The sequence below is a fragment of the Sphingobacterium cavernae genome, from assembly GCF_008520265.1.
Classification (GTDB): domain Bacteria; phylum Bacteroidota; class Bacteroidia; order Sphingobacteriales; family Sphingobacteriaceae; genus Sphingobacterium; species Sphingobacterium cavernae.
On the sequence record NZ_VIQM01000033.1, the window covers coordinates 1 to 53,482 of the forward strand.

The window sequence follows — 53,482 nt, forward strand, 5'->3', positions numbered from 1 at the left end:
TGTTTATAGTAATTATCAGACTTTTTATTTGCTTGATATTGCTCTTTCCTTTCATTTAAAAAGTAGTTGTAAACGTAACGGATACATCCAAAATGCTTATCCAACAACACTTTTTGCTCTTGTGTTGCTGCAATTCAAATTCATATGTCCGAAAAATTATCTTCATTCTACTATTAAATAGTTTTATTTTATGCAAAAAAACATTTTATTTATGCAGTCAGACACGTTTTTTGTAAATATTTCCATTTTCATTGAGAAACATTCACAAAAAACTTCGATAATATGTCTAAAAAATGTAATTACATCAGCACAAATCGTTCAAAAAACTACTTAAAGTGTCATTTAATCTTCGTTTACAAGTATCGTAAAAAGTTACTTGTCGGTCAGTTAAAAGATGATATGCGTTCTTTTCTCTTAAAAATTACTTCTAATTCAGATTTTCAAATTGAAGTGTTTGAATCTGATTTAGACCACATCCATTTTCTTATTCGTTATATCCCTCGTGTTTCAATTACTTCTATTGTTCGCAAGTTAAAACAAGAATCTACTTATTACATTTCGCGTTCACCACACAGGTCATTCTTATTTAAACATTTTTGGAAAGAACATACTTTCTGGCCTGATGGTTATTTTGTTTGTTCAATAGGTGAAGCATCTCCTGATACTATTCGTGAGTATATTCTCAATCAGGGTGAGTCGCTTACATCCCACAGGCTAAAGACCTGTGGGTTTTACGCTCCGTTTTATAAATAAATCACTAATTAGTAAGACCATAAGTCTTGTTCATAATCCATAAGCGCTTTTTTAATGCGTTCAGACTCTAATAATCTATCTAAATCGTCTTTTATATAATCTTTGATACGAAGATCTTCAGAATTAGATTGCTTAATTATATAACTAGAAAAAAGTCGTTTAATAAACACATCATCATAACTCAAACCCGTAGCATCACTATTTCTATTCACGACTTCTTTGTTTACTAATATATGTCTAGCTTCTGGAAAATAAATCCAAAATGCTGGCGTAGCGTCTACTTGAGGTCCGATATTGTTTACAGCGGCAATTGGCGCTACAGGTTGTTGAGCTTCAGAAGTTGCAACAGATTCTGAAGATTGGACTGCAAATGGATCAAAAGGATCGGCATTTGCTACTGTTGGTGCTTGTGCTTCGAATGCGGCTTCTACACCAGGTATTTGAGGGATAATCAATGGTGCGATACCAATTATACGAGGCTCAAAAACTGCTCTTTGCTTGTCAAAGATCCAATCTTCTTTGATTCTGAATTTCAATACACTTTCTCCACTCCAATCCCGCTTTTCATAATGCGAACCCACAACCTCATTGTTTTCATTGTATTGCTCGACCAACACGCTATCACCACCCAATCTTGCCATTACCTGATCGATAGGAAGAATATTTTTGAAGCTATCGCCATTAGGATCATTCTTAGTCGGTGTGGGATCATAAGCTGTTAATTCGCCTTTCTGAATTGCATCGACAATTATATCCATCAAGCGTGCCTTTGGAGATGCAAAAGCTTGGTTCATCTTCTCGCGCAAATCAATCTCACGCCATACACGCTTGCTGAAAGCAACATCAGTCTGACGAATAGGCGCGTAAGGGATTACCTTTCTATTCTCCACATCTGATTTCACAACATAACCATCCACTGGAGGCTCTTTCTCCTGAACAGGCGTCGTACTATTCGACAGGTTTCCAACTTGTGCATACACTGTAAAAGTAGATCCTATACCAATGATGAGTGTTAAAAATTTCTTTATCATAGAATATAAATTCTATTAGTTCGTTACTTGGAATGTGATAGCATTCAGATTTTGAGCTACTCCATCTGGCCCCACCCCAACAATGTCATATATCATTACCACAGATCCCGCTGTAATACCTGATAATGCTGTTTTCATTTGCGCACTAAAATTATTCCCAGCAGCAGCATAAGGTCCAATTGGATCTACACGCGGTTTACTGATATACATGTTAAATTTAGTTACTTGGAATTTAGCATCAAAATCAAAATTTTCTAATGATGCTGAAACTACAGATTGTCCTCTTAACTGTGCAGCTGATATACGTCCTCCATCTTTACCACCAATTTTAGCTGTAGGTTTTGGAATACGCTTAACACGGAATTTGGACGCACCCAAATTCTGGGATTTTCCATCAACAGTTGCAGTTACATTCAGTGTAACCTCTCCTGGACTAGATACACGAGCTGTGTATTTACCATTACCTCTGTCTTTCAAAGTTACTCCAGAACCCGTAAGTTTTAGTGACTCAGCAGGAACACCTGGTGCCGATATAGACAACGGGTTGTCAACACCAATATACATCACATTCATCGCATCTGGTGACACTACAGCGGATGGTTGAGAAACTTGAAAAGTCATTGGCTCGGTTTCATAAACTTTGACTGTACCGTCAGTTTGCTGAACTGATATAGAGCCTTTCCATGTATGCGTTCCTACGCTTGGTGTGTAAGAATATGTACCTTGTCCATCAGAAACGGGAATTGAAGAGCCATTTACTGTAATTTGTGGATTCGATTTTGAATCATAAGCCGTTAAAAAGACCTTAGCTGTGTAAGGTTGCCCAGCAATCAGATAAGATGTAGGGGCAACTGCCACCGCAGCAAACTTATCCAAGTTTACCACCGCCTGATCCATCTTACCAAAAATATGCTTTACTACAGCTGATTCGGCATTCTTAGCGTCAGCATTAATTTTTTCCAAAGCAGTTATAGCAGCTGTCAAAGGAATACCATCGCCAAAATTAGATTCTTCCCACGACTTTTTTATACCACCCCTAGGAGCAGGATCCTCTGCAGATAAAGCAAAACTTACTTCATTATTTGTCAATTTTTTAAGCTCAGCAGAAGTTTGATTAATCAAATCACGGAGTTCTTTGCCTCTTTTTTCATTGATCATCAAACGCGCAGAAATATCTGTACTACTTCTGAATTTCACATCACCAGTCTCTTCTTCTATACCACCACCTTCGGCAGAAAGTAATTTATTATATTCACCTACTTTTGCTGTAAGCTTAGACACTAATGCTTGTGCTTGTTCTGCTTTTTGTAATATAGGCTGAGCTCTTTCTGGATTTTCTTTCAATTTTGTCTCTCTAAAAGACAAAAACATATTATCAATTCCGCTCTGTGTATTTTGAGTAGAGGTATTCAAACTATTACCCAAATTTTTAAATGCATCTAATATGGAATCACTTACATTCAATGCCACTAAACCTAGTAACACCAAATAAAGTATTCCAATCATCCGCTGCCTTGGAGTTTCTTTTTGTCCTGCCATGTCTTGTAATTTCTCTACGTTAGGTCTTAGATTTTACTACAATTATGCTCGATTATTAATATTCATCGCAGACAACATATTTCCGTAAACGGCATTAAGCGAAGATAAATTTTTATTGAATGTCGACACTTGCTCTTTAAATTGTTGCATATCAGCCGATGCTTCGTTGAACGTTTGCAAATCCGCCGCCGCACGCTCAAAAGCATGACTTAATTGCGAAGCTCCTGTTGACGCGGCATTCAATTTGTCAGCAAATTGATTAGTAGCGGCGGCTGTATCAGCTACTTTTGAAATAGAGGCAACTTTGTCACTAAATGTTCGCAAACCATCACCTAAGTTTCCAATCAAATTTTCGTCTATTTTAGCATTTTGCAACAGTTGATCAAGAGCGGCTGTATTTCCTGTGCTAACAGGTTGAGCGATAGCTACTGGTTGCACGCTACGTGCTGGAAGCTCCCCTGCAAAATCGTCATCCAATTCTGGGTAAACACGCGTCCAATCAACATCTTTCTCTGAAGCCATAAAGCCCATAATGAAGAATAATAAAGCTTCAACCGCCAATCCAATTCCGATCATCCATTCTCCACCTTTAAAATGAAGAATCTTGAACATTAATCCTACAATAACCACTGAAGCACCCCAATTTATTAATGTATTGATGCCGAAACCAAATTTGCTTTTCTTTGCCATTTTTATGTAAAGTATTATAAGGTTAAATATTTTTTATGTTTAGTATAATAATAATTCTATTTTAATGCTGAACCAGCTACTCTAGTTACTCCTCTAAATCCAATATAAGATTTTGATGTATCTTGATATTCATATTGACGTGTACCATTTTGCAAAAAGAAGCCCACATCTTTCCACGAGCCACCACGAATCACTTTTCGTTTCATGGTTGTCATTTCTTCATTTCTAGCAGAATAATTATATGTCGGGTTCATATCATGCACGTACGAATATCCTGATTCATCATAAGAAGATTGTGTCCATTCCGATACATTCCCTGACATATTATAAAGTCCATAATCATTTGGAAAATATGAATATACTGGAGCCGTATAAGCATAATTGTCACTCATGTAATCCCCTCTTCCTGGTTTGAAATTCGCCATTAAACAACCTCTGGCATTTCGAGCTGTGGGACCACCCCAAGGAAATGGAGAACCCACACGTCCACCACGTGCAGCATACTCCCATTCTGCTTCAGTTGGTAACTGATAATCAAATCGCTGAGGTCTTTTGTTTTTTATTGCTTGATTATTATACAATTGTGTACGCCATGCATTGAAAGCTTGTGCTTGTTTCCAAGACACACCAATAACAGGATAATCATCATAAGAAGGGTGTGAGAAGTAACCCTTTACTAACGGCTCATTTGCTGCATAATGAAAATCAGACATCCACACTGTAGTATCTGGATAGATACCTATTTTTTCTCTGTATATAAAATCCGAGCGTTTTTTATTTTTGTCATTCTTGTGGCGAATAGCATTTTCTAAATCATACCATTCGTAATGATAATTAATCAAACGAACGTCCATTTCATTTTTACCAAAAAGTCTGTCCTCTCCTTGGTAATACAAACTTTCAATTCTCGACTTCACATTAGCATCAGTCGATTTCCAAGGAGATTGACGTTTAACCTTTTCCCAATCAATGTATTTTGTATTGCTTTGTGCCTGAGTTTGTAAAAAGTATGAAGCATCACCTAAGTAATCTGTTACCAGTATAGAATCACGTACCCAATAAACAAATTGGCGGTATTCACTATTTGAAATTTCAGTGTCATCAATATAAAAAGGAGCGATAGTTACTTGACGGTTTTGCGCAGTTTGTGAAAAAGTGATATCCTCATCCGACTGTCCCATTATAAAAGTGCCACCAGGAACTAACACCATCCCATAGGGTGTTTTACTAGTCTTTAGTTTATCTAAGCGCACTCCAATTAATTCTCCATTTTTTGTAGATGTCTTACATCCAATAGTTAGTACGATTAATATAATACCGAAAATATACTTTAAAAATCTCAAATGATTTACAATCATAAGTCTATATCAAAATAGGTTAGTTCAATATCTAATAATATTGAAATGTCATAAAAATAAGGTAATTATAGCATTTTAGAAAGTTTAATTAAAATTAATTAATAAACAATCTTTATCCTCCTTATATAATCAAAAGGGTCAGCATTTAATTATACTGACCCTTTTGATTATATATTTTTTTGATTACTTATTAACTAATTTAATGTATTGCTCTACAGCCATAGTCATACTTGGTGCCACAGGCGTAGGTGCAGGAATATCTAAAATCAATCCCTTATCTAATAGTGCTTGTTGAGTAGAAGCACCGAAAGCTGCAATACGCGTATTGTTTTGAACAAAATCAGGGAAATTTTCATATAAAGACTGTACACTCGATGGACTGAAAAATACTATCACATCATAAAACACATCTTTTAAATCTTTTATATCTGTTATGACTGTTTTGAACAGCACGGCGGGAGTAAAGTTATATCCATTTTCTTGAAGCCACTTTTGTGTTTCTTCATTTGCGACATCCGAACAAGGGAAAAGGAATTTTTCTTTACTGTGCTTTTTCAATACTTCTTCCAAGTCTTTAGCTGTCTGCTTTCCAAAGAAAATCTTACGCTTACGATACTGTATATATTTTTGCAAATAAAGCGCTATAGCTTCCGAAATACAGAAGTATTTCATCTCTGCAGAAACTTCAAAACGCATTTCTTCACAAACTCTGAAGAAGTGGTCTACAGCATTTTTGCTCGTAAAGATTACTGCTGTATGTTCAGCGAAGTTGATCCTTTCTTTCCTAATCTCTTTTGCAGGTACTCCCTCCACATGTATAAACCCACGAAAATCTAACTTCAAGTTATATTTTTCTGCTAATGCGAAGTATGGTGACTTGTCATTTTCTGGTCTTGGCAACGTAACTAAGATACTTTTAACTTTCTTAGCTCTAGCAACATCAATCTGCATAAACTTATCTTTAATTGTTTAGTGATTTCACTAATATTAAAACCGGCGCTATTTCTAGAGCACAAAGATAGAGAATTAAATAAAAGATTGAAAACTTTAGATTACCTAATAAACTAAAAGCAGAACGAATAATGCGGTAACTAAACAGCAAAATAGTGGTTAGAATTAATAATAACGCTAAAGTGTCTAAATATTTAAAAGGTAAAAAAACACCTAAAATTAAAATAGGAATAAGAAATAATAGGCTATTAAAGTACACAATATATAAAACAGTGATGTAATCTCTAGCTATACGCTTTGCGTCAAATATGACAGATATAATTCGGATAAGTAGAAATTTAGCTACAAACAAGAAACCAATAACTAAAGAAATACGCCCAAAATTATACAATGTCAAGAAAAGCGTATCCTCTTTGGCACTGAAATAAAGAACAACAAATAAGCCTAAGGAAAAACTAAAAATAATATATAAAAAGATATATGGCCAAGAAGTTAAGACATTATCCTCCTTACTTATTTGCGCGAGTACTCTTTCGTTAAAATAGCCGTAAATAATATTTAAAAATGTAGGATAAAAGAAAATTCGAACCAAACCAAAACTTATCAAAATCAACAAAAGAATACCAATAAGCCAAGCTGGACGATTGGATTTCTCAATCAATGGAGAAGCAATTCTTGTTTTTTTAAGCTTATCCATTTTAGCAAACCAAGCACCTAGATCGGTGTATTCTATTTCGATAATCCGCAACACGCTATCTTGTATAGGATTATGATTTAGCCTCTCAGAAGTATCAAGAAAAATATAGTCAAACGATTTGACATCAGAGCTATCAAAAGCTGAATTATCGTGATTAACTATAGTACTGTCCGTTTGAGAGAACGCTGCATCTAAGGAAAACGCATTACTCCTGCAAGAGAATAACAAAAACAATAACAACAGGATATGTTGCTTATTTTTCATAATTTGCCTTAAAAAATCATTCCTTAACATACGATCTCAAAGGTATGATTTTGTACTAAATATTTAAACACAAATATGGCAACAACAACAAAACGCTGTCCGTGGTGCGGAGAAGACCCTCTTTATGTAGACTATCACGATAAGGAATGGGGTAAACAAGTGACTGATGATAAAACACTATTTGAATTTTTAATCTTAGAATCGGCTCAAGCGGGATTAAGTTGGTATACCATTTTAAAAAGAAGGGAAGGATATCGAAAATTATTTGCAGATTTTGATGTTGAACAAGTCTCACAATTTACAAATGATGACCTCGAAAGAATAGTTCTAGATGAAAGCATTATTCGACATCGCGGAAAAATAGAAGCAGCTATAAATAATGCTAAAATATTCATAGAAATTCAAAAAGAGTTTGGCTCATTTTATAATTATTTATATCAATTCTTACCTAATCAACAGCGCATAGAAAATATCATTGCAACAATGAAGGACATTGTACCGGAATCCGCAGAATCAAAAGCTATAGCAAAAGATTTGAAAAAACGTGGGGTAAAGTTTTTCGGCAGCACTATCTGCTATGCTTATATGCAAGCAGTTGGTATGGTAAATGATCACCTTACAAATTGTGACTTTAGGAACTAATCTCCTAAAGTCACTTCTCTGTAAATATCTTTTAGGTTTCTGAATTTTCCATTATAATCTAACCCATAGCCTATTACAAATTCCTTTTCAATTTCGAACCCTACATATTCAATTTGATCGAAATCGTATTGTAGGCAAGAGGGCTTCAATAAAAGTGTACAAACAGCAACCTCCCTTACTCCTTCTCTTTGCAACGCATCAATTGTATATTTCAAAGAATTGCCACTATCGACCACATCTTCCACAACAATTACATTACGATCTTTTATATCTATCCCAACCCCTACCAATTGAGATAAATCCCCTTGTTCAGTACCATGATAAGAGGAAAGTTTTACAAAACTCATTTCGCTGTCGATCTCAATTTCTTTCATCAAATCCGCCATAAACATGAAGCATCCATTCAGTACACCAATAAAAACAGGATTTTTGTCTTCGTATTTTAAATTAATATCTATAGCAATTAAACGTATTCTTTTTTTGATTTGCTCATAATCGATGAAAGGCTCAAAGCGCAGCTCATCAATCTCAATTATTTTCATTCTTGTCCCCCGTTAATTTTTCTAGTATAGATTTTCTAGAATTTTCCATCGATTCAATCTCACGCATGAACAATTCATGCTCATCAATTATATCTAGTGAAGTATCTCGAACAGCAGGAGCTTTTGGTCGAAGAGCAGGCTGCAATACAACTTGATAGAACCCGTAATTTTCTGGCACAGCAACATTTTCTAATTCACCTAACTTACGCATAATCGACCCATAAGTATTGAAATGACGTTGTAACCATGGTTTTAAATGTCCCGTGTAATCAAAAGAATTTAAACCTGTCTTTGGTCGCGGAATTATGCTAGATAAAAACAAACTTTCCCCTAAAGTTAGTTCCTCGGGTTGTTTTTTAAAATAATAATCGGCAGCCTCTGTGATTCCGTAAACATTATGCCCCCATTCAATTACGTTAAGATAGATTTCAAATAGTCTATCTTTGCTTACGCGGCCAGAAGACTCCATTAACCAAACCAATAATATCTCTTCGAATTTTCGATTTAATGTTTTCTTTCTGTGTAGAAAGACATTTTTAATGAGTTGCATGGAGATTGTACTTGCCCCACGTTTAAATTTTTTTTCTTTAATATTTGTAGCAATTGATAATTTAAATGCTTCTTCTTCAAATCCATTGTGCTTATAAAAAAAAGGATCTTCCGTATTTCTTACGGTTGTTTTTAATACATATGGGATTTGATCTAACCTCTTAAATTTAGGATTCTCAGGTCCAACAGCAAAACGTTTTACTAATACCGTATCATTGTAGGCATCATATATAAATGACGAATTGAGCGAATCAATGTTTGCTTGCCCCCAAGAAATCACTTTTAAATCTTCATCATCAATTTTGGATACAAATATTAAGTCATCTGGTTTATCCAGATTTACAGAGAAATCTAAGTCATAAGCTATACTCCCTTCCACTTTAACACCCTCCACATTCTGAAACAAACCATTAGGAATAGCATCAAAAAAATCTTGAGCTTGAAACATTCCTGTATGAATGGCTAGCTCCAATTGCTTTGTTGGTTTTAAAGTAAATTTGATTTGAGGAGATATAGAAAAATCTTTAATTCGAATCGTCGAGTATTCACGCAATGCGACATAATTATCTGCAAATTGCAAACCACCTTCCATTTCTGCAGTTGGCAACACAATTGTTGAATCAGACAACCTACGATGATTTATTTTTAAATTTTCATATGCGAAAACACCATCAACCTCCAACAAATTCCTTTTGATTTTTATTATATCTTGCAGATCAAAAATTAGCTTATCAAAACTTACGGACAAACCAAACTTACTGCGTAAAAATGGTAATTCGACATCTGCTTCTTTTGAGGAAACCTCTACACGCATACGCTGTGACCTTGCATCGACCTTCCCCTTAAGTATCCATTCAGCTTCATGATCATTCAAGAACACAGAAGATTCGAACTTACCAGAATTCATAATTGCTTCTGGAACATGCACTTGTTGTGAAATTTTATCATCTGTGTATGAAAGCACAAAATTTTTTAACACTAAGTCATCAGGTACGGTTGCAAAAAACTGCTTACTTAATCTTTCTGCCAAGTCCGCAAAGCCCTTAGATTCTGATTTATCCTTTTGTTCAGAAACACTTTTGCGTTTTTTAAAAATAAAATCGTAATTGCTGATAGAATCTTTCTTTACAAAAGTGAGTGAACCATTTTCTACACCAATAGCCCCAATCTCAATATTACCAATTAACAATGGCAATACTCGAACTGAAATTGAAAAAGACTGCATAGATGCGAGTGTGTCTCTATTTTCAGGAATAACTAACAAATTTTTAAATTCCACAGTTGTAAATCCAGAAAAATAATATTTATCAACTGTAAAAGTTACATCGTAATCATTCTTCAATTTTTGTTGAACCTTATAAATCGCTTTATCTAGCAGACCTTGACGTTTAGACATACCTACTACAAATCCACCAACTAGAATTACGATTACTGCAACACCACCTATTAAAAACCATTTATTGCGCTTTCTTGAAAAGAAACTACCCATAAATTATAGTACTTAAAATCCTGACTAAAAATAGAGTTTTAAATTTGAATACTTTATTATCAAAATAAAAAAAGCTATACTTCATTACAAAGTATAGCTTTTTTAACTAAATTATATATTCCAAATTAGAACTTATACGCTATTGATAATCCGCTACGGATATTGCCCCAAGGACTTTTATTCAAAGTAATGTCCGCACCATTTGCATGAACGTTGTAATCCATCTTAAACTTCAGTGGTAAGTCATTTAAACTTTCCTTCAAGTCACCTAATTGATCTCGTAACCCGGCTTGTTCATCTGCGTTCAGCGCCATCTTACCCGCGAGATTGCCTTTCGACATTCCATAACCTGGCCCAATAATTCTCCAGTCTAAGAAAATATTATCCTTTAATCTGAAGTTAATACCAACAGAAATACCAGCTGTAACAGTAGTCAAATCTCCTTTCAAACTAATAGTTTCTTCACGATCATATACCATTTGACCTTGATATTCAATGGATACATCATAAGTATAAGGCGCTGAGTAATTGAATTTTGCATATTTAACGTAGGGTGCTAAATAAAATCCTTGACCATAACCCTTTTTAGAAAGATAATATTTAAACTCTGGAACTATAGCGGTGCTAGATGATTTCATTCCATCCAACAAAGAATTAACTTCTGCATCATCGACAATGTCCATAATGCGTGATTTGAATGGTAATTCACTTTCTGGACGTAAATTAACTGCTACACCTACTGCAAATTTTTTACTTAAAACACGTTCGTACTCCACTGAAATCTTTCCGCCAAGTAGGGGCAATAAATTTAATTTCACAAAATTAGGCTGCTCTAATGTATTCTCTGTTTCTACAGTTTCTTGAGCATTGACACCAATAATTGAAATAGCCAATGCTATTGTTAATAATATGTTTTTCATCTAATGGTTATTAAAGTTTGGTTTAAAAAACAAAAATAAACATTCCTAAATGTGAATGAATAAAAATATTCCTACACTTTTAAAAATACCTAGTTATCGGTACTTAATATTCAAACAAAGAAATGACAGGTTTATTTACCTTAATTCTTAGCTTTGTACTATTAGAAATTGCAAACCATGACTATTACGCAAGAACAAGTATTACATGCATTAAGTCATGTGGAAGAACCTGATCTCAAGAAGGATCTGGTTACGCTTCACATGATTCAAAATATTGAAATCCTCCCCAATAAAGTCAAATTCGACGTTGTATTGACTACGCCAGCTTGCCCTTTAAAAGGACATATTGAACACGCTTGTCGCAATGCAATAGCATTATTTATAAGCAAAGAAGTTGAAGTTGAAATAAACATGACCTCGCGAGTAACCAGTGTTGATCCAAACCAACTTAAAGGAATCAAAAATATAATCTTAGTTTCTTCTGGTAAAGGAGGCGTAGGAAAATCTACTGTCGCGAGTAATTTAGCCTTAGCCTTAGCTAGTAAAGGTGCCAAAACAGGACTTTTGGACGCAGATATTTATGGTCCATCACTGCCAATAATGTTTGGTCTTGAAGGTGCTAAACCAATGGCTTCTCAATTACCGGACGGATCTACTAAAATCGAGCCTATCGAAAAGTTTGGTCTTAAATTGCTTTCAATAGGTTTTTTTACAGATCCAAATCAGCCTATTCCATGGAGAGGACCAATGGCAACATCTGCTATCAAGCAGTTATTCAATGATGCAGATTGGGGTGAATTAGACTATTTGGTTGTGGACATGCCTCCAGGCACAGGAGATATTCACATTACAGTATCACAAACTTACCCAATTTCAGGTGCCATAATCGTGACAACACCACAGAATGTAGCCCTTGCTGACGCCATAAAAGGTATTGGAATGTATAAGATGGAAGGAATTAATGTTCCTATCCTTGGTATTGTAGAAAATATGGCATATTTCACGCCATCAGAATTACCAGATAACAAATATTACATCTTCGGTAAAGAGGGCGGTAGACGTTTAGCTGAAGAAAACCAAATTCCATTTTTAGGAGAAGTTCCGTTAGTAAAATCTGTAGCTGACGCTGGAGATAACGGTTTCCCAATTGTATTAGACAGCGAAGATCCAATAGGAGAATCTTACAGAAATATTGCCGGCAGAGTAGCTCAAGAATTGAGTATCTTGGCGAATAGGTAGAATATTGATTAAAAGGCTTCCCGATTTGGAAGCCTTTTGTTATCTGTAATGAATTTATATTTAAATAAAACTAATAATGAAAGTTTTAAAAAAATGATATTTATTTACATTACCGTCCGATAAAAATTAAATTTGGTTTTCTAAAAGTTGTATTAGCTTAAAAATCAAGTTGTTAGAATTTTGTTTTTGCAAATATTCAAAAACAAGCTACCAATTAAAGGACAGTTGTTTGCCATTGTCCTGCTCAATAGTCCAGTCTTTTCTGGATTTTCCAGAAATTTCATTAGGTTGATATAGTTAAACAGATGGATTTTACAAAAACTAACCAAGTTGGAGAATGCCCATTTTCGTTTCAATCGCTTTTTGATTACCCAGAGCAGTAAATTAACGTTTAAAACACAGTAGATCTGTATTTTAATGGGTTTTCATTGTCGCCAAAAAAATATTTCAATGGAAAATTCCGATTGAGGTGTTTGAATAAAAGTTCTATTTGCCAACGTATTTTGTAAAGAGCTGCAATCAAGTCTGCACGCATGTCAAACAAATTGGTCAGAAATTCAAATCTCCTTTTGCCAACTCGGTCATAGAAAACCACTTTTCGCAATCTCAATTTTGAAGTTTTTCCGTCTTGTTTTACATCTATTTCAATGATTTCATCTTTCAGAACACCATTGTGAATATGCGCTCCGATATCCAATTCTTCGATTTTCAAGTAGGAAGCATTATCCTTTATTCGGGTCACAAAACCCGTTTTTTGATCCGTAAAATGGGCAAAAGCCTTGTAATCATTATACCCTTTATCAAAAACATATACCGTATTTTCATCGCATTCTAATTTTTCCAAAAAATTGTGATCGTGCTTTTTTGCTTCGCTGAACCAAATCAAACTCGGAACGGTTTCATCTGCATTTACAACGGTGTGAACTTTAATTCCCCCTTTCTTTTTTCCTGTTTTAGGGTTTCTGCCAACACCTTCTAAAATATCTTTGAATAGGCTAAGGGTGGTGCTATCAAAGATTTTTACCTGATTCTTAATCACATCCTTGATCCGGCTGTCCGATAAAAAATCACCATATTGTTTGAGTAAACTGTGGTAGATATTTTCAAAAACCAGAACATCTCTTCTCTTGTTTGCGTCCGATAAAGTACTTCTTTTAGGAATATGGTGCAGCTGGAAGCCCGTCGTTTTACCCGATAACCCTAGCATTGCTCCTGATATTTCACGTAAAGATGTACATTTTGAAAAAGAACAAAATAACATGCTTATCAAATGATCTTTCGTCTTGAAATACTTGGTATAGCTGTCCGAGTCACACTTTCTAACCTCCCTTTTTATCAGGGAATCTTCAATTAATGATATCAGCTGTCCGAAAACAGATTTTATAGAAAAATGATTACTTTTGCTCATCGTACTTTTTGTTTCTCAAACACAAATTTACGATTCTCAAGAAGCCATTAATCTGGCTTCATGTTTTTACCGGACACTAATGAAAAAATTTAAAATGTAAGAATCAGAGACGTAAATATACAGGGCCGACGCACTAGAAATTTACATTAACGATTAATTTCAGTAGGTATTCATTATTCCATTCTGCTTTTTTCGTTTTGCTTTTAGGATGGATTTATTGGCTACATCGGCTTTAAGTATGTTCAACGCGAGTTTTCTTACAACAGAAAAGCTTTGAGCAGCCCTTCGATTTCTTGTGGTATTATAATCCTCTCCAAATCCGAGGTCTAATTGCCAATGTAATTGATTCTCAATCCCCCAATGAGCACGAACTGCTTGATTAAAATATGCGGCATCATCTTCTAAGCTAGAGATGTAATAACTATCCTGAATGGTATGGGACTCGCCTATAATTCGCTCTGAAGTAATTTTGATAATACTGTTTGGACCCCTCCAGTTTTCTTACTCATCAATGTAATTTAAGTGGCTAATCACTCTGCATGTGCGAATTTCCGAACGACCATGTCCTTTATCCAAATGTTGGCTGTAACTGTCTTCCTTGAAATTAAACTGATTGACAACCTGGTCATATAGTGCTTGTTGATTTTGTTTTAAAACAAGAATGTAATCACCTTTATGTTCAACTATTTTAGTAGCAATTTCTTTTTGTGTCCCCATAGTATCAATAGTAATCACGGTGCCCTTGATATCTAATAATGATAATAATTCTGGAATAGCTGTAATTTCATTACTCTTATCGGCCACTTTCTGCTGCCCCAGAACCAATTGATTGCGACAACTCCACGCGCTTACCATGCGAAGTGCTCCCAGTCCATCTCTCTTATTCACACTATTGCAAATCGATTTCCATCAATCGCCATTAAATCGCGTTCAGTGCTAGCCGAAATAGTTCTCAAACTTTCACTCAACTCGGCGGTCCAAGCTCGAAAACAGCGCTCAAATAATCCCGCATGAGTTCAGTAAGATTATGTTTCTTATTATTGCATGTCCGAGGATCAGGTATCCATTTAAAATATCTGTAAAGGGGTGCTTCCATAGCTTAACAACAAAGAAACGGCTTAAACTCAAAGCTAACCTAGTTTACACCAAAAAAGATATTACACAGTTTTCAACACAAGTCAATAAAATTGACGATTTTTAAACTTTCTTATGCGTCAGCCCTGCGTAAATATACCTTAATAACTTCCTCTCCTGTTTATCAAAGTATGGAACATCAAAAAATATATGACTTTAACTGTATTATATATTACAAAAAGCCCCCAAAAAGCTTGAAGCTTTTGGGGGCATAAATTGTATTAGAATCTTAAATTACTTTTTATCTTTGAGCTTTATACGTTAAAGTTTCTTCAAATTTACGTGCTCCTCCATTAGAAGTCCATTTCAAATGGAAAGTTTTTGTTTCAGGATCATAATAACTGCTTTCATCTGTAGCAATTGGTAATAAAGTAGTCATAGCTACAGTAACCTTATTTGTAACAGGATCTACAGTATATCTTACTTCATTACTATAATAACCAACTAGTCCTGGATATAATCGAACTGTATTGGGACCAACAGTCACCAATTCCACATCCACATCTCTATTCGGTTGTAAAGACGTAGTAGATGAATTCTGATAACGATAAATACCATCCCATTCATTTTTCACACCTAATAAAACTAAAAATGATTCCCTACCGTCAGAAATTTTATAACCATCGGCATCAATGATATCATAAGCAAAAGCGTATGTTTTGGATAAATCTAATTTAGAACCATCTACATTGATTTTAAATGGTTCATATAAAGAGTTTTTAGGAAACTTAACAGTTAAATTATCTCCACTCACTGAAAAATTCGAGTTCGAAATTGTATAAAGGCTAGGATCTAGTACCTCCACAGCAGTTTCATGTTCTTCATTATATTCTTCTATAAGAGCATTATTTATTTTTAGGGTTAAAGTAGTCTCTTTTTCAAGTTCTGAAGAATTGTGAGCATTTTTAAATAACGTAAATCCTACAATATCTTTCTTATTTGTAAACGCGTCTATATATTGTATATCGCCGAAATCCTCTACCGCGGAAACAAATGTAGTACCTTTATCACCTATATTATCTCCTTCAAAAGACTCTTTTACACAGCTCTGTGTTAAACCTAGTAACACAAAGCCAAATATTATTTGTTTTAAATTGCTTTTCATAATAATCATTATTGAACATCCCACCATACTCTATTAGACATTAAATCCGTGCCACCCATTCGCGCAACTGCTGCCTCTACATTTTCTTTATTTGTAGAATATTCCGTTGATGCATACATAAATCTTCTAGGAATTGTAGATCCAGCTGTTGCACCAGGAGCTGGGGTAAGAGATGGGACACCTGATTTACGCCAAATATTCCACCCCATTCTACCATCAGGATAATGAGCAATATATCGCTGTTGACTTATTTTTGCCATCTCATTAGTTCCATTAAGCGCAACTCCTGATTGAGTAAAATAAGTAGCTGGAGCTACAACTCCCCATTGTGCAAATGACAACTCAATTCCTTGTCTATAAACATTTGCTTTATTTTCTGTTGTCCATCCAAGTTGGGCAGCTTCAGCTCTTGCTAAAGCCACTTGTCCTGCACCAATTACAACATAAGGAGAATCTTCTCGACGGAAATCCCCACGCAATACTCTCGCGAAACCTGTATTTGCACTAGCAAATGCTTCTGCATTTGTTCTTGACAAGCCATAAGGAAAGCCAATATTAGATGTTGCAAATGCATTTGGTGCAGATAAATCCTCAGTTGCACCACCAAATGCAGCTTGACGGCCATCAGCTAGTGATGCTGTAATATCAGTTACTGTTTTGCTTTGTGCATAATCTTTTCTACCATCATAAGTATTACGCCAAGGGTTTTTAAAATTCCCACCTGGGTACTTAACAGTGAAGTTTTGATCATTTGAGCTTATATAACCATCTGAATCATTCAATGCAGCCTTAAATTCAGTTGCAGCATAATCTGAAGGCCCAGTATAACGTTTAGATATTTGTAATGAGATCAACATTCTAAGTGAGTTTGCGAATTTCTTCCATGCTGATGTATCACCATTATAAATTAAGTCACCTGTAATTAGCCCACCAGTTCCTAATGCATTCTCTGCCTCAGTTAATTTAGCAAGTAAACCTTTATATATTTCTTCTTGCGAATCATATTTAGGTAATACTCCTTGCAATGCTTCACTGTATGGAATTTCTCCCCAACAATCCGTTAAATACCAAAAGATATATTGTTGAAGTACTGTCGCTACAGCTCTCATATTAGGATTGTCCACCTCAGTATTAATGATGTTTTGTAAATCCATCAAATGACCTGAATAGAATCCAGTGAAACTCAATTGTGCTAACGTATATGTTGATGCCTCTGTATATTGAGTTTCAGAGATATATTGCGCATAAAGACCTGGCTGGTAATGCGTTCTAGCGGCATAATCCCCAATTCCTGCTAACACATTTGTTAACAATGCTGAAGTTATTGGCTTTGTTGTGGCACTTGGGTTATCATTCATATCTCCAAAGTCGCTCAAAGCATCACAACTTGACCCCATTATACTTGCACCCAATAATATATATATAATTTTTTTTCTCATGACTTATGAAATTAGAACCTAATGTTTAAGTTAAAACCAAAACCTCTCGTACCAGGAAGTTGACCTGTTTCACCTACGGAAGCACTTATTTCTGAAGGATCAAAATCTTTAGTTGTTGCCCAAATCAGTAAAGGATTATTAGCTACAAGTGAGAAGTTCGCAGATTTAATTGTACTACCTAAATTCAATCTATTGACAGGAATATTATATCCGAAAGATAAAGCTCTCATCTTGATAAAACTTAAATCATAAATAAATTCATCAAAAGCTAACTTATCGTAAAGTCCATGGTAATAATCTTGTGCTTCTAAGTAATGTGTTACGGTATTGTTATCAGCGTCAACTCCATCCACTCGTACTCCACCACCATCTGCTACTGCATCTCTTATTGGATTTCCCTTATCATTAAGACGAGCAGTTCTTGCCGTCAAACCAGAATAAGATCCCCACATGTTTGATAAAGAGACCATTTTACCGCCATATTGAAAATCTAAATCAATACCCAAACTAAAGTCTTTATATCTAAAGTTATTTTGAAAACCTCCAGTATACATAGGCAATACAGACCCAAAGCTTACATTTGGATTATTTGTATAGAAACCATTTGCATCTAATATAGGAATTCCTGCATCATTTCTTTTAATACCATTGCCATAGATCTGTCCCCAACGTTGACCTTCAACATGTGCTAGTATTGGCATAGTAGAACCCCAAACACCTTCGACATTTATTCTTTTAGTATCTTCAGTAATTGCATCAACATCATTTGATAGAAGTCTTGACCAAGTTAAGCTTGTATTCCATTCAAAATTAGTATTTCGTACAGGAATAGCTTTCAATTGGATGTCTAACCCCGATTTAGATATTTGACCAATATTTGTCAATAAAGAAGTATAGCCAGTAGCACCATTCTGAGATACTGAATACGGATAATTCTTATCCTTTCCAGTCCAATATGTTGCATTTAATCCAATACGGTTATTCAAGAAAAATAACTCTAAGCCTATATCTTGTTGTGCACTTACAGAGCCTTGGATTGCTGGATCAACTAATTGATCTGGAGTAGTCATTAAAAAATTATTTCCCCATTTAAATTGCCCAACACCATATGCCATTCCTGGGTAACGATATGGACCAAAAGAAGTATTAGATGTCCCTAGAGCTCTTGGGACCTCTCCCCATGAATATTTAACTTTACCTAAACTCAACCAAGGTGCACTTTCTTTAATCAAATCTGAAAACACAAATGCCGCCCCTAATGATTTAGAAAAAACCTGATTATCATCCGCTGGAAGTGTAGAGTACCAATCGCTTCTCAAAGTACCATCTACAAATAGTAAATTCTTATATCCAACATTAAAAATCCCCATAACTGCATTGTAACCTTCTCTTGAACGAGAATTAGTTTGTGAAGCCTGTGAGATCGAGTTTGATAGAGTAAATAAATCTGGTACATTTAATCCATCCGCAGTTGCTCCAGAATTCTCATTGCTATTAGCTCTGAAAAAATCTGCAATGGCATTTGCGTTGATTGTAAAATCTTGTAGCTGTTTATTGTAAGAAGCTCTAAACTCAATGTTTTGACGATTAGAATAGGTATTACCGGTTCCATAATAACCTTTTGCTAAGGCATTGTTTCCTGTAGTTTGTAGACCACTTTCATTCAGTCTTGAACTATACTTATATTCCCATAAAGTATGATTTTGTTGCTTTCTATACGTACCAGTTAGGCTCAAATCAGTATTTATTTTGTACGTTAAAAACAAATCACCATATAGTCTATCTCTTTGATTTACCCGATCTACCAAATCATAGTATGTATAGGGATTGTACCAATAATTTGCGGCATAAAATCCTCTTGGATTTTCCGGTCTATAGGCCGTAGGATTTGAATGATTCCAACTCGCAAAAATACCTTCTGGTGTTGTCAATCCTCTTAATTCTTTAATGATTCCCATATCCAAATCTCTATGAAACCATTGGCTAAACGCACCTGTAGAGTTATTAGAATAAGCATCATCAATCTCACCAAACAACTTATGATTTACATAATTCAAATTAGCACCAACAGTTAACTTTTCACTAATATCAAAAGAACCATTGATTGTAAATAAATTACGCTTCATGGAAGTTGTAGGAAGAAGACCATTAGTATATTGATTGGTATATGAAAATTTCAAATTGTAATTTTCATCTGCTTTATTAAGTACAATATTGTTATTGGAGACTACACCAGTTTCAAAAAATTCTTTTGCATTATTTGGTTGAGGATTTAAAGAAGCTGTCTTATAAGAGCGATCATGACCACCGTACCAAGCATACCAAGGAATATATTCTTGTCCGATCATTCGTGGGCCCCAAGATGAATCATCATTGTAATCATGATAATACTTGCCATCAAGTGCTTTCCATTCTTCTGGATCACCTTCTTTCCAATTGTATTGATACATCGACTGAGATCCACCACCAGCATAGCTATTTTGGTAGTTAGGCATTATATAAGCTTTGTCAAAATTTGTACCCAAATTGACGTTTATTCCAAAACCCTGTTGTCTTTTGCCTTTAATTGTTGTGATTACAATAGCTCCATTTGCTCCTTGAGAACCAAATTGTGCTGATGCGGCTGGACCTTGTAATACTGTAAGTGATTCGATTTCATCGACACTAATATCATCATAGTTAGGTAGAATAGTACCATCCACAACATAGATCGCACCATCATTGCCATTTCCAAAACCTGTAGTACCCCTCAACCTAATAGTATTCTGACGTCCTAAAGCCGCTGCAGACTGTGAACGCACTTGCAAACCCGCTACTTTACCAGCTAATGCATTATTAAGATTAGGCTGTCTAGTAGTGTTAATTGCCTTAGCATCAATAAACTGAGCGCTGGAAGTCAATGAACGAGCACTTTGCTTAACACCATATGCTCCTGTGATTACTACTTCTTCTAGTGACTGATCTCCACCCTCTAAAACTATCGTAAGAGTAGTAGAATTTCCTACCGACACCCTTTGTGTAGTATACCCAATATAAGACACATTTAATGATGCACCAGAATTTGCTGTAATTTTAAACCGACCTGATCCATCGGTTTGAGTTGCAGTGTTTGTCCCAACCACCGAGATAGAAGCCCCACTAATTGGAGTCCCATCTGATGCAGTAACCAAACCACTCACCTCTCGAGTTTGCGCAAATGACAAGCTTGTTACACAAGTCATTGCAAACATTGCACTGAGTAACTTTTGTTTCATAAGTTTTTGTTTTTGTTTAGTAATTGTTAGTGTTGTCGATACAACTTTTTTTCACAATTTATATGGTACTATGCAAACATATAAAAAAATATTTTACACTTTTTAACACTTATACAAAAGAATTTCAAAATATAGTAAAAGTTATATTTTTTTCTAATTACATATAGTTTTTAGTCTTTTAAAACATTTTGAAAGTGACAAATGCCATTAAAAAATTATTAAAGAGTAATTTAACTTTTTTGCGAAATAATTATTTTTATTAAATATTTTTATAATGTTATTTAAGGTTAACCACATCAGTTATTTTCACAACTACCTGAAATAGTGTAGCTATTCTTTCATAACAATTCTTCATTTTTTATCTTATTTCATGACATGATAATTTTTAAAAATAAAAAAGCCCTTGAAAAAAATCCAAGGGCTTTGATAGCTTTATAAACGTATTACCAACCTTTATTTTGCTCTAAGTTACTGTTTAAAGTAATATCGTATGATGGTATCCCCCATACAAATTTTTCATCACCTTTTTCTTTTTTCAAATTGATGTAACCCGAACCTGTTTGTAAAAAATCTGTTCCTTGAGGAGATCTTCTTTCAAAACCTTCATTCCATCTTTTCAAATCGTCTAAACGAAATCCTTCAAAAGCTAATTCCCTCAATCGCTCATTTTTTATTTCAGTTAATAATGCAGCGCCTGAAAGATTATTCAATCTAGCCAAGCCACGTGCTTCTCTTAATGCATTTAATCGAGTCAATGCCAATGTAGAATTTACTGTCGCATTCGCTTCAGCTGAGATTAAGTATAATTCTGCCACCCTAAACACTTTAGGAGCATTGTGGTTTTCAGCTTTTGATGAAACTAACGTTGGGTTACCAGGGTATTTGTTCACTATGAACGCTTTGTACTTTTTACCTTGTTGATACAAATCAACTTCTTTGAAATAAGCATTTTTTCTGAAATCTATAGCATCATACATATCCAACACCCACTTACTTGGAATGAAATATGATCTGTAAGTATCCGTTGAAGCTTCGTAGTTGTAGTAAGAATCATTTGTATTCGGACGCTCGTTCAAACTTGCAAACAATTGAAATATTGTTTCTTGAGTTTTGTCTGTAGCCCAAATAGACTTCACATCTTCCGCCGTGGTATACAATTTGTATTTATCCGTTTTAATAACCTTCTCAGCAGCTTCAGCAGCACCAGGTAAATCATTCATGTATAATTTAACACGCGCTTCCAAAGCATAAACTGCATCAATAGTGAATTTAGTTGCACCTACAGAACCATTCACGTTAGCCAAAAGAGTTTTTGATTGGTTAATATCACTTAATATTTGATCGTAAGTTTCTTTTACTGAAGCCCTTTTAGGTGATTCTTTTAAATCAAAAGTAAGTACCAATGGCACTCCCAAGTCTGTAGCCGCTGTATTGGCATTATATGCTTTAGAATATCTTAACACTAAATTTAAATAGTAATAAGCGCGTATAGCATAAGCATCACCCAAATATTGGTTTAATTTTGCTTTATCAGCATCAGTTACAGCATTGATTGTAGGAAATTTTGCAATCGATTCATTGATATTTTTCAATGCACCATAATAACCAACCCATACATCTCTTACTTGATAGTTATCTGAATTAAACTCTTCTGCCCACCTGTGTACAGCACCATAGTTATTACCAAAATCTGCAGTAGCATTCAACATATCCGATTGGATATCTTGCGGCAATGTGTATACGCCGTAAATTCTGCCTCTTAATTGAGCGTAAAAGTTATTGTTCCACTTTTCAGCATCAGACACAGACTGGAAAGCCATCTCTTGTGAAATACTATCATAAGGAAATTTTTCTATGTCGCAAGAGGCTAAAGATGCGCTCAATGCTAGAGCGCTCAATATATATTTGAATTTCATCTTTCTTATCAATTTATATTAAAAAGTTAATTCTAATCCGAATACTGATTGTTGAGTATTAGGATTTGCACCCGTAGTCAAGTTAGAATCCACTTCTGGATCAGCACCTGAATATTTAGTCACTGTCAATAAATTACGGCCTACGTAAAATACTTTTGCAGATCTAAAAAATTTAGATTTTTCTAAAACCGATTTAGGCAAAGTATACCCGAATGTGATATTTTTCAAACGTAAGAATGAAGCATTCTCGATTAAAGATGAATCAAATTGTCTTGCCACACCAATACGTGGGAAAGAAGTAACATCACCTGGCTGTTTCCAAAAATCATTTACTGAATTCGTTTGGTTGTAACCAGGGAATGCAGAAGGATTTGAGAAAAAGTAGGCATCATTATTTATTAAATATTTACCCAATGAATATGTAAAGTGTGCATCTAATGAGAAGCCTTTGTATCCAGAGCTCAAACCAAACCCACCATTAATTGGAGCATAACGTTTAATACCTGTATTTTGCTGTAACGCAGCAGTACTAAATGATGAAGTTACATTATTAGGATCATTATTTGTCTTTGTAATATCATCACCAGGAACAAACCACTCTAAATTACCATTATCAGGATTAACACCTTTCAACATCGGATAAAAGAATGAAATAGGTTGACCTACTACATAACTTACACCAGTATTAGGAATGATCCAATAATCTCTACCTTGGAATAATTCTTTAATTTCTTGTTTAACGTAGCCAAAATTCACATACGGTGTTAAGTAAAAATCAGAAGAATTAAATACATCATAGCTAATATCAAAGTTAACACCTTTGTTGTTTAATTTACCAACATTAGATTTAACACTTGAATAACCAGTAGTATATGGATAAGGAACATCCATTAATAAACTAGAGGTATTTCTATTGAAATATTCAACCCCTACATTTAATTTATTAAATAATGTGGTTTCAATACCAACATTTGTTAACGCTTGTTTTTCCCAAGATAATTCAGGATTTCCAGCACTATTTAATCCCCATGCTGAACCAGCGTTATATTGACCTGCTGAAACTGTCGCTAAGTGTTGATAATTCCAATCCGAGCCTGATGTACCTGAGTTACCAGATGTACCAGTAGAAACTTTAAAACGGAAATCATTCACCCAATTAACATCTTTTAAAAATGCCTCTTCTTTCAAGTCATAATTTGCACCCAATGACCAAAATGTTGCTTTAGATAAGTCTTTACCAAAACGTGATGATTGATCCTGACGTACAGTAGCTCTCAAATATAACTTAGATCTGTAATCATAGTTTACAGCACCAAACAATGAATTGTAAGCATATTCTGTCTTTGATTGACCAACGGTAAAACCTGTAGTAGTATTACCTAGCAAAATTAAACGATCATCCGTAAGTCCTGTCCCATATCCATTGAATGAATCTTCCTTGTAATCGACAAATTCTTGACCCGCTAAAAATGTAAAAGCATTCAAATCATTCAAAGACCATTTGTATTCAGCTGTGTTTGTTATTGTACGTGAAACACCTTGAGACCATGATTCTGTAGCCGTACCATTATTTAAGTTTGAAGCAAATGAAGGCAATCTGCGTGCTGATGACCTGTAATTATAATAATCCATACCTGCTTGAGATTTCAATGTTAAATTCTCAATAGGTGTAATTTCAACGAAAGCAGTTGGATTAAATTGTTGATTTTTACCTAATGAAGGATTTTTATCGGCTAAATATTTAGGCGAAAATCTACCCAAACCAGGAATCTGCGTCTCATAATACTCATTTCCATTCGCATCATATGGTGTATACCATGGTAATGCTAAGATTGCTAAACCACCATTTAAACTATTAGAAGTATATTGATTGGTTTCTCTCTTATCGTATCCACCAGATAAATTTAAACCAACTTTTGCCCAATCATTTAACTTAGTAGTAATGTTACTTCTCAATGTGATTCTATCAAATCCAGATCTGTACATTACACCCTCTTGATCCAAGTATGATGATGAAATGAAATATTGTGTTTTATCTGATCCACCAGAAATACTCAAATCATGTTGTTGCATTGGAACATTTTGTTTGAAATAATAATCTGTCCAATATGTATCATGAGGCCAATCTTCTTTTAATTTATCAACCTGTGCTTGTGATCTATAACCAGATTCCAACCAATAGTTTAACAATTGCTCAGAATTCATCATATTTTGTTGAGCTTCTGAACGTGCTAAGTTAGAGAACCCCCATTGTGTTCTCAAATTAATAGTAGCAGACTCCCCACGTTTACCTTTTTTAGTAGTAATATAGATTACACCATTAGCTGCTCTAGAACCATAAATTGAAGTCGAAGAAGCATCTTTCAATACAGTTACGCTTTCGAAATCACTAGGGTTTAATGACACAATAGCACCTGAAGCAATAGGTACACCATCCAGCACGTATAATGGCGTACTTCCCCCACTTATAGAGCCCACACCATTCAAACGAACTGATTGTGTAGCGGAAGGCTCACCAGTAGATGTATAAACCTGTAATCCCGGAACTTTACCTTGTAAAGATTCTAAAGCATTTGCATTTGGCTTAGCTTCTAAATCTTTGGAACTAACTCTACTAACAGAACCAACGACTTTCTTAGAGCTCACTCCTGAACCATAACCTACGACTACCACTTCTTCGAGATCAGTATCATCTGACTCCAATAATATTGAAATTACAGACGAGTTACCAACATTAATTCTTTGAGTTATATAACCAATAGAAGATGCCACAATTGTAGATCCCGGAATTACTGATACTGTAAAATTACCGGATGCATCTGTTTGAGTAGCAACAGATTTTCCAACAACTGAAATAGACACACCTACAATAGGTGATCCATCAGAGGAAGTAACTTTACCACTCACTTGACGTTCCTGCGCATAAGAATAGCTTGTAACACAAGCCAGCGCAAACATAGTACTGAGTAACTTTTGTTTCATATGTTTAGTTTATTATTAAAAAATGCTTAATTAAATATATCTAAAACAACTATTTAAAAAAATTAAACTAATAAAGAATAATTTCATTAAAAATATTTTTAGTTATAAAATTTTGTTATTTAAATTCGGCAAAAGGTATGCAAAACAATTATACAATTTTAACACATTTTAACGAATAGAGCGCAAATCTATACTATTGAAGTTGTTATTGCAAGTATTTGAATAAAAAAATAAAATAATTAAAACAATTTTATAATAAGTTCAAATATATTATAAATTGCTTAAACAACTGTTTCATATTATGAACATAAAAAGACAAAGAAATATTCAGAATAAAATTTTAAAATATTTACATAAAACAAAATATTCTTCACTCACTATTTTTTTAATTTCCTTTTTTTACTAGAGCTTTATCGTGGTTAAAAGATTTATAAGATATCATTTATGTAGCTAACTTTATCAAGCAAAGGCTTTCTATTTAGGCTAAACTATTGCTAGTAAAATTTATGGATACTATAGTTCTATTCAAAAAATATTTCATACAATAAAAAGCGTATAACTATTAGATTATATAGCAATAAATAAAAAAAACAAAATTCATTCGATAAAAATAGATATTATAAGAATTAAATTTTGCAAGTATAGAAATACACGAAATATTAAGATTAAGATTAAAAAACTAATGTCACAAAACTGTAAAGACAGGGCCGACGCACTAGAAATTTACATTAACGATTAATTTCAGTAGGTATTCATTATTCTAGCCTGCTTTTCTCGTTTTGCTTTTAGGCTGGATTTATTGGCTACATCGCCTTTAAGTATGTTCAACGCGAGTTTTCTTACAACAGAAAAGCTTTGAGCAGCCCTTCGATTTCTTGTGGTATTATAATCCTCTCCAAATCCGAGGTCTAATTGTCAATGTAATTGATTCTCAATCTCCCAATGTGCACGAACTGCTTGATTAAAATATGCGGCATCATCTTCTAAGCTAGAGTTGTAATACCTGTCCTGAATGGTATGGGACTCGCCTATAATTCGCTCTGAAGTAATTTTGATAATACTGTTTGGACCCCTCCAGTTTTCTTACTCATCAATGTAATTTAAGTGGCTAATCACTCTGCATGTGCGGATTTCCGAACGACCATACCCTTTATCCAAATGTTGGCTGTAGCTGTCTTCCTTGAAATTAAACTGATTGAAAACCTGGTCATATAGTGCTTGTTGATTTTGTTTTAAAACAAGAATGTAATCACCTTTATGTTCAACTATTTTAGTAGCAATTTCTTTTTGTGTCCCCATAGTATCAATAGTAATCACGGTGCCCTTGATATCTAATAATGATAATAATTCTGGAATAGCTGTAATTTCATTACTCTTATCGGCAACTTTCTGCTGCCCCAGAACCAATTGATTGCGACAACTCCACGCGCTTATCATGTGAAGTGCTCCCAGTCCATCTCTCTTATTCACACTATTGCAAATCGATTTCCATCAATCGCTATTAAATCGCGTTCAGTGCTAGCCGAAATAGTTCTCAAACTTTCACTCAACTCGGCGGTCCAAGCTCGAAAACAGCACTCAAATAATCCCGCATGAGTTCAGTAAGATTATGTTTCTTATTATTGCATGTCCGAGGATCAGGTATCCATTTAAAATGTCTGTAAAGGGGTGCTTCCATAGCTTAACAACAAAGAAACAGCTTAAACTCAAAGCTAACCTAGTTTACACCAAAACAAGATATTACACAGTTTTCAACACAAGTCAATAAAATGGACGATTTTTAAACTTTCTTATGCGTCAGCCCTGACTGTAAAGAGATACTTTCCTATTTCAATACAATGTTTCCTATCTTTGCAAAATGAGATTTGATATCATCACCGTATTACCATCATTATTAGAGAGTCCCTTTGCGCATTCAATTCTTCAGCGTGCACAAAAAAAAGGAATTGCAGAAATTCATGTTCATAATCTTCGTGATTATGCCGTTAACAAGCAAAAGTCTGTGGACGACTACCCCTATGGTGGCGGGTCTGGTATGGTTATACAAATTGAACCTTTCGCATTATGCATTGAAAAGTTACAAAGCGAAAGAGATTATGATGACATAATTTATATGACGCCCGATGGTGTCACTTTAAATCAAAGTATTGCAAATGATTTATCCACTAAAGGAAATATTATCATCCTATGTGGTCATTATAAAGGTATCGATCAACGCATCCGCGATGTATTCGTTACAAAAGAGATTTCTATTGGGGACTATGTACTTTCTGGGGGAGAATTGCCAGCAGCTATTGTTGTAGATGCTGTAATACGATTAATACCTGGTGTACTATCGGATGAAACTTCTGCGCTTTCGGACTCTTTTCAAGATGGGCTATTGGATGCACCTATCTATACGCGACCCGCAGAATGGCGAGGACTTCGTGTACCAGATATCTTATTGAGTGGAAATGAAGCAAAAATCAACGAATGGCGTGACGAACAGCAACTTGCAAGAACAAGAGAAAGAAGGCCTGATTTGTTAAATGATTAAAAATTTATAAGTTTTGTTGATTTTTTTTTAATTTTTGTTTGAATATATAAAATTAATTATAATATTTGTAGCATTAATGCATACGTTTTTTACATATCAATATTGGTGGTGGCCTGAAGCTATAAGCATCGGGAACTAGTCTATAATGGTATTCAAGATAAAACATTTTTATTAAATCAACCAAAACCATTTAAGCCCGATGTATATACATCGGGCTTTTTTTGTTATTATTGACAACTTATTTGAAAAATATGAGATATTCATTTAAAACTAATTATAAAAGAATACTAGCGGATACGACCACTCCTGTAGGTATATATTTGCGATTAAGAGATACCTTTCCGAACAGCCTCTTGTTGGAAAGTTCAGAATACCACAGCCGAGACAATAATATCAGCTATATATGTTGCCAACAAATCGCTGGAATTATTTTAAATGACCAAGAATTATCCATATCCTACCCAAATCAACCAAAAGAAATTAAACAAGCAAGTCAAATAAATTTACGCCATGAGGTTTCTGCATTTCGCAAATCTTTTGAGGGACTTGAACTTCCAGAAGTAAATGTAATTTCCAATGGTCTCTTCGGTTATTTTACATTTGATGCTGTTGAACATTTCGAGGACATCAAGCTAACAGCTGATGCAAATGACGCGAGAAATATACCTTTCATGCAATACCATGTCTATAAGTATGTCATTGCAATCGACCACTTTAGAAATCAACTTTATATTTTCGAAAATCTTTTAGATGGTGAAGAATCTGATTTAGACCGTTTAGAATATTTGATTCAAAATAAAAATTTTCCAGAATACTCGTTTGAAGTGAAAGGTGAAGAATCGTCCAATATGAACGATGAAGAATTTAAGGCCTTAGTCAACAAAATGAAGGCACATATTCAACGCGGAGACGTCTTTCAAATTGTTCCTTCAAGAGGTTTTTCAACACCTTTTGCTGGTGATGAATTCAACGTATACCGCGCACTACGCTCGATCAATCCTTCGCCATATTTATTCTATTTCGATTATGGCGATTTCAAATTATTCGGATCTTCACCTGAAGCACAGATTACCATCAAAAAAGATGTGGCAACTATCTATCCTATTGCTGGTACTTTCAAACGAACTGGTAATTTAGAAGAGGATGAAAAAATTGCGGAATCATTAAAAAATGACCCTAAAGAATCCGCAGAACACGTGATGCTAGTGGATTTGGCGCGCAATGACTTGAGCAGACATTGTCATCATGTGGAAGTAAAATCTTACAAAGAAGCCCAATATTATTCACATATTATACATTTGGTATCTAAGGTATCAGGCAAATTAAAAGAGAATACCAACCCATTTGACGTTGTCGGTGACACTTATCCTGCTGGAACACTTTCGGGGGCTCCAAAGCATATGGCACTAACCTTAATTGATCGTTACGAAGGTTTGCAACGCACTTTCTATTCGGGTGCTTTGGGTTATATGGGATTCAATGGAGATTTTAACCATGCCATTATGATTCGATCGTTCCTTAGTAAAAAGAATGTTTTGCATTACCAAGCTGGCGCAGGCATTGTATTGGATTCTGATCCAGAGAAAGAATTGCAAGAAGTAAATAACAAAATTGCTGCATTACGCAGAGCTTTAGATTTAGCTCAAAATATATGATACGTCCATTAGATTACTGTACAGATATACAACACTTCAACGATTCGATTGCCACAATAAATAGTCGCATTAACGAATTGGAAGAATTAAAAAAACAATACATCAAAAAATCAGAAACATTCGAAAGAATAGATTCGATTTTAAAAAGTGAGGTAGATTCAGAAAGAATGAAAGCAAAGATATTGGTCATTGATAATTATGACTCATTTACATACAATTTAGTTCACTTATTGCAAGAGTTGAATCAAGATTACGTGGTCGTACGTAATGACAAATTCGAATTAGACTATGTTGAACAGTTTGACAAAATATTGCTATCTCCAGGGCCAGGTATACCCGAAGAAGCAGGGTTACTGTTAGATGTAATTCGCAAATATGCCCCAACAAAAAGCATCTTAGGAATTTGCTTAGGCCAACAAGCAATAGCTGAGGTTTTCGGTGGAACATTGTTTAATTTACCTAAGCCTTTGCATGGTGTAGCTACTCCGATTAATGTAATCGATAATTCGGAAAAATTATTTCAAAATTTCCCAAAGGACTCTAAAATTGGACGCTATCACTCTTGGGCAGTGGATCCAAATACCCTACCCGATTCACTATATGTGACTGCAGTAGACGAAAATGGAATCATCATGGCATTGACGCATAAAGAATATGACGTACGTGGTATGCAATTTCATCCAGAATCTGTCTTGACGGACAACGGGAAATTACTAATCGCTAATTGGTTAAAATAAGAGCAATGACTATTTTAGATAAAATCGTAGAAAGAAAGAAACAGGAAGTTAAAGAAGCGAAGTCTAAAGTTTCTTTGGGAGAATTGACCCAATTTCCACTATTCGAGCGAAGCTGTTTTTCGCTGAAAGAATCCGTATTACATCCCGATAGAACTGGAATCATCGCCGAATACAAACGCGCTTCACCATCGAAGGGACTAATCAACGGCCATTCTACTGTTGAAGAAGTCGTGTTGGGTTATCAAAATGCCGGAGCCTCCGCAATATCCGTGTTAACAGATACTGATTTTTTTCAAGGAACTTTAGCAGACTTGACACAAGCTCGCGCTGTACTCACTATCCCTTTGTTACGAAAAGAGTTTATAGTTGACAAATACCAAATCGCCGAAGCAAAAGCATATGGTGCAGATATTATTCTTTTGATAGCGGCTTGCCTAAAACCAGAAGAAATAGAAGACTTTTCCAATTACGCTAAATCATTAGGACTTAACATATTATTAGAAGTACACAATGAGGAAGAGCTTGTTCAAAATATTTTTCCAAACATTGATGCGATCGGTGTAAACAACCGCAATCTGAAGGATTTTTCAGTTTCACTTGAACACTCCTATGATTTGGTTAATAAAATTCCAAATAATTATATCAAAGTATCAGAAAGTGGCATTTCAAATCCTGAGACAATCAAGGATCTAAAAGAAAGAGGGTTTAATAGCTTCCTTATTGGCGAAAACTTTATGAAAACTGACGATCCTGCACAGGCAATAAAAGAGTTTGTAAATCAAATAAAATAGTTAAATTAAGGAGAAGTTTAAATCACTTCTCCTTAAGATTTATTTATTGTGCGTGGATTTCAAAATTAAGTTCCAGTACATTTTGACCTGGAAATGCAGTTTTATAGTCTGCTCTATTCCAGTCGGTACGCTCTATTTTTCCTTTTACTCCTTCATTCAATTTGCGTAGTACAAAAGTAACCTTGGTAGGCAATTTTTCTTGATTTTCCTTTCCCAAAATAAAATAAGACAACACACCAGTAACTTCATACTTACCTGAAACATCCGTGTTGTCACTATATTTTTTCTCGCGCGGTTGAAATAGCGCGCCTTGTTCGTTTTCAGAATCTGGATTTAACTTAAAATCTGCCCCTACTAGAAAAGCTTTGTAGTTATCTGCCGTCAATTTGTCCTTAATAAAATCATTTTGTATTTCTTTTCCCGATTCATCCCAGGACTTCAAATCAATTTTATACGTAACATCCGACTTAATCTTTAATAAAGCATTGCCCACAACTTTTCCATTTTTGTCAAATGTAAGCACAATAGGAGAACCTAATTCTCCATTATCTAAACCGTGAAAATGATCCCCGTGCGCTTGCACTTGCTCGCCAGTTAAGGGTGTGAAAACTAATTCCGACTTCCTCAAATCTAACTCTATAATAGAATCTTCCTTATCACCACATGCACTTATCAACATAATTACGCTAGCAATCACTAGCATTTTGGATGCAATTTTTCTTAATGTAATTTTTCTTAACATAATTTTTAAATTAATAACATGAATAAAAATAATTGTTGCAACATTGTTGCAATTATACAAAAAAATAATAACGCAACAAAGTTGCTTTTAATATTTTGTAAATTATTCTGTACTTTTGCAGCATGTCAGTAAAAATTGGTGAAAATATTGACCTTGGAGCATTCCCATTGTTGTTAGCTCCGATGGAAGATGTCAGCGATCCTCCGTTCCGTTATGTTTGCAAACAAAATGGTGTGGATTTGATGTATACTGAATTTATTTCTTCTGAGGGATTGATTCGTGATGCAGCTAAATCTGTTCAAAAACTTGATATTTTTGAATATGAAAGACCTATCGGAATTCAAATTTTTGGTGGTGACATCGAAAGTATGCGGAAATCCGCGGAGATTTGTACCAAAGCAAACCCAAATTTAATCGACATCAACTACGGTTGTCCAGTAAAAAAGGTCGTATGTAAAGGTGCGGGCTCATCTTTGTTACAAGACATTGATAAGATGGTCGCCATGACTAAAGCTGTTGTCGAGGCTACGCACCTGCCGGTAACTGTTAAAACTCGTTTGGGTTGGGATGATAACACGAAAAACGTGTATGAAGTAGCAGAACGTCTACAAGATGTAGGGATCAAGGCACTTGCAATTCATGGACGTACTAGAGCACAACTTTATAAAGGAGAAGCGGATTGGACAATGATTCGTGATGTAAAGAAAAATCCCCGTATTAAAATCCCAATTTTTGGAAATGGCGATGTGGATTCTATCGAGAAAGCTGCGGCATGGCGTAAAGAATTTGAAGTAGATGGTATAATGATTGGCAGGGCTGCTATTGGATATCCTTGGATCTTTAGAGAGATAAAGCATTACTTCGAAACTGGAGAGCTCTTACAGGGACCAACAATAGCCGAACGCGTGGAAGTGTGTAAAACACATCTTACCAAATCTATTGAATGGAAAGGTGATAAATTAGGAATATTCGAAATGCGTAGACATTATTCAAATTATTTCAAAGGCATTCCTAATTTTAAAGAACAACGTATGAAATTAGTCAGTCTATCCACAGAGAAAGAAATAATTGAAGTCTTAGAAGATATAAAATATAATTTTTCACAATTGGCCGTTTAATTATAAACGGCCAATTGTGTTATTTTAAAAGGCAAATCCAATACCTAACATACCTTTACCCGTTACTGCGTCATCAGATCCGCGGTCACCTATAAACTTTCGGGCAATCCCTAAGTTTAACTCGAAAACAAATTTTTTCTTTGCAACCCACTTTGCACCTAATCCAAAGCCCAAGCCACCCGTAGTATATACTGCACTAATACCTCTATTATTTTCACCTGGCCAAATAGTATTATCGTATTCTCTACTAAAAGTTATCGGTGCAAAACCTTCAATAAAGAAACCAGAGGCATACTTACTACCAAAATAAGCTCTGTAAAATGGGGATATTTGTGTAAAGTCTTCCAAATCATCACCAAACCCAAATATAGCATTCGCTCCTAGACCCGCATCTTCAGAAATAATTCTTTCGTAAGAAGCATTTATTGCCAATCCCCCTATAAGCCAAAAAGGATCTAATAAAATGTCATTTTTCCTAAAATTAGGTAACTGCTCTGTTGACTCCTGTGCGAATACAGAACTAAAAGATGATATAATCATCATAAAAAGTAAAAGTCTTCTCATAAACGGTTAAATAATTTAAATCTAATATAGAACTACTTTTTAAGCCTAGACGCTACAAAGCGAATAAAATTTCTTTCTAAATAAAGAACAAAACCTAAAACTATAATCAATAAAGCATTACTTAGCAATAGATTGTTATTAAAAACATAGTACATACAAGCAGTTGAAATTATTGCTAAAAAAAGATAGAAGACAGATTTCAATAAATTATAAGGGATTTGATAGTTTTTCTGACCAAGGCTATATGACATCGAAACCATCACAAAATATGTTAGCGTAGTAGAAAGTGCTGCGCCCAAATAAGAAAATGTCGGTATAAGTGCAACATTTAATATGACCGTAATAATTGCTCCAACAACAGATATATAAAGTCCATAGCGTGTCTGATCAGATAATCTATACCATATAGAAAGATTCATATAAATACCCAGCAAAACATTATTGAAAAGTAGAATAGGCACAATGTACAACCCCGTCCAATAAACTTCTGCTGTGAACTCTCCTCCTCGAATAAAATTCTTGAGCCAAGATATATTTGCACAAAGAGCAATCATGACCAAAACCATCACAATGATAAAATACTCCATAATCTTAGCATAAACCTGTTTCGCATTTTGATTTTTGGCATAAGAGAAGAAAAATGGTTCTGCCCCTAAACGAAATGCAGTCACAAAAAGGTTCAAAAATATAGCTAGTTTAGCCACTGCACCATAAATCCCCAAGTCACGCTCCCCATCTGCTGTAGGAACTAATTTCGGGAACATCATTTTGTCTAAGTGCTCATTAATGATGAATGAAATATTCGCTATTAAAATTGGAAAACTATAATTAAGCATGCTCCTCAACAAAACCATATCAATTTTAAATGAGAATTTTAAGATTTGAGGAATAAGCATTGACAAAGTCACCAAACTTGCGATCAAATTAGATATAAAAACATTGCCTAACCAACCGTTTCTAAACCATCCGGAAGAGATATTTTGCCAAAATGTATATTCCTTAACTAAACTAGGAAGCCAAAAAAGTAAAAACAGATTACAAAATACAAGGATCAGAATATTTATAATTTTTATGGTGCTGTAACGAATAGGACGCCCTTCGGCTCTCAAACGAGCAAATGGTACTACAGCTAATGCATCAGCAGCCAGTATAACAGCAAAAAACTTGACAAATACAATATATTCATTGAGATCCAGGTCAACTGATTTAATAAATTCAGCAATGGGTTGGGAAAAAACAAACATACTACTGACGAAAATCACGGTAGCAAATAAAGTAACAACAAAACTATTGTTAAAGACTTTTTCCTTGTCTTCTTTATCTACACGCTGCAAATATCTAAAATAGGTAGTCTCCATACCAAATGCCAAAACGGCATTGATCATCGCTGCATAAGCGTATAGATTGGTAAAAATTCCGTAGAGTGAGGTTTCAAGACTACGGGTAAAAAATGGTGTTAAAAGAAAATTTAAGACACGAGATATAATGGTAGTCAGTCCGTATATTACGGTATCGCTAAGTAACTTTTTAATAGCAGACACAGGCGAAATTATTAAATACGTTTAAGGATTTCGAAATTCTTGAACCCCTTTAGCTCAACAATCTCCTCTACCTCCACTGACTCTATTACGGCATCATCTGGACCCTCATGACAGAATTCAACCAAAGCATCCAATGCAAACATATCACCCTCGGCTTCAATATAAACCGAACCATCCTTAAGATTAACTACAAAGCCATTAGCCCCCACTTGGTCTGCCACCGCCTTTGTGCTTGCTCTAAAATATACGCCTTGAACTTTACCTTTTACTTTGATATTTATGTGTTTCATCAAAGCAAAAGTAAGCAATTAAATAATTCTTTCTAAAGTAACCTCATCGGACATTTTTAGTTTAGTCATATTTTTTAATAAGACTAAGCCAGGCTTTTTACCTACTTCTAGTGAACCAACTTCTTTTGTAAGTCCTAATGCTTTTGCTCCATTAATAGTAGCCCATCTAATGCTTTCTAAGAAGTTTAAATCCGGATTAGCATTATGAAGTGTTTTTAATTCTTCCAAAATACTTAAAGTATCGTTGGAAGCCAAACTATCTGTACCTAATGCAATATCGAACTTATGACTATTAAATAATTGAGCTTTAGGCAAAGTATCCTCAATGTAAAGATTTGCTTTGGGACATAAACATAAAGTTACTTCGTGTCCCGTTCGCGCAATAAAATCCAAATCTTTTAACGAAGTGTACGTATTATGAACTAATATAGTCCGATTTGCTATAGGTAAATAATTCAAATAAGTCTGAATAGAGTTACGAGAATGTGCCTTGAAGGTATCCAAATCCAAACCCAAGTTTTCATAGAAGCTTAAAAACTTTCCCCTCTTATATCTAAACAATTTATTTTCTTCTGCACTTTCTTGGTTGTGAATAGAAAGTATATTATCCTCATTAATTGATTTTTTTAACCCCTTAAACAAAGATATGGAACAAGAATAAGGAGAGTGTGGAGTTATAGATGAGTGCATAGAATTAAAGTAGAACTCAATGTCCCTTGCTTCGTCTATTTTAGCAAGCATCTCCTCTTCATTTAAACCTATGATTTCAACAAATGTGTGATATAAAATATTGCTATTATGTTTGATATCTGCAGATAGCGAAGTATTAACATGGTCACCAACAGCCTGGATACCATTAGTAAACATTAACTCATCTGCTAATTTCATCGCATTACTTATATTCGTGACATCGTTGCCACGAGATTCCATAACCTTTCCTATAAATTCTACGAGACCAGTTTTTGGGGGAATTACATTTACCAAATGTGATAACTCCAAATGACAATGCGTGTTTATAAATCCTGGAATTAAAACTCCGGAAAATGATTTTACATCAGCTTTAAAAGATGAATCTAATTCCTTATGGATACCTATTATTTTCCCATCCTCAATCGCTACTATACCATTTTTTATAGGATCTGACGTTACAGGAATAATATAATCAGCCGAAAAGTATTGTATCATGTAATTATTCTGTGTGTTGTATTGTTTTGTGTCGTGTGATTAAAAAAAATTTGATCTATTTTTTGAGAAAGATACAGTTTTTTAATAATAATTATATCTTTTTTTATTTATACAATAAAAAAAGTTAAGTTTGCTCCCATCATATAGGGGTGCCTTGTTTAAAACACAAAGACAGGCTGAGAATATACCCGGATTAATTCTTTAAAAGGAATTAACACACCTGATCTGGATAATGCCAGCGTAGGGAATGGGCGGTTAAATAGAGGTTACTGTAACCCCTTGCAGTAATTGGGTTTAACTCAAAAATTAATTATTATTTATGTTTAAGCATTTTATTGCTTCATGGACATTTGTCCTACTTGCGACTGTATGTTTCGCGCAACAAAACATTACTGTGAAGGTAGTAGATGAGAAATCTTCGCCACTTGCTAATGCCACCGTGATAGTTGGTAATGTCGTAAATCAAACTGACAAGAGTGGAACTGCACTTTTCAGCTTAGAAAATTCTAATTCCGCATCCATTCGCGTAAAACATCTCGGTTTCAAAGATTACAATGGAAGAACAAGTTCTGCACAAGCCTACTACACTATCAAATTGGAACTTTCCCAAATACAATCAGATGCTGTATTTGTATATGCAACACGTGCAAAGGAAAATTCTGCCACTACATTTAAAAATTTGAATAAGGAAGAACTCAAGAAAAACAACCTTGGTCAAGATATTCCTTATTTATTGGATCAAACTCCGGGCGTAATTATTGGCTCGGATGCTGGCGCAGGTATAGGTTATACTAACATGACTATTCGAGGTTCCGATAATCAACGTATAAATGTGACATTAAATGGAATTCCACTAAATGATGCGGAGAGTATGGGTTCCTTTTTTGTTAACCTTCCTGATTTTGCCTCGAGTACCGAAAGTATACAAATCCAACGTGGGATTGGTACTTCCACAAATGGCGCTGGAGCATTTGGTGCTTCCTTAAATATTCAAACGGACGCTTTAGAAACGCAACCATACGCTGAATTGAATAATAGTTTCGGATCATTCAATTCATGGAAAAACACGATTAAAGCAGGAACAGGATTGATCAACAATAAGTTTGCATTCAATACAAGATTATCACGAATAAGTTCCAATGGATATATCGAAAGAGCAACATCAGACTTGAAATCTTTTTATATTGACGGAGGCTTGTATACAGACAAGCATATCTTGAAAGCAACTGTTTTCTCTGGCAAAGAGAAAACTTATCAAGCCTGGTATGGTACACCCGAACCTATTCTAAAAGGAACGGGTAAAGATGAATTAGAAAGGTATGCTTATAATGCATTAGAAATCTATGGAGGACCTGAATTGGATAGGCTAATTAATGCAGATAGACGATATAATTATTACACCTATGACGATCAAACCGATAATTATACACAAACGCATTCGCATTTACATTACACCTACTTAGCAAACGAGAAGTGGAATCTAAATACAGCATTGCACTATACCAGAGGCAAAGGCTATTTTGAAGAATTTAAAGCAGATGACAAATTATATAAATACAATATTCCGAATGTAATACAAAATGGCGAAGAGATCAAAAGTTCGGATGTAGTACGTAGAAGATGGTTGGACAATCACTTCTATGGTACAACATTTTCCCTAAATTATAAACCTTCTTCGTTTTGGAATTATACCATTGGCGGCGCATACAATCAATATAATGGCGATCATTATGGTGAAGCGATTGATGTCGCTATATTTCCTAATCAATCCTTCGATAACAAGTACTATCTGAATGACGCTAGTAAAAAGGATTTCAATATATATCTAAAGACGGATTACAAAAATGACAAATGGTTATTGAACCTTGATTTGCAATACCGTCATATCAATTATTCAGGCCAGGGTTCTGACGACGAATTCCTCGATGATGGGAGTCGAAGAATCCTCAATTTCAAAGACAATTTGAAATTCTTTAATCCCAAATTTGGAGCGACCTACTTTATTAATCCCAGCTCAAATGTTTACGCTTCATACGCCTATGCGAGCAAAGAGCCTGTTCGAAAAGATTATGTAGAAAATCCATTAAACCAATTCCCAAGGCCTGAAAAAATGCAGGATATAGAAGCAGGTTATCGTTTCAAAAATTCAAACATACATTTAGGAACAAATGTATATGCGATGCTCTACAAAGATCAATTGATCAATACGGGTGCTATCAATAATGTCGGCTCACCTATCCGTCAAAATGTTCCTGATAGCTATCGGATAGGTGTAGAATTAGATGCAAGTTGGGCTATTCACCCAAAATTCATCTGGTCTGCAACGGCAGCATTGAGTGAAAATAAAATCAAAAATTTCGTGGAGAATATATCCATATTGGATGATAACTGGAATAAAGTTGGCGAGGAAATCAATGAATACAAGAAGACCACAATCGCTAACGCAGCAAGTACCATCCTATCTAATAATTTCACCTATTTACCAGCGGAAAAATGGTCAATATCATTAGTAAGCAAGTACGTTTCCAGAGTTTATCTTGACAATACCACGGCTAAAGAACGTTCTATTGATCCATTTACCTACACAAATCTAAAATCGCAATACTCCTTTTCAGCTTTTGGGCTTAAGAATATAGATGTGCTAGCTTCGGTAAACAATATCTTCAATGCGAAGTATGTAACATCGGGATATACTTGGGGACAGATTTTTGAGTCACAAGGTACACGCGATTATTATAATTTCTATTATCCACAGGCCACAACTAATTTTATGTTGGGCTTGAATTTAAGATTCTAATATTTTCCCCTAACTATTTGAATTAAGCGGCAGTCAATTTGATTGCCGCTTTTTTGTATTTAATGAAATGTATACTTTTACACCATGCGAGCAGTTATACAACGTGTCACACATGCTTCATGTACCGTAGATGAACAAATCACAGGTGCAATTGAACATGGTTTATTAGTATTATTGGGAGTTGAAGAAGGCGACACCAAAGAAGATATGGAATGGTTGGCAAATAAAATAGTCAACTTACGCATCTTCTCTGACGAAAAAGGTTTAATGAATAAATCGATTCAAGATATTGACGGAAATATTTTATTGATTTCACAGTTTACCTTATTTGCACAAACCAAAAAGGGCAATAGACCTTCATTTATTCGTGCAGGAAAACCAGATAAAGCGAAACCTATGTACGAAGATGTGAGCAAGTTTCTGAGTTCACTTTTAAACAAAGAAGTTCAATTGGGCATATTTGGTGCAGATATGAAAATCGATTTGCGCAACGATGGACCTGTGACAATAATTATGAATACAAAGGATAAAGATAATTTTTAAGCTATTATGACCATACAAGAAGCACAAGAAATCGTGGATAAATGGATAACGACAACTGGTGTACGTTATTTCAACGAGTTGACTAATACGGCGATGCTGATGGAAGAAGTTGGTGAAGTTGCACGCATCATGGCGCGACAATATGGCGAGCAGTCCTTTAAAAATTCAGATAAGGAAGTGAATCTAGCAGATGAAATGGCTGATGTTTTTTTTGTATTAATTTGTCTAGCTAATCAAACAGGTGTAAACTTGACGGAAGCTTTGCAGAAGAATTTGGATAAGAAAACAAACCGTGATAGCCATAGGCATAAAAATAATGAAAAATTGAAGTAGCATAGTTGAATTATTCCTTATCCATTTACAACACACTTCTTATTCTATCTAAAGTTTTTAAATTAAAAATTTAGATAAAATATATACTTTCGAAATCTAGAACAAACGAATATTTTCGAGAAGAAAAATAATTTCAAAATAATTTAAACTACTTAATAGATAGATTTTATATATTTACAGCGTTAACTATTTAAAATTGTGAGATATGAAGCAGATATACAAAACTTACACCCTCAAAATCAACACCCTCTTATTTTTCGCTTTACTAACCGTAAATGTTTTCGCACAAACTCAAAAACTAACTGGACTAGTACAATCAAATAATGAGAACATATTAGGTGCTACCGTACGCACTAATGATGGAATTTCACAATCCACAGATGCGCAAGGCGCATATACAATTGATGTTACAGCAAATACAAAATCAATCACTGTATCTTATGTTGGTTATAAATCTGTAACTAAAAATATTACAGAAGCAATTAATAATGTGCTAAACTTTGATCTAGATGCGACTTCATTGGATGAAGTAGTTGTAGTCGGTAGTCGAGCTGTTCCGCGTTCCAATTTGGAAACCCCAGCTCCTGTAGATGTGATTGACATCAAAAACTTAACTAAGGATGTTGCACAAGTTTCTCTGAATCAAATATTAAACTATGTTGCGCCATCATTTAATTCCAATACACAAGTTATTTCGGATGGAACGGATCACATCGACCCAGCGTCGTTGCGAGGTTTGGGCCCAGATCAAGTCTTGGTATTAATTAACGGCAAGCGCCGTCATACGACTTCTGTAGTAAATATCAACGGTACATTTGGTAAAGGTTCTGTAGGAACAGACTTGAATGCTATTCCTACCGCAGCGATAAAACGTATAGAAATACTTCGCGATGGTGCTGCCGCACAATATGGCTCGGACGCTATTGCTGGTGTAATCAATATTATCTTAGAAGATAATGTACAAGAATTGCGTGCTTCAGCCACTTATGGTGGATTTGCATCTAAAAATGCAGAAAACAAATTCGATGGACAGTCAGTACAGGCTAACCTAAATTTTGGTTTACCATTGGGTGACCGAGGCGGATATATTAACTTCTCTGGTTCTTATGATTTCCGTGAACCAACAAACAGACAAAAAGAATTCACGGGAGTTATATTTAATGACTATAACAATCCAACAGATTATCCTTCACCTACTGGCGCAAATGTAACAGACGCGGAATTAGCAAAAAGAGGATTGACAAGAGCTGACTTTGTATCGCGCATAGGACAGGCGCAGACGCGAGGAGGTGCATTGTTCTTCAATTCGGCTATTCCTCTCCGTGAAAATGCAGAATTCTACGCTTTTGGTGGTTTGAATTATCGTAACGGAGAATCTGCAGCTTTCAGAAGACAGCCAGCACAAATAACACAGAATATTAGTGAAATTTATCCTTTAGGTTTTCTTCCATTAATTGTTACAGACAACTACGACCAATCATTTGCAACAGGTATCAAAGGTAAAATAGGAAATTGGAATGCGGATTTCTCCAATTCATTCGGTCGAAATGCCATTGATTTTAAAACGGAAAACTCACTAAATGCCTCATTGCTTAAAGCCTCACCGACATCCTTCGATGATGGTGGCTACCGTTTTGCACAAAACACGACCAATTTTGATGTTAATAGATTTTTTGAACAAACATTAGCAGGAATTAACGTCGCATTTGGTTTAGAACATCGCTACGAAAATTATAAAATTTTGGCAGGTGAAGAAGCTTCGTATGCTGACTACGGTAAAGCCATTCGAGTAGGCACGGACGGAGCAGGAAATCCAATATTGATTCCAAATTTCCAAGGCAATGTGCAAACTAGATTTGCTGCTAACGGATCAGCATACGCTTCAGGAGCACAAGCTTTTGGAGGTTTCAGGCCTGACAATGCCATTAACGAATCACGTTCTTCTATAGCTGCATATGGGGATGTCGAAATAAACTTCACTCCTAGTTTCTTATTGACAGGTGCATTGCGCTTCGAAAATTACTCTGATTTTGGGTCTACTTTAAATTGGAAAATTAGTACACGCTACAAAATAGACGAACGATTCAATTTTAGAGCAGCAGCAAGTAGTGGTTTTAGAGCACCTTCCCTACACCAACGTTATTTTAATGCCACCTCAAGTTTATTTGTAGATGGGCAAATTATTAATTCTGGAACTTTCACAAACGATAGCCGTCCCGCACAATTATTAGGTATTCCGTCACTGAAACAAGAAACTTCACATTCGTACAGCGCTGGATTGACAGGAAATTTTGGCAAACTAAAAGCTACAATTGATGGATATTACATTCGTATAAATGATCGTATCGTCTATACTGGAAACTTTACTGGTTCAAATGCAGCTGGAGCAAGCGAGCAAGACAAAGAAATTTACAGCTTACTACAAACTGCAAATGCTTCTTCTGCCCGTTTCTTTGCAAACGCAATTGACACCGAAACAAAAGGACTAGATGTAGTCTTAACGTACAACGAAAACATTGGAAAAGGAACTTTGCGTACGGATTTATCTGGAACATTTGTGAAAACAAATATTTTGGGTGAAGTGAACTCTTCGGAGAAATTAGCTGGCAAAGAAAACATCTATTTTGATCAGGCTTCTCGCATCTATTTAGAATCTGCTGTCCCTCGTCAAAAGATAAATCTTTCATTTAATTACACACTTGATAAATTCAATGTATTTCTACGTAATGTGTACTTCGGTGAAGTGGAAGGCGCAACGAATGTCGATGCAGATAGACAAACGTTTGGTGGTAAAGTTGTAACTGATTTAAGTTTGGGCTACCAACTAACCAAGAATTTGAAATGGACTGTCGGAGCAAACAATTTGTTTGATGTATACCCAGATAAAGTACGCGACGGAAGCTCCTTACAAGGGGCAGGATACTTTTTGTATTCCAGAACAGGACAACAATTTGGCTTCAACGGTCGATTTGCATTTACACGATTAGCATTAACATTATAATATATAGATGGGGCGTGATACGCTCCATTTTTAGTTGTTATAATCTGATAATTAGAGATTATGCTTTATATTACCTTTTTTTTTCTGAATATAAGTATCTTTAGGCACAAACAAGCAAACCTTACATATCATATGAAAAACATCATTTATTTTATCGTAGTTTCCTTTCTGAGTTACAGTTGTATTTCGATTCAACGGACTGAACTGCAACCTATCAGTAGTACCTATGATAATGGTGCTGTGGTAACAGCGCATCCTTTGGCTTCTAAGGTCGGTGTTGATATTTTGAAAAAAGGCGGTAATGCAGTAGACGCAGCTATCGCAGTCAAATTTGCTTTGGCTGTTGTTTATCCCAACGCAGGAAATCTTGGTGGTGGTGGTTTTATGGTTTACCGCAGTAAGACTGGAGAAGTAGCTTGTTTAGATTTTCGTGAGAAAGCACCTGCTGCAGCTTTTAAGGATATGTATTTGGACAAAGATGGTAACCCGATAACAGACTTAAGTCTATATGGCCAATTAGCTGCAGGTGTCCCAGGATCAGTTGCGGGAATGGATGAAGCTTTTAAAAAGTATGCTTCCTTGCCATGGAAAGATCTTGTTGCTCCCGCAATAGCATTAGCGGAGAAAGGTTTTCCAATAACAAAACAACAAGCTGGTGAGTTCAATAATTACAAAGCCAGATTTATCCAACACAATCCAAATGGTGCAGAAATTATCAAAACGGAAGAATGGAAAGAAGGAGATAATTTTGTACAATTAGAATTAGCAGAAACTTTAAGACGTATAGCGAGCGAAGGTCGTGATGGATTTTATAAAGGTAAAACTGCCGATTATATCGTAGCCGAAATGAAACGTGGCAACGGTATTATTTCGCACAAAGACCTAGAAGATTACCAAGCTATTTGGCGCAAACCAATCGTAGGTGAATACAAAGGACACAAAATTATTTCTATGTCTCCACCTTCAAGTGGTGGTGTGGCATTATTGGCATTATTACAATCTGTCGAAAAATATCCATTGGCACAATGGGGTTTTCAATCAGACAGCACTGTCAGAGCAATGGTCGAAGCAGAGCGTCGCGTGTACGCAGATCGCGCAACACACTTAGGTGATCCAGATTTTTACCGTGTCCCGGTAGAACATTTGACTTCTGCGGCTTACAATCAAAGTAGAATGGCAAATGTATCTTTAGCAAAAGCAACAGATAGTGAAACGATCAAAGCAGGTAAATTTCCTGGCTACGAATCTGAAGAAACTACACATTATAGCATAGTTGACAAAGAAGGAAATGCGGTTTCATTAACAACGACTATTAACGGATCGTATGGATCATTGGTATGGGTCGACGGCGCGGGCTTCTTGTTGAATAATGAAATGGATGATTTCTCCGTAAAACCTGGGACTCCAAATATGTATGGCTTATTAGGTGGCAAAGCCAATGCTGTAGAACCTGGAAAACGTATGTTGTCCGCCATGACACCTACTATTGTGGAGAAAGACGGTAAATTGAAAATGGTCGTTGGCACACCAGGCGGTTCAACAATTATCACATCCGTATTCCAAACAATATTAAATGTCTTGGAATTTGGGATGACTGCACAAGAATCTGTAAGTGCACCTAGATTCCACCACCAATGGAAACCAGATCGTATAGACGTAGAAGCAAAAGCTATCGATGAAAAAACGCGTATCAGTTTAGAAAAAGACGGTTATAAAATTCACAAAAGAGGAAATATCGGTCGTGTTGAGAATATCATCGTACTACCTAACGGCAAACTACAAGCGGGAGCAGATCATCGTGGTGACGATACTGCTGCTGGATATTAAGAAAGACATTTTGACATCAACAAAAAGGGGAAGATTTTTATCTTCCCCTTTTTGTTTCCTACGAATCCAAAAACTTATCGTCGATTTGTTTATTGGCTTTCGCGCCTAGCGATTTCAAATTTTCTACGCGTCGCACTACGTTTCCGGCGCCAGTTGAAAGCTTCTTCATTGCTTCATCGTGTTTTTCTGAAGCTTTATTTAGATGCACTTGAATTTGTTGCATATCGGTCAAAAATCCGACAAACTTATCATAAAGCGCGCCTGCCTCTCGTGCTATTTCTAAGACATTTCGATTCTGACGTTCTTGTTTCCACATGGAAGCAATTGTACGCAATGTAGCCAACAATGTTGAAGGGCTCACAATCACAACTCGTCTATCCCAAGCATCCGAAAATAATTCTGGCTTATGCATCACCGCAACACTCAATGCGGATTCTATAGGCATAAAAAGCATGACAAAATCTGGCGAATGAATTCCATACAAACTGTGGTAATTCTTAGCAGAAAGTTCCTTCACGTGATTCTCGATTGACTGCACATGTAATTTTAAATGCAAATTTAATTCTTCTTCGGTCTCCGCGTTGATGTAATTATCATAGGCAACTAAAGAAACTTTAGAATCGACAATCAACTGCTTATCATCTGGTAAATCGATAATCGCATCAGGCTGCAATCGTCGCCCATGCCCATCTTGCAAAGAAACTTGCAATCTGTATTCTTGATCTTTTGTTAATCCCGAACGTTCTAAAACGCGTTCTAAAATCACTTCGCCCCAATTTCCTTGTTTCTTGGAATCGCCTTTCAAAGCACGTGTTAAATTATTGGCTTCGTCTTTAATCTGCAAACTTTGTTGCATCAATTGCTCCACGACACCTTTTAAAACATTACGTTCAGCGGATTCTTGGGCATAAGATTTTTCAACTTTCTCTTCGAAAGTTTTAATTTTTTCTTTAAGTGGATCTAGAATAACCCCCAAATATTGCTGATTTAAAGCGGCGAACTTCTGAGTTTTTTCCTCCAAAATTTTGTTGGCTAATACTTGAAACTCATTGTTAAATTGTGCTTTGGTACGTTGAATTTCTTCCTTTTGATCTTCAAATTTTTCTTGTTGTGCTTGTAAATATGCATTTGTTCCTTCCAAAGTACGTTCTAAGGCATTGCGCTCGTTTTGCTCTTTCTCTAACAACCGTTTAAGTTCTTGCTTTTCCAGCGCTTGCAATTCTGCATATTGCTTCACCTTGGCAAATTCTATCTCTAATTCTTGCTTATATTCACTAAGTTTATCATATTCTGATTTAGTAACGCACTTTGCTTTTTGAACTGCCAAATAAATGCACACAACAAGTAATAAAACAATTAAAGCTATTAAAATATATTCCATAAAATCTTATTTAAACAAAAAATGGTCTGAAAAGACCATCGTATATTATTGTAATTTTTGATGTGTTTTCCACCAAATATCAGGCATTTCACCTGCCACAGCCAATTGGTAATCCTCATAACGACATGGCACTAAGTAAAAACGCTCGTTCACGGATTTAGTACCAAAATAAGGCACTTGCATCCACCAACGGTCAGACTTTTTACTCTTTACGAAGACCAATTCGTGCTCTTCATTTTCTAATGGTGTACGGTAAATGATGTAAGCCGATTTCGGAACTAAAGGTGCATCATTTTTGCGGTTGTAATAGCCATCCACAAAACACCAAATCATTTGTGAAACTAACATCGCGGTTTGTTCCATCGGGTCGAAAGTGGGATTGAACTCATAAAAACCGATTGAGCTACACTTATCCGACATACCCGCATATCGGGCTAATTGACAAGCTTCATCGCCAAATAAACCATTCGGCACCGCATTTGCATTGCCTGGAGCTTCGGATGCACGAATAGCACCAATATCGAATGAAACCATATCCGCAGCACGAATTATTGGCTCCGCCTGATCCAATTTGCCTGCAATCATGCCGACACGTTGTGCATTGAAGAACAATTTATCATACATATTGATTGATTCTTTGCTCACCAGATACGTCTGATACGCAACATTATTTAAATTGAACAGATAGTCTGGCTGATGCAAAATCAAATGATTTAGATAAGTCTGCGAATTCAGCGGCATATCTTCCATATGCTCTTGATCCAAATCAAACTTCGCATCAATAACCGCAACTTCCACACGTTGTTCTAAATCCTGATAACCTCGATATTGCGCATACGTCAAATCTTGACCTCCCCCGATAATAATCGGAACAATATCTTTTTTGACTAATTCCTCCACAACAACTTTCAGAGCTGCATAGGAATCATTGATCGATTCTCCTGCTTTGATATTTCCAAAATCAACAATTTTTGTTTTATAATCGCCTTGGTAGAGCTCATACAAATGTTTACGTACAGCATTAGGTGCTTTCGCCGTTCCTTTGTTGTTGATCGAAGCACGGTCTTCTTCTACACCAATTATAGCTAGATTTGGTCTATCTTCTTCTTCCTCCCAATTCGGAAATTCATCTTGATAGATTTGAATAACACGTCCAAATTGAGAATTTAAATATTCATCTTTCGAATAAATATCCGACAAACTAATGGGTGAAAAAAAATCTGCTAATGACATATTTGGAAATTATTAATAACGAAAAACTATATTTTGGTATATCGCTATGCAAATATGCATTTATTCATCCAAATCATAAAACTTTTAAATGCATTCAAATCATATAAATACCGTATAACTTTTGCATTCCAAAGCCTAAAAATCTATATTTGAATGGCTAAAACATTATATAACAAAGCACGTGATATTAGTAACTGGAGGAACAGGATTTTTAGGATCAGCGCTCATCAAATTGTTAATTGATCAAGGGCATGCAGTCGTGGCGACAAAGAGGTCATCTTCAAGTATTCCAGATAAATTAAAATCTTCTTCATTGATACATTGGGTGGATGCCGATGTGACGGATTATTTTGCATTGGAGGAGGTATTCAAAGGGATTTCGCAAGTTTATCACTGCGCCGCTAAAGTATCTTACCAAAAGGAAGATGCCCCAGAAATGTTTTTGATCAATGTAGAAGGCACTACGCATATTGTTAATTTATGTTTGGCACACAAAGCTAGACTGCTTCATGTGAGTTCGATAGCAGCATTGGGTACCAGTAAAAACAATAAACCTGTCAACGAACTAGACAAATGGGAATTCAATCCCAAAATATCCAATTACTCCTTATCGAAATACAAATCCGAATTGGAAGTATGGCGTGGGATTAACGAAGGACTGGACGCGGTGATTATTAATCCTTCCGTGATTATGGGTATCGGCTCTTACAAAAAAGGTTCAGGTGCTATATTCGAGTTGGTAAACAACGGTATAAAAATATTCACAGGGGGTTCGGTAGGCATCGTAGATGTAGAAGATGTGAGTAAAATCATGGTGGAACTGATGAATAGTGAATCCATATCAGGCGAAAGATTTATTCTGAATTCGGAAAACATTTCGAATAAAGAGTTGCTATCGCGTATAGCAAAATTGATAAACAAAAAAGCACCCACCATTCGTGCGAATTCTTGGATGCTTTCGCTTGCATGGCGTGCTGCAAAAGTAGCATCAATGATTACAGGTAAAAAGCCTGTCATTACGGAAGAATCTACACGTGCAGCTTCCGATCTTTTGGCTTATTCGAATGAAAAGATTGTCTCGACAATTAATTATTCATTCAAACCTTTGAATCGTACGCTAGAAGAAATAGCGAACACATATTATATCAACAACAAAAAACAAACAATCTAAACAGCAGTGAAAAATTATTACATCATTGATTTCGACAGTACGTTCACACAAGTGGAGGCATTGGACGAGCTAGCTCGTATATCATTAGAAGGTAGTCCAGATCAAGAAAAAGTTTACAAAGAAATCGAACGCTTTACAAATCTTGCGATGGAAGGAAAAATTTCCTTCCGTGAGGCTTTGGCTGGTCGTATTGCTTTATTACGAGCAAATAAAGAACATCTACAAAAGCTGATTAAGCATTTGAAGAAAAAAGTTTCGAAATCCTTTGACAGAAATCGTGAGTTTTTCAAACAAAATTCAGAGACTGCATGGATTGTGTCCGGTGGTTTCAAAGAATTCATTATCCCTGTAGTATCACCTTACGGGATTTTGGAAGAAAACATTTACGCTAATACGTTCAAATTTGATGAAAACGGTTACATTGTTGGCTATGACGATACGAATCCGCTTTCGAATGAAGGTGGTAAAGTTCAGCTATTGAAAGATCTAAACATCCAAGGTACTATTTATGGTATTGGTGATGGTTATTCTGATTTTCAGCTGAAAGAATCGGGACTGATTGAGAAATTTTTCGCTTTCACAGAAAACATTTCACGCAAAAGTGTAACGGATAATGCTGATCACGTTACCCCAAGTTTTGACGAATTCTTGTATGTGAATCAATTGCCTTCTGCAATATCTTATCCAAAAAACCGTATTCTATGTCTTATCGTAGGTGATGTTCCTGAGATTTCAGCGCACATCTTGAAGCGTGATGGTTTCTCTGTCCGCGTTAAAGATACTTTTGAAGAAAAATACACCAAAGATGTGGGTATGCTTTTGTTAAGCAATGGTGTACAAGTATCTAATGAACAATTGTCTCGAGCCGATAAACTGAAGACTTTGGGTTATTTAGGGGATGTAAAAGGTAATGTAAGCAGGACATTGTGTACGCAAAAAGGTATTGTCATTTTTGATGATAAAAAAGAAAAACACACCAATGCTGAGTTCGTACCTCGTCGTATGGCTGATTTTATCAACAATGGTGATACAGATCAAAGTCGTAATTTCCCGCATTTGATTTTACCTAAAAAACTGAAAGGTCACCGTTTATTACATATTCATAAAAATGTACCGGGTATCTTAGCACGTATCAATAATATTTATGCGGATAATCACATCAACATTTTATCTCAATTTTTGATGACGCGTTGTGATTTAGGGTATGTGGTCACAGATATTGATTCGAATTATGATAAAAAACTAATCACACAGCTGAAGGAGATTGAAAACACTATCAAATTTAGAATTTTATACAAACAATAACATATAAAGGCTTTCAATTAGACATGCCCTAAAAAGTTAGACACTTATTTGGGGCATTTTTATGAGCAAAAGATAGAAATACAATTTTGCATTTAAGTTACCTCTAGTAACAATTATTGAGCAAGGAAAGGACAGTATCGAAAGCCTTTATATTTAAGAAGAATTAATTTCGTATTTTCAGCATCAGATTATAGACTATGAAAAGAATACTTACTTTGATGTTTACTTTAATTTGTGCCTCAGCGCTTGCACAATTTAAAGAAATTGCCGATCCGAAAAAACATTTATCCCACCTGAACACATGGGACAAACTCCAAACTGGAATTCAATTATCATTTATTGATCCTGATTTCAGTGTATCCAAACACAATGTTCCCACAACAGAAATAATCAAAACTTGGAAAGTAGATGCTTGGGCAGGTGAAACCGTAAATACACAACTTGCTGTTTGGACTAAGGATATAAAATTTGATAACTCTGTTTTAGAACTTTCAATTTCAGATCTTAAATCAAACAAAGATCGAATTTCCAAAAATAACATTCACTTCGCACCTATCGCGTATGTAATCAGCGATAATCCTTCCAAATTAAAATCAGCTTGTGGAATCAATGTAATTTTAGATTCTACATTAGTAGCAGATCGAATTTTAAATTCAACTACTTTTACTTTTACTTCAAAGGAAACAAGACCATTGTGGTTAAGTATAACCGTTCCGCAGGATGCTAAACCTGGAATTTATAAGGGTGAAGTAAAAATAAAATCTAACAAACAAAGCAAAGAGCTCACAGTACCTTATTTTGTAAAGGTTTCAAAACATAAATTAGATTCAGCAAAAGATTGGGATTTCCATTTGGATTTATGGCAAAACCCTTATTCTTCTGCGCGTTATTACGACTTAGAAGTCTTTTCGAAAACACATTTAGAAAAAATTCGTCCTTCGATGGAAAGATTAGCAAATGCTGGGCAAAAGAACATTACCACCACTTTGATTTATGACCCTTGGAATAGCCAAACATTTGACAAATACGATGCAATGATTCGCTGGACGAAGAAAACAGACGGGACTTGGCATTATGATTATAAATTATTTGACAAATGGGTGGAATATATGCAGGAGATAGGTATTTCTGATTATATCAATTGCTATAGCATGATTCCTTGGAATTTGTCTTTTTATTATTTCGATGAGGCAACACAACAAAGACAAGTGTTGAATGCAAAACCAAGCGAAAAAGCTTACGAAGACCATTGGTATCCTTTTTTAAAAGATTTCGCAGCTCACCTAAAGAAAAAAGGTTGGTTTAAAAAAACTACTATTGCAATGGATGAGCGACCGATGAAGGATATGCAATCTGCTATTGGAATTATTAAAAAAGCAGATCCTAATTTTCAAATCTCCCTTGCTGGCTACTACCATCCCGAATTATCGGGCGACATTATAGATTACTCTATTCCATTCTACGATACGATGGCAGATGATATTTTAGCTTCACGCAAAGCCAAAGGATACAAAACCACAGCATACACTTGCTGTAGCGAAATATTCCCTAATACGTTCACAAGTTCGGGGTATCATGAGCCAATTCATATGGTAGTGAATACGATTCAACGTGGTTTTGATGGGTATTTGCGGTGGGCTTACGATTGCTGGAATAGAAATCCACTAGAAGATACGCGTTTTGGATCATGGGCAGCTGGTGACACATATTTGGTCTATCCAGAAAATGAAACGAGTATTCGTTTTGAAAAATTGCGTGAAGGGATTCAAACCGTTGAAAAAATCAAGGCATTACGTGTTTTATTATCGAGAGAAGGGAAAACGAAAGAACTAAAATCTTTAGAACAGGAGATTCAAAAATTCACTAACAAAAATATTAATCGCGATTTAATACCTGCACAGGTCAAAAGCTTAAAAAATTTATTAAATTCACACTAAAAAACATACAAAGGGAAAATGAAAAAAAGTATTTTATCAATAGCAACAATAGCTTTATTGTTCTTAGGAACAGAATTGAGCCAAGCGCAGGTACAATTACCTCCTGCAAGTAGTACCACCACAGTAATTCAGGGATTAGGTATTAAAAATGTTATCTTATCCTATCAGCGTCCAAGTATGAAAGGTCGTAAAATATTTGGTGGATTAGTTCCATACAATGAAGTGTGGCGTACAGGGGCAAACAATATCCCTACTTTAACATTGGATGAAGAGGTTAATATCGAGGGTAATATTGTTCCTGCAGGTACGTACGGTATTTTCACGATTCCAACAGCTACAGAATGGACGGTAATTCTAAGTAAAAACCCAAAACAATGGGGAGCTTATCAATACGATCAAGCGGATGATTTCTTGCGTTTTAAAGTAAAGCCACAGAAATTAGCAAATAAAGTAGAGACATTCACTATTACTTTTGATGATGTTACTCCAAATTCAACGAGTGTTTCTTTGGCCTGGGAAAATACGAAAGTAGCATTTTCTATCATAACAGATCAGTCTAAAGAAATCATGGCTAGTATTGAACAAGCCATGCAAGGCGAGAAAAAACCTTATTTCCAAGCTGCTCAATATTACTTCACCAATAATTTAGATATAAAAAAAGCTGCGGAATGGGTAAAATTAGCGGATGAAGGAAATACTGGCGCTGCGCATATCAAATATTGGAAATCAAGAATTTTAAATAAAGCTGGTGATAAAGCTGGCGCAAGAAAATCAGCACAAGAGGGTATTGAAATGGCAAAAAAGGCTAATAATGGTGAGTATATTAAATTGAATACAGAGGCACTAAATGAAGCTAAATAATTTTTATAAGGATTAATATTTTTAAAAAACAA

At 35.3% G+C, this 53,482-nt stretch carries 40 protein-coding genes and 2 pseudogenes; 17 read left to right on the top strand and 25 right to left on the bottom strand.

Annotation, left to right across the window (positions count from 1 at the left end; all coding sequences use genetic code 11):
* Positions 1 to 110 (bottom strand): helix-turn-helix domain-containing protein (locus tag FLS47_RS18970; RefSeq protein WP_223225166.1); only part of this gene is annotated, 110 nt, incomplete at its 3' end.
* Positions 111 to 282: 172 nt separating this feature from the next.
* Here FLS47_RS18970 and tnpA point away from each other — a divergent pair.
* Positions 283 to 693, top strand: a pseudogene (gene tnpA / locus FLS47_RS06560) (IS200/IS605 family transposase); the annotation flags it as partial.
* 68 nt (positions 694 to 761) lie between these two features.
* Here tnpA and FLS47_RS06565 read toward each other — a convergent pair.
* From FLS47_RS06565 to FLS47_RS06590, 6 genes are all read right to left on the bottom strand, one after another.
* On the bottom strand, positions 762 to 1,784 hold the full coding sequence (locus FLS47_RS06565; protein WP_149913582.1) for a gliding motility protein GldN: 1,023 nt from the start codon (positions 1,782 to 1,784) through the stop codon (positions 762 to 764).
* A gap of 15 nt (positions 1,785 to 1,799) precedes the next feature.
* Positions 1,800 to 3,323 carry a type IX secretion system motor protein PorM/GldM gene (gene porM, locus FLS47_RS06570; protein ID WP_149913583.1) on the bottom strand — a complete coding sequence of 508 codons (1,524 nt, stop codon included), beginning with the start codon at positions 3,321 to 3,323 and terminating at the stop codon, positions 1,800 to 1,802.
* A gap of 42 nt (positions 3,324 to 3,365) precedes the next feature.
* Positions 3,366 to 4,013, bottom strand: coding sequence for a type IX secretion system motor protein PorL/GldL (gene porL / locus FLS47_RS06575; protein ID WP_149913584.1), 648 nt, complete (start codon positions 4,011 to 4,013; stop codon positions 3,366 to 3,368).
* Positions 4,014 to 4,069: 56 nt separating this feature from the next.
* Positions 4,070 to 5,356 carry a type IX secretion system lipoprotein PorK/GldK gene (gene porK / locus FLS47_RS06580; protein ID WP_449441406.1) on the bottom strand — a complete coding sequence of 429 codons (1,287 nt, stop codon included), beginning with the start codon at positions 5,354 to 5,356 and terminating at the stop codon, positions 4,070 to 4,072.
* A 198-nt stretch (positions 5,357 to 5,554) separates the two neighbouring features.
* Positions 5,555 to 6,322, bottom strand: a complete 768-nt coding sequence (locus tag FLS47_RS06585; protein ID WP_149913586.1) for a uroporphyrinogen-III synthase — start codon at positions 6,320 to 6,322, stop codon at positions 5,555 to 5,557.
* A 10-nt stretch (positions 6,323 to 6,332) separates the two neighbouring features.
* Positions 6,333 to 7,313: a DUF4271 domain-containing protein gene (locus FLS47_RS06590; RefSeq protein WP_149913587.1), complete on the bottom strand. Its 981-nt coding sequence runs from the start codon at positions 7,311 to 7,313 to the stop codon at positions 6,333 to 6,335.
* Between the two features lie 45 nt (positions 7,314 to 7,358).
* Here FLS47_RS06590 and FLS47_RS06595 point away from each other — a divergent pair, with 45 nt between their 5' ends.
* Positions 7,359 to 7,925 (top strand): DNA-3-methyladenine glycosylase I, encoded by a 567-nt coding sequence (locus FLS47_RS06595; RefSeq protein ID WP_149913588.1) that lies wholly within the window; start codon positions 7,359 to 7,361, stop codon positions 7,923 to 7,925.
* On the opposite strand, the gene hpt is transcribed toward FLS47_RS06595, so the two are convergent.
* From hpt to FLS47_RS06610, 3 genes are all read right to left on the bottom strand, one after another.
* Complete coding sequence (gene hpt, locus FLS47_RS06600; RefSeq protein ID WP_149913589.1) at positions 7,922 to 8,467, bottom strand: hypoxanthine phosphoribosyltransferase; 546 nt, start codon at positions 8,465 to 8,467, stop codon at positions 7,922 to 7,924. The two genes, FLS47_RS06595 and hpt, sit on opposite strands and share 4 nt — an antisense overlap.
* On the bottom strand, positions 8,454 to 10,505 hold the full coding sequence (locus tag FLS47_RS06605; protein ID WP_149913590.1) for a transglycosylase domain-containing protein: 2,052 nt from the start codon (positions 10,503 to 10,505) through the stop codon (positions 8,454 to 8,456). The genes hpt and FLS47_RS06605 overlap by 14 nt, the downstream gene beginning before the upstream one ends.
* Positions 10,506 to 10,630: 125 nt before the next feature.
* The gene (locus FLS47_RS06610) at positions 10,631 to 11,425 is read right to left on the bottom strand and encodes a DUF3575 domain-containing protein (RefSeq protein ID WP_149913591.1); all 795 of its coding nucleotides are present in this window, start codon (positions 11,423 to 11,425) and stop codon (positions 10,631 to 10,633) included.
* Between the two features lie 177 nt (positions 11,426 to 11,602).
* On the opposite strand from FLS47_RS06610, the gene FLS47_RS06615 reads away from it, so the two are divergent.
* Positions 11,603 to 12,664, top strand: coding sequence for an Mrp/NBP35 family ATP-binding protein (locus FLS47_RS06615; RefSeq protein ID WP_149913592.1), 1,062 nt, complete (start codon positions 11,603 to 11,605; stop codon positions 12,662 to 12,664).
* Positions 12,665 to 13,055: 391 nt separating this feature from the next.
* Here the strand turns inward: FLS47_RS06615 and FLS47_RS06620 are convergent, their stop codons facing one another.
* From FLS47_RS06620 to FLS47_RS06660, 8 genes and pseudogenes are all read right to left on the bottom strand, one after another.
* Positions 13,056 to 14,072, bottom strand: coding sequence for an IS4 family transposase (locus FLS47_RS06620; protein WP_223225165.1), 1,017 nt, complete (start codon positions 14,070 to 14,072; stop codon positions 13,056 to 13,058).
* Positions 14,073 to 14,231: 159 nt separating this feature from the next.
* Positions 14,232 to 14,972, bottom strand: a pseudogene (locus FLS47_RS18460) (ISAs1 family transposase).
* 475 nt (positions 14,973 to 15,447) lie between these two features.
* Complete coding sequence (locus FLS47_RS06635) at positions 15,448 to 16,275, bottom strand: DUF1735 domain-containing protein (protein WP_188347376.1); 828 nt, start codon at positions 16,273 to 16,275, stop codon at positions 15,448 to 15,450.
* 44 nt (positions 16,276 to 16,319) lie between these two features.
* On the bottom strand, positions 16,320 to 17,750 hold the full coding sequence (locus FLS47_RS06640; protein ID WP_149913595.1) for a SusD/RagB family nutrient-binding outer membrane lipoprotein: 1,431 nt from the start codon (positions 17,748 to 17,750) through the stop codon (positions 16,320 to 16,322).
* Positions 17,751 to 17,761: 11 nt separating this feature from the next.
* A complete protein-coding gene (locus FLS47_RS06645; protein ID WP_149913596.1) occupies positions 17,762 to 21,004 on the bottom strand; it encodes a SusC/RagA family TonB-linked outer membrane protein in 3,243 nt (1,080 codons plus the stop codon).
* 443 nt (positions 21,005 to 21,447) lie between these two features.
* Positions 21,448 to 22,920 (bottom strand): RagB/SusD family nutrient uptake outer membrane protein, encoded by a 1,473-nt coding sequence (locus tag FLS47_RS06650; protein WP_149913597.1) that lies wholly within the window; start codon positions 22,918 to 22,920, stop codon positions 21,448 to 21,450.
* An 18-nt stretch (positions 22,921 to 22,938) separates the two neighbouring features.
* Positions 22,939 to 25,902 (bottom strand): SusC/RagA family TonB-linked outer membrane protein, encoded by a 2,964-nt coding sequence (locus FLS47_RS06655; protein WP_149913598.1) that lies wholly within the window; start codon positions 25,900 to 25,902, stop codon positions 22,939 to 22,941.
* Positions 25,903 to 26,985: 1,083 nt separating this feature from the next.
* The gene (locus FLS47_RS06660) at positions 26,986 to 27,384 is read right to left on the bottom strand and encodes an ISAs1 family transposase (protein ID WP_149913599.1); all 399 of its coding nucleotides are present in this window, start codon (positions 27,382 to 27,384) and stop codon (positions 26,986 to 26,988) included.
* Between the two features lie 376 nt (positions 27,385 to 27,760).
* Here FLS47_RS06660 and trmD point away from each other — a divergent pair, with 376 nt between their 5' ends.
* From trmD to trpC, 4 genes are all read left to right on the top strand, one after another.
* Positions 27,761 to 28,438: a tRNA (guanosine(37)-N1)-methyltransferase TrmD gene (trmD, locus tag FLS47_RS06665; protein ID WP_149913600.1), complete on the top strand. Its 678-nt coding sequence runs from the start codon at positions 27,761 to 27,763 to the stop codon at positions 28,436 to 28,438.
* 251 nt (positions 28,439 to 28,689) lie between these two features.
* A complete protein-coding gene (locus tag FLS47_RS06670) occupies positions 28,690 to 30,093 on the top strand; it encodes an anthranilate synthase component I family protein (RefSeq protein WP_149913601.1) in 1,404 nt (467 codons plus the stop codon).
* A gap of 167 nt (positions 30,094 to 30,260) precedes the next feature.
* Complete coding sequence (locus FLS47_RS06675) at positions 30,261 to 30,830, top strand: anthranilate synthase component II (protein WP_149913622.1); 570 nt, start codon at positions 30,261 to 30,263, stop codon at positions 30,828 to 30,830.
* A gap of 5 nt (positions 30,831 to 30,835) precedes the next feature.
* The gene (trpC, locus tag FLS47_RS06680) at positions 30,836 to 31,621 is read left to right on the top strand and encodes an indole-3-glycerol phosphate synthase TrpC (protein ID WP_149913602.1); all 786 of its coding nucleotides are present in this window, start codon (positions 30,836 to 30,838) and stop codon (positions 31,619 to 31,621) included.
* A gap of 43 nt (positions 31,622 to 31,664) precedes the next feature.
* On the opposite strand, the gene FLS47_RS06685 is transcribed toward trpC, so the two are convergent.
* On the bottom strand, positions 31,665 to 32,363 hold the full coding sequence (locus FLS47_RS06685) for a hypothetical protein (RefSeq protein WP_149913603.1): 699 nt from the start codon (positions 32,361 to 32,363) through the stop codon (positions 31,665 to 31,667).
* A gap of 122 nt (positions 32,364 to 32,485) precedes the next feature.
* Between FLS47_RS06685 and dusB the strand changes: the two genes are divergently transcribed.
* Positions 32,486 to 33,481: a tRNA dihydrouridine synthase DusB gene (gene dusB / locus FLS47_RS06690; protein WP_149913604.1), complete on the top strand. Its 996-nt coding sequence runs from the start codon at positions 32,486 to 32,488 to the stop codon at positions 33,479 to 33,481.
* A gap of 24 nt (positions 33,482 to 33,505) precedes the next feature.
* On the opposite strand, the gene FLS47_RS06695 is transcribed toward dusB, so the two are convergent.
* Genes FLS47_RS06695 through FLS47_RS06710 form a run of 4 tightly spaced genes read right to left on the bottom strand, consistent with a single transcriptional unit; the run spans position 33,506 to position 37,061 of the window.
* Positions 33,506 to 34,045 carry a hypothetical protein gene (locus FLS47_RS06695; RefSeq protein WP_149913605.1) on the bottom strand — a complete coding sequence of 180 codons (540 nt, stop codon included), beginning with the start codon at positions 34,043 to 34,045 and terminating at the stop codon, positions 33,506 to 33,508.
* Positions 34,046 to 34,077: 32 nt separating this feature from the next.
* Complete coding sequence (locus FLS47_RS06700) at positions 34,078 to 35,586, bottom strand: oligosaccharide flippase family protein (RefSeq protein WP_149913606.1); 1,509 nt, start codon at positions 35,584 to 35,586, stop codon at positions 34,078 to 34,080.
* Between the two features lie 11 nt (positions 35,587 to 35,597).
* Positions 35,598 to 35,876: an acylphosphatase gene (locus tag FLS47_RS06705; RefSeq protein ID WP_149913607.1), complete on the bottom strand. Its 279-nt coding sequence runs from the start codon at positions 35,874 to 35,876 to the stop codon at positions 35,598 to 35,600.
* An 18-nt stretch (positions 35,877 to 35,894) separates the two neighbouring features.
* Positions 35,895 to 37,061 (bottom strand): amidohydrolase family protein, encoded by a 1,167-nt coding sequence (locus tag FLS47_RS06710; protein WP_149913608.1) that lies wholly within the window; start codon positions 37,059 to 37,061, stop codon positions 35,895 to 35,897.
* 319 nt (positions 37,062 to 37,380) lie between these two features.
* Between FLS47_RS06710 and FLS47_RS06715 the strand changes: the two genes are divergently transcribed.
* From FLS47_RS06715 to ggt, 5 genes are all read left to right on the top strand, one after another.
* Positions 37,381 to 39,858, top strand: a complete 2,478-nt coding sequence (locus FLS47_RS06715) for a TonB-dependent receptor domain-containing protein (protein WP_149913609.1) — start codon at positions 37,381 to 37,383, stop codon at positions 39,856 to 39,858.
* An 84-nt stretch (positions 39,859 to 39,942) separates the two neighbouring features.
* Positions 39,943 to 40,401, top strand: a complete 459-nt coding sequence (gene dtd, locus FLS47_RS06720) for a D-aminoacyl-tRNA deacylase (protein WP_149913610.1) — start codon at positions 39,943 to 39,945, stop codon at positions 40,399 to 40,401.
* A gap of 6 nt (positions 40,402 to 40,407) precedes the next feature.
* On the top strand, positions 40,408 to 40,734 hold the full coding sequence (locus tag FLS47_RS06725; RefSeq protein WP_149913611.1) for a nucleotide pyrophosphohydrolase: 327 nt from the start codon (positions 40,408 to 40,410) through the stop codon (positions 40,732 to 40,734).
* 205 nt (positions 40,735 to 40,939) lie between these two features.
* Positions 40,940 to 43,735 carry a TonB-dependent receptor gene (locus FLS47_RS06730; protein WP_149913612.1) on the top strand — a complete coding sequence of 932 codons (2,796 nt, stop codon included), beginning with the start codon at positions 40,940 to 40,942 and terminating at the stop codon, positions 43,733 to 43,735.
* 132 nt (positions 43,736 to 43,867) lie between these two features.
* The gene (gene ggt / locus FLS47_RS06735; RefSeq protein ID WP_149913613.1) at positions 43,868 to 45,562 is read left to right on the top strand and encodes a gamma-glutamyltransferase; all 1,695 of its coding nucleotides are present in this window, start codon (positions 43,868 to 43,870) and stop codon (positions 45,560 to 45,562) included.
* A gap of 58 nt (positions 45,563 to 45,620) precedes the next feature.
* Here ggt and rmuC read toward each other — a convergent pair whose 3' ends face one another.
* Positions 45,621 to 46,943, bottom strand: coding sequence for a DNA recombination protein RmuC (gene rmuC / locus FLS47_RS06740; RefSeq protein ID WP_149913614.1), 1,323 nt, complete (start codon positions 46,941 to 46,943; stop codon positions 45,621 to 45,623).
* A gap of 45 nt (positions 46,944 to 46,988) precedes the next feature.
* On the bottom strand, positions 46,989 to 48,176 hold the full coding sequence (locus tag FLS47_RS06745) for a formimidoylglutamase (protein WP_149913615.1): 1,188 nt from the start codon (positions 48,174 to 48,176) through the stop codon (positions 46,989 to 46,991).
* A 181-nt stretch (positions 48,177 to 48,357) separates the two neighbouring features.
* Here FLS47_RS06745 and FLS47_RS06750 point away from each other — a divergent pair, with 181 nt between their 5' ends.
* From FLS47_RS06750 to FLS47_RS06765, 4 genes are all read left to right on the top strand, one after another.
* Positions 48,358 to 49,347: an NAD-dependent epimerase/dehydratase family protein gene (locus FLS47_RS06750; protein WP_149913616.1), complete on the top strand. Its 990-nt coding sequence runs from the start codon at positions 48,358 to 48,360 to the stop codon at positions 49,345 to 49,347.
* Positions 49,348 to 49,353: 6 nt separating this feature from the next.
* Positions 49,354 to 50,652 (top strand): HAD-IB family phosphatase, encoded by a 1,299-nt coding sequence (locus FLS47_RS06755; RefSeq protein ID WP_149913617.1) that lies wholly within the window; start codon positions 49,354 to 49,356, stop codon positions 50,650 to 50,652.
* Between the two features lie 197 nt (positions 50,653 to 50,849).
* Entirely contained in the window at positions 50,850 to 52,589 is a 1,740-nt protein-coding gene (locus FLS47_RS06760; protein ID WP_149913618.1) for a glycoside hydrolase domain-containing protein, read from the top strand.
* A gap of 18 nt (positions 52,590 to 52,607) precedes the next feature.
* Positions 52,608 to 53,450: a DUF2911 domain-containing protein gene (locus FLS47_RS06765; protein WP_149913619.1), complete on the top strand. Its 843-nt coding sequence runs from the start codon at positions 52,608 to 52,610 to the stop codon at positions 53,448 to 53,450.
* Positions 53,451 to 53,482 lie beyond the last annotated feature (32 nt).

Coding starts and splice junctions, on each gene's coding strand:
- ggt (WP_149913613.1), top strand. CDS start 43,868: ATGAAAAACATCATTTATTTTATCGTAGTTTCCTTTCTGAGTTACAGT.
- FLS47_RS06565 (WP_149913582.1), bottom strand. CDS start 1,784: ATGATAAAGAAATTTTTAACACTCATCATTGGTATAGGATCTACTTTT.
- FLS47_RS06745 (WP_149913615.1), bottom strand. CDS start 48,176: ATGTCATTAGCAGATTTTTTTTCACCCATTAGTTTGTCGGATATTTAT.
- FLS47_RS06610 (WP_149913591.1), bottom strand. CDS start 11,425: ATGAAAAACATATTATTAACAATAGCATTGGCTATTTCAATTATTGGT.
- FLS47_RS06590 (WP_149913587.1), bottom strand. CDS start 7,313: ATGTTAAGGAATGATTTTTTAAGGCAAATTATGAAAAATAAGCAACAT.
- FLS47_RS06765 (WP_149913619.1), top strand. CDS start 52,608: ATGAAAAAAAGTATTTTATCAATAGCAACAATAGCTTTATTGTTCTTA.
- FLS47_RS06645 (WP_149913596.1), bottom strand. CDS start 21,004: ATGAAACAAAAGTTACTCAGTGCAATGTTTGCAATGACTTGTGTAACA.
- FLS47_RS06615 (WP_149913592.1), top strand. CDS start 11,603: ATGACTATTACGCAAGAACAAGTATTACATGCATTAAGTCATGTGGAA.
- trmD (WP_149913600.1), top strand. CDS start 27,761: ATGAGATTTGATATCATCACCGTATTACCATCATTATTAGAGAGTCCC.
- dusB (WP_149913604.1), top strand. CDS start 32,486: ATGTCAGTAAAAATTGGTGAAAATATTGACCTTGGAGCATTCCCATTG.
- FLS47_RS06685 (WP_149913603.1), bottom strand. CDS start 32,363: ATGTTAAGAAAAATTACATTAAGAAAAATTGCATCCAAAATGCTAGTG.
- FLS47_RS06620 (WP_223225165.1), bottom strand. CDS start 14,072: ATGAGCAAAAGTAATCATTTTTCTATAAAATCTGTTTTCGGACAGCTG.
- porM (WP_149913583.1), bottom strand. CDS start 3,323: ATGGCAGGACAAAAAGAAACTCCAAGGCAGCGGATGATTGGAATACTT.
- trpC (WP_149913602.1), top strand. CDS start 30,836: ATGACTATTTTAGATAAAATCGTAGAAAGAAAGAAACAGGAAGTTAAA.
- FLS47_RS06760 (WP_149913618.1), top strand. CDS start 50,850: ATGAAAAGAATACTTACTTTGATGTTTACTTTAATTTGTGCCTCAGCG.
- FLS47_RS06725 (WP_149913611.1), top strand. CDS start 40,408: ATGACCATACAAGAAGCACAAGAAATCGTGGATAAATGGATAACGACA.
- FLS47_RS06705 (WP_149913607.1), bottom strand. CDS start 35,876: ATGAAACACATAAATATCAAAGTAAAAGGTAAAGTTCAAGGCGTATAT.
- hpt (WP_149913589.1), bottom strand. CDS start 8,467: ATGAAAATAATTGAGATTGATGAGCTGCGCTTTGAGCCTTTCATCGAT.
- FLS47_RS06710 (WP_149913608.1), bottom strand. CDS start 37,061: ATGATACAATACTTTTCGGCTGATTATATTATTCCTGTAACGTCAGAT.
- FLS47_RS06595 (WP_149913588.1), top strand. CDS start 7,359: ATGGCAACAACAACAAAACGCTGTCCGTGGTGCGGAGAAGACCCTCTT.
- FLS47_RS06605 (WP_149913590.1), bottom strand. CDS start 10,505: ATGGGTAGTTTCTTTTCAAGAAAGCGCAATAAATGGTTTTTAATAGGT.
- rmuC (WP_149913614.1), bottom strand. CDS start 46,943: ATGGAATATATTTTAATAGCTTTAATTGTTTTATTACTTGTTGTGTGC.
- FLS47_RS06640 (WP_149913595.1), bottom strand. CDS start 17,750: ATGAGAAAAAAAATTATATATATATTATTGGGTGCAAGTATAATGGGG.
- porL (WP_149913584.1), bottom strand. CDS start 4,013: ATGGCAAAGAAAAGCAAATTTGGTTTCGGCATCAATACATTAATAAAT.
- FLS47_RS06585 (WP_149913586.1), bottom strand. CDS start 6,322: ATGCAGATTGATGTTGCTAGAGCTAAGAAAGTTAAAAGTATCTTAGTT.
- FLS47_RS06675 (WP_149913622.1), top strand. CDS start 30,261: ATGAAAGCAAAGATATTGGTCATTGATAATTATGACTCATTTACATAC.
- FLS47_RS06715 (WP_149913609.1), top strand. CDS start 37,381: ATGTTTAAGCATTTTATTGCTTCATGGACATTTGTCCTACTTGCGACT.
- FLS47_RS06655 (WP_149913598.1), bottom strand. CDS start 25,902: ATGAAACAAAAGTTACTCAGTACTATGTTTGCGCTGGCTTGTGTTACA.
- FLS47_RS06730 (WP_149913612.1), top strand. CDS start 40,940: ATGAAGCAGATATACAAAACTTACACCCTCAAAATCAACACCCTCTTA.
- FLS47_RS06650 (WP_149913597.1), bottom strand. CDS start 22,920: ATGAAATTCAAATATATATTGAGCGCTCTAGCATTGAGCGCATCTTTA.
- FLS47_RS06695 (WP_149913605.1), bottom strand. CDS start 34,045: ATGAGAAGACTTTTACTTTTTATGATGATTATATCATCTTTTAGTTCT.
- dtd (WP_149913610.1), top strand. CDS start 39,943: ATGCGAGCAGTTATACAACGTGTCACACATGCTTCATGTACCGTAGAT.
- FLS47_RS06670 (WP_149913601.1), top strand. CDS start 28,690: ATGAGATATTCATTTAAAACTAATTATAAAAGAATACTAGCGGATACG.